Consider the following 57671-nt stretch of genomic DNA (forward strand, 5'->3'; position numbering starts at 1 on the left):
GGTTTCAATTCCAATTAAGTTGAGCCCTACAAGAATCGCTCTTGTTTATCTCAGCACAAAGCTTAGCAAACCATGACAATTAAAATTGCATTGCTATTTATCCATATATCAGTTCAACTTCAACTTCGACTTCGACTTCGATTTCAATATTACTCAAGTGTTACAATTAAATCGTCCTTCATTACCATAGTTCCAGGCTTAAGGGTGATAGACTTCACTTTCCCATCCTTATTGGCAGTTATTGAAGATTCCATTTTCATAGCTTCAATAATAAAGAGGTGATCGTTTTTCTTTACTTTTTGTCCTTTTTTCACCAATACTTTATATAAGCTTCCTTGTAAAGGTGCACCGTACTGATTTGGATCTTGAGTGTCGGCTTTTACGTGAACTTCTTTTTCTACCTTAATAGATTTATCTCTAATTTGAATAAATCTGTTTTCCCCGTTTACCGAAAAGAAAACTATACGTACTCCATCTTCATTAGGTATTCCTACCGAAAGCAATTTAACGATAATAGACTTGCCTGGCTCTAATTCAATAATAGCCTCTTCGCGAAGTTTCATTCCGTAGAAGAAATTTTCAGTAGCAAGAATAGCAACATTGCCATACAGTTTATATTTTTCGTGTGCGTCTTCAAAAACACGTGGATATAAACTATAAGAAAGGAAATCCTCAAACTCAATTTGTCTTGTAAAGCCTTGTTGAAATTTCTTACTGAAAACCTTAAATTCTGCCTCGAAATCTATTGGCTTTAGATGTGCATTCGGTCTATCGGTATACGCTACGTTGTTTTTCAAAATTATCCTCTGAAGTTCTTTTGGAAACCCTCCAAGTGGTTGTCCAAGATCCCCTTTAAAGAAGTTTATTACAGATTCTGGGAAGGAAATGTCTTCGCCGCGCTGCATAACATCTTCTGGAGTAAGGTTGTTTGTAACCATAAAAATAGCCATATCTCCAACTACTTTGGAGCTTGGCGTTACTTTTACTAAGTTGCCAAACATTCTATTTACCTGCTCGTACATCTTTTTCACTTCATCAAAACGATCGCCTAAACCAAGTGCTTCGGACTGCGGACGTAAATTTGAATACTGTCCGCCTGGAATTTCGTGTTGGTAAACCTCTGCTGTTCCTGCCTTTAGTCCAGATTCAAACGGATAGTACATTTCGCGAACGTCTTCCCAATAATTAGAAAACTCGTTTAGTTTGGTGATATCAAATTTGTTTTCTCGAGGTTGATTGCGCATCATCTCAACTATAGCGTTGAAGTTTGGCTGAGAGGTAAGCCCCGAAAGTCCGCCTAAAGCAACATCTACAACATCAACTCCCGCTTCAATAGCTTTTAGGTAGGTAGCAGATTGTATTGATGAAGTGTCGTGAGTGTGCAAGTGCAACGGAATTTTAACTGTGTCTTTTAATGCAGCCACCAGTTCTGCAGCGGCATAAGGTTTTAAAAGACCAGCCATATCTTTAATCGCAATCATATGCGCCCCGGCATTTTCTAAGTCTTTTGCAAGTTGTGTATAATATTTTACGGTGTATTTGCTTTCATTTGGGTCAAGAATATCACCTGTATAGCTAATTGCTGCTTGAGCAATTCCGCCAGTTTTGTTTCGAACATAGTTAATACTTGGCTCCATTGCTTTAACCCAGTTTAATGAGTCAAAAATTCTAAAAACATCAATTCCGTTTTCCCAAGAGGTTTCAATAAATTTTTCAATTAAATTATCAGGATATGCCTTGTAACCAACTCCATTCGAGCCTCGAAGTAGCATTTGGAAAAGTATGTTTGGCATCAACTTGCGAAGTTCGCGTAATCGCGTCCAAGGACTTTCATGTAAAAATCTAAGGCAAACATCAAAGGTTGCACCTCCCCACATCTCAATACTAAATGTATTTGAGTGATTTTTGGCAAAACTTTCAGCTACTTTCAGCATATCATAACTACGCATCCTGGTAGCGAGTAATGATTGATGCGCGTCGCGAATTGTTGTGTCTGTATATTGAATCTTCTTTTCATCTTTTAGCCAAGCACAGAATTTTTCGGGACCCATTTCCGTGAGCATATCTTTTGTGCCTTTTGGAAATTCTTGGCTTTTATCAAATTTTGGCACTTTAGGTGTTCTAAAAACCTTGTTTTTATCGATGGTTTTTACATCTGGGTTTCCGTTTACAATTACTTCTCCTAAATAATTTACAATTTTAGAAGTACGATCTTGTGGAAGTTTTATTTCGAATAGAGAAGGGGTGTTGGCAATAAAATTAACAGTAGCTCTCCCTTCTTTAAAAGTTTCGTTGTGTATTACATTTTGAAGAAAATGAATATTGGTTTTTACCCCGCGTATTCTAAATTCTCTAAGTGCGCGTGACATTTTACGCACTGCACCGTCCAATGTTCGTCCGTGGGCAGAAACCTTTACAAGCATAGAGTCGAAAAAAGGGCTAACGCTATAGGATTGATAAATACTACCGGCATCTAGACGAATTCCCATTCCGCCAGCACTGCGATAGGTAGTAATGGTTCCGTAATCTGGGGTGAAATTATTTTCGGGATCTTCAGTTGTAATACGGCATTGCATAGCAAAGCCATAAGTTGCTAATGAGTCTTGACCGTAAATTTTAATCTGTTTATCGCTTAATTTGTAACCTCCCGCAATAAAAATTTGAGTTTTTATAAGGTCTACTCCAGTTACCATTTCGGTAACCGTATGTTCTACTTGAATTCGTGGATTCACTTCAATAAAGAAAACGTTGTCATCTTTATCAACTAAAAACTCAACTGTACCTACGTTATTGTAATTTACTTCCTCTGCAATTTTAATTGCGTATTTATAAAGCGCATCTTTTACATTCTGGGAAACATTAAAAGAGGGAGCAACTTCAACAACTTTTTGGTGACGCCTTTGTACCGAGCAGTCACGCTCGTATAAATGGCGAATATTTCCGTGGTTATCGGCTACTATTTGAACTTCTAAATGCTTAGGATCTTCAACGTATTTCTCGAGAAACATGGTGTCGTCGCCAAAAGCATTAAGCGATTCGCTTTTTGCAGAATCGAAATTGTTTTTTAAATCGTCTTCAGTGCGAATAATTCTCATTCCGCGTCCACCACCACCAGAGGCAGCTTTCAGCATAATAGGATAGCCTACTTTTTTGGCTTCGGAAATGGCAATTTTTAAAGAAGATAATTCCTTGTCATTACTTTTAATAATAGGAACGCCACACTTTTCGGCAATTTTTTTGGCAGTAATTTTGTCTCCTAAAGCGTCCATAGCTTTTGGATCTGGACCTATAAAGATAATTCCATTTTTGGCACAGTTTCGAGCAAATTCAGAGTTTTCAGATAAAAAGCCATACCCGGGGTGAATGGCATCTACATTCTTAGACTTGGCAAGTTCAATAATTGCATTTCCGTCTAAGTAGGGTTTTAAAGGCTGGTCATTTTCACCTATTTGATAAGATTCATCAGCTTTATAGCGATGTTGTGAATAGCGGTCTTCAAGAGTATAGATAGATACTGTTTGCAAATTAATTTCTGAACAGGCTCGCAATACTCGAATGGCTATTTCACCACGGTTAGCCACCAAAACTTTCTTTATCTTCATGAATTATTTTTTATAAGGATATACGTAAGGCTATAAAGATAAACAAGGCTATGCTTTAATATGAAAATAAAACGAAAGAATTAACAATATTTCAAAAACCCGAAATAGGATAAATAAGTGTTAAAATAAGCTAGAAATACTGTGTTTTACATTAACGTTGAGGGCGCTGCTGTCTTTTTCTTCGTATGATATATGGATTTACATTTTTGTAATTACGAATTACAAAGGCTAATGCGCTTTCCAATACCTGCCCCATATTAATTGCTTTTTTAAAGTTCACATCACCTGTAAGTTCAAAAAGATCCATTTTTAATTCTTCAATCTTTTCGGGAGGTGAAATAGTGTCTTCTTTCATGCAATTTATCAAGGCTTTTAATCTCTTTTTCTCATTTGTAGCTCGTTTTGCTAGCAATGATCTTTCCTCACTAATATACTGGTCTATTGACGTTTGTTGAAGAAGTTCCATGGTCATTTCAACTAACTTATTGTTTTCTTTTAGGAATTGAGGTTTGTAAACCTTTGCATTCCCTTCATAAGATTGTTGGTCAAAATCTATAGCGCGAATTCTATATTGAATTCGGTCAAAATCGTGAGTAAGTACCATTACATAGTTGTAAGATCGCATATCTCCTAATAAACGTATAAAGCAGCGTTCGTTGAATTTTACAAATTCTTTGGCTATCTCAAGTTTGTCTCTTTTAGAACATTCATCCAAATGGTTGTTTATAAATTCGTCACCAGGAATTCCTGAAATATGCTCCTCTATTAAAGTATTTTTTCTCACTAAAAAGTTAATGTGGTTTGGCGAAAGTAAATCTTCAAGTTCTAAGCCGTATATTCGGGAAGCATCTGCTTTTTTAATGTAGATATAGAGATAATTATCGTTAAGAATATTACGAACTTTAATTCGAAATGGTTTAGAATTTCCAAAGGTGCAATAATCTACACTATCAATATTTAAGAAAGGTAAAATAGTTTCATTTCCATCGGAATGTAGAATGGAGTATACTTTTTTTAAGCTCTCATTTATTTCTTCTGTTTCAAATTCAGAATAGTAAACTCTTACCCAAAGCGTGTCTTTTCCATTTTTATCATATACAGAAACAGACCCCTGAAATCGCAATAAATCGTCGTAGTAAATAGGAATTTTAATGGTTCTCCCGTGACGGGTTAAATACTTTAAAAACCTATCAGTAATAGGGTAAGTGGGTTTCTTCTTCGAAATGAGTTTATTTTGACTTGGCATAATTGCGGTAAATATTCTTTAAATATAAGGGTTTTCATAATTATGGATTATTTCTTCATCTTCATCTTCAATTCATCTTCATCTTCTAATTTCTATTCCCTTAAACCATCCCTTTAATATCATTCCCCCAAGTAGGGTAAGCAAAAATCATTGCTTTAAGATTTTCTGTGGTGAGTTTCCCACAAATAGCCAGCACAAACAAATTAATCATTTCACCAGCGCCAGTAGCAATTATGTGGGCGCCAAGGACGATGTTTCTATCCTTATCTACAATAGTTTTATAGGCGTAAACTTTGTCGTTTAGACGTTTTGCATTAAACCATTTAGGAACGCTTTTGTATTCTACTACATAGTTATAGCCTTTTTCTTTTGCTTCGTCTTCAGTCATTCCAATAGTGGCAACCTGAGGAATTGTAAAAACCACAGAAGGCACAGGCGGGAAATCCATTTTAGTCTTATTCCCATTTCTAATATTTAAAGAAACAACTCGAGCTTCCTGAGAAGATGTTGGGGTTAACGGAAGTGACCCACTTGCCGAAACATCACCGCAAGCATAAACAGATTTATTAGTTGTGTTTTGAAGAAATTCATTTACTGAAACTCCTCCCTTTTCAAATGCTACATTTCCTTTTTCTAAATCTAATTCGTCTATAGAAGGAACGCGACCGGCGGTGTTAAAGACCATTCTTGTATCGACCGATTCAGCTTTACCATTTACCTCAAATGAAACTCTATAGTTTTTCTGAAGCTTCTCTACTTCAGTAACCTTTGCATTAAAAATAAATTTAATTCCAATTTCTTCTGAAGCTTTTGTGAGGTGTTCAACAATATCGGCTTCAAAAGGACCTAAAGGTCTATCTGAAAATTCAATTACGGTAACTTTTACTCCACAACGAGCCGCAATGTGCGCAAATTCCATCCCGATATATCCCGCGCCTACAAAAACCATGTTTTCTGGTAATTCCTCTAGCTCAAAAAAATCGTCACTAATTTTTAAATAATCTCTTCCGGGAATTTTTAGTTCCATTGGTTTTTGCCCTGTTGCAATAACTATTTTTTTAGCCTTTACAGTTTTCCCTTCTACCGATAGTGTGTTTTCATCTAAAAATTTTGGCGATTGATGATACATTGAAATTCCTGCTTTTTTTAACTCTTTTTCAGTCACTGCAGGAACAGCATCAGTAAATTTCGATTTAAATTTTTGTATATCTCTCCAGTCAATTTTAGGAATAGATGTGATACCATTACCCTTCAAGTTTTCTGAAAGTTGTATGGCTTCGGTAAATCCAACTAAAACTTTTTTAGGGTCGCATCCTCTTTGAGAGCAAGTTCCGCCAAATTCACGGTTGTCGGCGATTGCAACTTTCATTCCTTCGGCAGCACAATCGTATGCTACAGTTTTACCCGCCGTGCCAGTTCCTATTACAAAAACATCGTATTCTTTAAACGCCATTACTTAAATTTTTAAACACCTAAGGATTTAAACTTATGGGATGTTGTTTCAGTTAATTCTAAAAATACAGATTCATTTCAGGGATGTATGTTATTAAAATGATAAAGTTGAAATTAAAACCTGTCAGCTTTTGAAAACCTGATAGGTTTGGATTAAATTTGCCGTTCAATGAGCAAAACATTCGCTACTTCACTGTATTCTCAGTCTTTGCAAACGCAAAAACTAGGAGAAGCTATATCCCAAAAGCAACGAGCAATTTCAGTATCAGGCCTTGTTGGCTCTTCCATTTCGATGGTTTTGGCCCAAGCCTTTAAAAATACCGATTTGCCTTTTCTTTTTATTTTGAATGATAAAGAGGAAGCCGCTTATCACCTTAACGATTTGGAAAACCTTTTGGGTGATAAAAATGTACTTTTTTATCCTGGAAGTTATCGCCGGCCATATCAAATAGAAGAAACGGATAACGCTAATGTTTTATTGAGAAGTGAGGTTTTAAACCGAATTAATTCTCGAAAAAAACCGGCATTTATCGTCACTTATCCCGAGGCACTTTTTGAAAAAGTTGTTACTCGAAAGGAATTAGAACAAAACACCCTAAAAATAGCGGTAAACGATCAGCTTTCAATTGATTTTGTAAACGAAGTCTTGTTTGAATATCGTTTTAAACGAACAGATTTTGTTACGGAACCAGGTGAGTTTTCGGTTCGCGGAGGAATTTTAGATGTGTTCAGTTTTAGTAATGATGAACCCTATCGAATTGAGTTTTTTGGTGATGACGTAGATAGTATTCGAACCTTCGATGTGGAAACACAGCTTTCATTAGAACAAATAAAAAAAATTTCAATAATTCCAAATATTGAAAACAAGATAATCGATGAAAACCGAGAGTCTTTTCTAAAATATATTGCTTCTAAAACAGTGGTTTTTCTAAAAAATGAAGAACTTTTTAGCAGTGCAATAGATAATCTTTTCAAAAAAGCAACCGAAGCTTTTAACGCAATCGATTCTGAAATAAAACGAGCAAAGCCTTCAGAGTTATTTTGCGATTCTACATTGCTGAATGGGCAACTTACAGAGTTTACAACTGTTACATTAAACGTAAAGGGAAGAAGAAATTTAAAAGAGGATGCTAATCGATTAGAGAAAGTGTCTTCGGTAATATTTTCAACCAAGCCACAGCCTTCATTTAATAAGCAATTTAATTTGCTGATTGATAATTTGAATGAAAACACCGATAACGGATATAAAAACTACATTTTTTGCAGTAGCGAACAGCAAGCAAAACGTTTTCACGACATTTTTGAGGATGCCGAGCAAAATGTAAATCAATTTGAAACAGTTGTTTTTCCTTTGTTTCAAGGGTTTATTGATGATGATCTGAAAATAGTTTGCTACACCGACCATCAAATTTTTGAACGTTATCATAAGTTTCAACTTAAGAATGGCTACGCCAAGAAACAAGCGATAACGTTAAAGGAAATAAACAACCTTGAAGTGGGGGATTATGTTACTCATATCGATCACGGGATAGGGAAATTTGGAGGTTTACAGAAGATTGAAGTAGAAGGAAAAATGCAGGAAGCCATCAAGCTTTTTTACGGCGAACGCGATATTCTATACCTGAGTATTCATAGTCTTCACAAGATTTCAAAATACAACGGGAAAGATGGTAAAGAGCCCAAAATTTATAAATTGGGTAGCGATGCTTGGAAAAAGCTAAAGCAAAAAACCAAAACCCGAGTTAAGGAAATTGCTTTTAATTTAATTGAGCTTTACGCAAAAAGACGCACCCTTAAAGGGTTTGCATATGATCCTGATAGTTACTTACAGGCAGAGTTGGAATCTTCATTTATTTATGAAGATACTCCAGATCAGAGTTCTGCTACCGAGGACGTTAAAAAAGATATGGAAAACGAACGCCCGATGGACCGATTGGTTTGTGGTGATGTTGGTTTTGGAAAAACAGAAGTAGCTATTCGAGCTGCATTTAAAGCGGTTGATAACGGAAAACAAGTTGCTGTTTTAGTGCCTACAACTATTTTGGCGTTTCAGCATTTTAAAACATTTTCTGAAAGGTTATCAGAAATGCCAGTAAAAGTGGACTATTTAAATCGATTTAGAACTGCGAAAGAAAGGAAAGCAGTTTTGGAAGGATTAAAGGATGGCCGTTTAGATATCGTAATTGGAACGCACCAGTTAGTAAATAAATCGGTTGAATTTAAAGATTTGGGATTGCTAATTATAGATGAAGAGCAGAAATTCGGAGTTGCAGTTAAAGATAAACTGAAAACTATAAAAGAAAATGTAGATACACTAACATTAACGGCAACGCCAATTCCGCGTACGTTGCAGTTTAGTTTAATGGCTGCACGTGATCTTTCGGTAATCACTACTCCGCCGCCAAACCGTTATCCAGTAGAGACGCACGTTATTCGCTTTAGTGAGGAGAATATTCGCGATGCTGTTCAATATGAAATTTCGCGAGGCGGACAAGTTTTCTTTGTTCACAACAGAATAGAAAACATTAAAGAAGTTGCTGGAATGATCCAAAGGTTGGTGCCTGATGCTAAAATCGGTATTGGTCACGGGCAAATGGATGGTAAGAAACTAGAAGACCTAATGCTTCGATTTATGAATAATGAATTTGATGTATTGGTTTCTACCACAATAATAGAAAGTGGATTGGACGTGCCTAACGCGAACACTATATTCATTAACAACGCTAATAATTTTGGTCTTTCAGATCTACACCAAATGCGTGGGCGAGTGGGTAGAAGTAATAAAAAGGCATTCTGTTACTTTATTACTCCAGACTATTCTGCGATGACTGACGATGCACGAAAACGAATCACTGCATTAGAGCAATTTTCAGAATTGGGAAGCGGAATAAACATCGCGATGAAGGATTTAGAAATTCGCGGTGCGGGTGATTTACTAGGAGGTGAGCAAAGTGGATTTATTAATGAAATTGGTTTTGATACGTATCAAAAGATTCTATCTGAAGCCATTGAAGAACTAAAAGAAAAAGAATTTAAAGATCTCTACGAAGATTCTTCAGCTCCGTTGAGTAATAAGAAATTTGTGAAGGAAATTACAATCGATTCGGATTTTGAATTGCTTTTCCCTGATGATTATGTAAATAATATTACCGAACGACTAAATCTTTATACCAAGTTAAATGAGCTCAAAGACGAGAATGAACTTCAAAAATTTGAAAAGGAGTTGCTTGATCGTTTTGGAGAGCTGCCAATACAGGCTGAAGACTTGTTAAACAGCGTGAGGTTGAAATGGCTAGCTATTTCTATGGGCTTAGAGCGATTGGTTATTAAAAACAATAAAATGGTTGGGTATTTTATTGCAAACCAACAAAGTGCTTTTTATCAAAGTCCAACTTTTACAAAAGTGCTTCAATATGTTCAAAGTCATCCACAAAAAGTAACTATGAAAGAAAAGCAAACTCGCAACGGCTTGCGATTGCTTTTAACTTTTGAAAATATTACTTCTGTTAATAAAGCACTTCAGGCAATGGAGTTATTTAAAGATTAGTATTTCAAACCTAACAGGTTTTTAAAACTAGTTAGGTTTGAAATTAAATTGAGGTTTAATCAAACAGTGGAGAGGATAAATATCGATCTCCACGGTCGCAAATTATCGCTACCACAACTCCGCTTTCTATAGTTTCAATTAGTTTTAAGGCAGCTGCAACACTCCCGCCGCTACTCATTCCGGCAAAAACGCCTTCTTCTTCCGCTAAGCGTTTCGTCATTTTTGTAGCTTCTTCTTCACTAACTTCAATAACTTGATCAACTTTTTTTGGATTAAATATTTTTGGTAGATAAGCTTCTGGCCACTTTCTAATTCCTGGGATTTTAGCTCCATCGGTAGGTTGTGCACCTATAATTTGAATGTCTTTATTCTTTTCTTTTAGAAATGTAGAAACTCCCATAATTGTACCTGTTGTTCCCATTGCCGAAACAAAATGCGTTATATTACCGTCGGTATCATTCCAAATCTCTGGACCGGTGGTTTTATAATGGGCTTTCCAATTATCATCATTTGCAAATTGATTGAAAGAATAATAACCTTCTTCTGCTACCTTTCTTTCTGCATAATCTCTTGCGCCTTCAATTCCAATATCGGCTGAGGTTAATGTAACTTTTGCTCCATAGGCACGCATAGTTTGAACTCGCTCTTTGGTAGAATTTTCAGGCATAACTAGTTCAATACTCAACTTAAATATCCCCGCAATCATCGCTAAAGCAATTCCTGTATTACCACTAGTAGCTTCAATTAGTTTAGAGTTTTTATCAATTTCACCTCTATCTAATGCCGACTTAATCATATTGTAAGCGGCACGATCTTTTACGCTACCACCAGGATTTTGTCCTTCTAATTTTAAAAGCAGAGTAATGTTTGGATTGTTTACCAAACGGGTTGCTTTTATCAGTGGAGTGTTTCCTATAAAATCTACGATTTTTTTATACATTTTCTGCTGTTTTAACTCTTACTTGACTTATATTTGATACTAGTGAATTTGGTGCAATAGACTTGGTGACCCAAGCATTACCTCCAATTATACTATTGGCTCCAATTACAGTTTCACCACCCAAAATTGTTGCGTTAGCATAGATTACTACGTTATCTTCAACTGTAGGATGACGTTTTATGTTGCGTAAGTCTCTTGCTACTGATAGCGCTCCCAAAGTTACGCCTTGGTAAATTTTTACATTATTTTTAATTATCGTTGTTTCTCCAATAACAGTCCCAGTAGCGTGATCTAGATAAAACGACTCACCAATTTGAGCCCCAGGGTTGATATCTGCTCCTGAAATATGATGCGCATATTCGCTCATTAATCTTGGAATTAATGGCATTCTCAATTTATAAAACTCGTGGCTTAACCTGTGTATTACAATGGCGTAAAATCCAGGGTACGACAAATAAATTTCCTCAATAGAATTGGCCGCAGGATCATTTTTTAAAAATGCTTCAGCATCTTTGTTTAATTTCTTTAAAATTTCAGGAAGCTTTTCAACATAGTTTCTCCACATTTTTCTACAAGGCTTTTCAGGCTTCCAACAGGCAATGTCAGACAATTCCTCAAACATTGCTTCCAAGATTTGTAGGTTTTTAGAAACCGATGTTTCTGAATCGAAGAGTGTTAAGAATAAAAGATCTGTAAATACTTCTGTGCGAACTTTTAATCGATACTTTAAATTCGGGTTTTCTTTCTGCTTTTCTATTGCCTGAATTATGTCGTCGTTCATATCTGCATTTTTATCAGTGAAATTAAAGATTGAATATTACTTTCTAAAGTTACAGAAATAATAAAAAGTAATCCCCACCTACTAACTTGCAAAGATTATTTTTCCAATCAAAAGATTGATAGCTTTGTTAATTAATTAACTATCATGATCAAAAAAATATTACTTCTAGTTCTTTTAAGTCCATTCTTTCTTTATTGTCAAGATTCTATGACAGGAGAATTTTCTCCAAAGGAAGACTTTGATTTTGCTATTTTATACCGCTTAACGCCAACAGGTAAAATTTATGCACAAGACACCAAAATTGGAAATGATGGAAAGTTGAAATTGAATTTCGATTCACTTTCAAAAGGAAGTTACCGATTGGTTTATAATTTACCAGAAGAAAACAACTATTTTGATTTTATATATGATGGAAATGAAGAGGTGTCATTTACTTTTTCTGAAACCACTGGTGTAGTATTCACAGATTCTCAAAATAAAATCCTTAATGAGTATTTAAAAGAAATGGATGCTATTGAAAATGCATTGAATTCGGAATTGACTTCTGAAAGTTCAAATACCAAAGACGTTAAAACGCTTCTTAGAAAACAAATAGATATTCAAAATAGGGCTGAGAATGAATCAAAAAATTCTTTTGGTTCATTATTCGTCAAGGCTAATAAGCCCTATATCCCAAATGATTTTAAAAATAGAAGCTTATACTACGGAGAGAAGAAAACAAATTTCTTTAGCAATTTTGACTTTGAGGATATGCAACTACAAAGCTCCTCTTTTCCTTTAAAAATTATTGAAAAATATTACGAAGAATTCACTTTAGTTCAAGGTTCTACATTTTATCGCTCTCTTATAAATGACATATATTTCGAAATTAAAAACAGCGATTCTGAATTTCAAAAAACAGTGTTAGCGGGGTTTTGGCAATCTTTAGTTGATAAAAACAAAAACAACGCTGCCAATTATTTAGCCGACAATTATTTGACAGACCTTGCCACCTCACATGATGATACTGTTCTAATTAAAAAATTAGACTTATTTAAAAACCTTTCCGTTGGAGCTAAAGTCTCAAACTTTAGTTGGGAGGATGAAAACGATAACGAAAACACACTTTATTCCACAGACGTGGCTGAATATTATGTCCTGGCTTTCTGGAGTTCAGACTGCCCTCATTGTATGGAACAAATGCCTTTTTTGAATGAAAAGATGAATACTATAAATAGTAATAAAATTAGAGTGATAGCTGTTGGATTAGAAATGGAGGATGAACCTTGGAAGCAAACGACAGAGCAGCTCAGTAATTTTATCCACGTATTGAGAAAGGATGAGGACCGCGCAGCTATTACTTTAGATTATAATGTGACAGGAACTCCTACTTATTTCGTTTTGGATAAGGATACAAAGATCATCGGAAAGCCTCAAGGTCAAAATACTTTATTTGGTATCATTGATACTTTAGAAGCCCACAAAAAACAGTAAGGTAATCTATGAGTTTCATAGTTTTTACAACTTGAAAGTAGGCAAGTTTTGTAGGCATTAAAAATGATAGAAAGCATTTTCGAAGTGCTCTAAACTTTCGGTCTTTTTGTTTTTTAAAATAGCAATAATATCGAAACGAACTTCAACATCGAGTTCATTTGAAACTATATATTCGTTTGCAGCTTTCACCAAGTTTTTAATCTTTCCCGGAGTAACAAAATTCTGAGGGTCGCCAAAAAAGTCGCTATTTCTAGTTTTAACCTCAACAATTACAACGGTATCTTCTTCTTTTTGGGCGATAATGTCAATTTCAGCTTTGTCAAAAAAGAAATTACGACGTAGAATTTTGTAGCCGTTTTTTATTAAGTATTGAGCGGCTATTTCTTCCCCTATTTTTCCGAGTTCATGGTGATTGGCCATAATACGCTAAAATTACTGAAAAATTAAAATTCAAGTTTCAACTTTTAAAATTTCATTTAGCAATTTAAAAGATGATTTTTTTAACCTCAGCTATTTGTTTTTATTCTGCAAATTAGCCCACAACTATTCTCTGCCTACAAACAATGTTATTATATCTGATTTATTTCCGGAATGTCGAACTAATAATTTGAGTTTCACGCTTTTTCCTTCATCCTCATATGTGCCCCAAGGTATACTCGCTCCCCAAAATCCATCTGGACTTATTTTTTCGCGAATCGGAGTCCAATCTTGAATCAATCTATTGTTTTGATCAACCCTAAACATCTTTACTTCTACTGTACGTCCTGCTGGACCTTCGCCGTGAAGTTGTACTTTGGGCATATGTCCTTCAGTGTTTCCCGATACACTCTCTCCTAAAACATAAAAGTTGGAATTTGGATATTGTTGTGAGATATGAGGAAAGATAATAGCAAACTCTTTACTTGGTGGTCCTTTTTTAGTTGGAGGAATCTGTTCTCCGGTAATAGGATCGATGCGGCCGTGTATCACTCGTTCCCGTTTTGGAACTATTTTTCTGTTATCAGGATTAACCACCATAATTTGATTAGTATCTGCTAATTTTTTATTAGTAGGAGTGGTAATTTTCTGGTTTGTAGCATCTTTTGTTTTCGTTCTCTTGGTTATTTGTGAATAAAGTGGTGTAGCCACAAGTAAACATAATAGCGTAGCTAGAAATAATAATTTAGTTTTCATAACTGTTTTCTATATTGGTTAGTAATTTTTAAATCAAACACTTAAAAATACAAAACCATATTGCAGAATTTCAAAGGTTTATGGAGTTTGGTGTGTTTTAATGAGTGTAAGACGCTTATGAGTTAGAATCTGACCAAATAAGAAAATCTGCAATTGAATTTGAATACCAATTTACATAGTCTAAATGTATTTAAATTAATAGTTACAAACTCAAGTATTTTATTTGCCTTTAACATGAATACATTGAAATTCTGAGTAATAAATGGTGATGTCTGTTCGAGCGCAGTCGAGAACTTGAAAATCTTGATTATAAAAAGGTTTCGACTACCCTCAACCTGACAACGGACTTGAATTTTTTAAAAGTTTAAAATCACCTGATCGTTTTCATAGATCAATTTAACTTCCCTCCCAAAAATCAACGCTTGATTATCTTTAATATGCCCAGCGGGAAAGTTGAAAAACACAGGATAATTATAATCCTTTACTGCGTCTAATATAATCTCTTCAGCAGTTTTTCCAAATGGAATTGTATTATCGTGCATATCTGTCATTCCACCAATAATTAGTGCCTTAAGGTTTGCCAACATTCCATTTCTTTTCAAATTCATCATCATTCTATCAATGTGATATAGGTATTCATCTAAGTCTTCAATAAAAAGAATTTTGCCATCAGTATTTATTGCTGAACTACTTCCGCAGAGCGAATAAAGCACAGAAAGATTTCCGCCAACTATTTTGCCTTGAATCGAGCTTAGCTGCTGTTTTTGTAGAAAAGTTTTATTGTAAGTATTAACATTAAAAGCGATTGAATATTCTTGTTCAAATAAAACCTTCCGAATTAATTCTCTTGCTTCCTCAGTTTTATTTTCGATATCTAAGCACATTTGTGCGTGTAAGGTTTCAATTCCTAAATTGTGAATGTGCGAGTGTAATACGGTAACATCACTATAGCCAATAATCCATTTTGGATTTTTTTGAAATGCTGAAAAATCTAACATATCAATCATTTTAACAGTACCATAACCACCTCTGGCACACCAAATAGCTTTGATGTTTGGATTGTCGAGCATTTGCTGAAAATCTTCGGCTCTTAATTCTTCATTCCCAGCAAATTGATTTTCTTCGGCTCCAATAGTTTTTCCTAAAACAGCCTTTAATCCCCAGCTTTCTAAAATTTTAAGTGCTGGTTGTAATTCTTCTTTTTTAAGTTTTCGAGCGGTAGATACTATCGCAATTGTATCACCTTTTTGAAGTGTATTTGGTGTTATCATGAATCGATTTAAAACCACAAATTACTACATTTATATGTACTTTTGTACTTTCAAAAAAAATTATGGAACAAAACCCAAATAGGTATACAATTACCGCAGCCTTACCATACACAAACGGTCCCGTTCATATCGGCCATTTAGCAGGTGTTTATGTGCCAGCTGATATTTATGCACGCTACCAAAGACTTCAAAACAAAGACGTCGCATTTATTTGCGGTAGTGATGAACACGGCGTGCCAATTACAATAAAAGCAAAAAAAGAAGGAATTACGCCTCAACAAGTAGTGGATAAATACCACGGAATCATCAAAAAAAGCTTTGAGGAATTCGGGATTTCTTTTGATAACTATTCGCGTACTTCTGCTGAAATTCACCATAAAACCGCTTCAGATTTTTTCAAAAAACTATATGAAGACGGCAAATTCACCGAAGAAGTTACCGAGCAATTATACGATGAAGAAGCTAATCAGTTTCTTGCAGACAGATATATTACAGGAACTTGCCCTAAATGTGGGAATGAGGAAGCCTATGGCGATCAATGTGAAAAATGTGGCTCTAGTTTAAACGCTACAGATTTAATCAATCCGAAAAGTGCAATTTCAGGAAATGTGCCTGTATTAAAAGAGACAAAACACTGGTTTTTGCCATTGAATGAATATGAAGATTTTCTAAAACAGTGGATTCTAGTAGACCATAAAAAAGATTGGAAGACTAACGTTTACGGACAGTGTAAAAGTTGGATAGACGATGGCTTACGTCCTCGCGCGGTAACTCGTGATTTGGATTGGGGAATTCCTGTGCCAGTAGAAGGAGCAGACGGAAAAGTACTTTACGTTTGGTTTGATGCGCCTATCGGCTATATTTCAGCAACCAAAGAATGGGCAGCACGCGAAAACAAAAATTGGGAAGATTATTGGAAGGACGATAAAACCAAAATGCTTCACTTTATTGGAAAGGACAATATCGTTTTCCACTGTATTATTTTTCCAGCGATGTTAAAAGCGGAAGGAAGTTACATTCTTCCTGAAAACGTTCCGGCAAACGAATTTTTAAACCTTGAAGGAAATAAAATTTCAACTAGCAAAAACTGGGCAGTTTGGTTACACGAGTATTTAGAAGATTTTCCAAATCAGCAAGACGTGTTGCGTTACACTTTAACAGCAAACGCACCTGAGACAAAAGACAACGATTTTACTTGGGCAGATTTCCAAACTCGTAACAACAGTGAGTTGGTTGCCATTTTCGGAAACTTCATTAACCGAGTAATGGTTTTAACCGATAAATATTACGGAGGAATAGTTCCAGAACCATCAACTTTTTCTGAGATTGACGAGCAGACGTTAAATGAATTAAAAGCATATCCTGCTGTAATTGCAAGTTCGTTGGAGCGTTACCGTTTCCGCGAAGCTCAAGCGGAGATGATGAATTTAGCTCGTTTAGGAAATAAGTATTTAGCCGACGAAGAACCTTGGAAGACGTTCAAAACTGATGAAGATCGCACCAAAACAGTAATGTATGTTGCATTGCAGATAGCTTCTGCTTTGGCTGTTTTAAGCGAACCGTTTTTACCATTTACTTCAGATAAATTGAAAAACATGCTTAATGTCACCCTGAGCCCTTCGACTTCGCTCAGGACAGGCTCCGTCGAAGGGTCTATTAAATGGAACGACGTTTCAACAAAATCAGAACTTATAAAACCTGGTCATAAAATAAACAAGGCCGAATTGCTATTTAGCAAAATTGAAGACGAACAAATTCAAGCCCAATTAGATAAACTACAAGCCAGTAAAAAGATGAATGAATCGACAAGCTCAGCACAGGCTGCTGACAATAAAAAAGTAGAGCCACAGAAAGAAACAATTCAATTTGAAGATTTTATGAAACTCGATATGCGAGTGGGTACAATCATTGAAGCCGAAAAAATGCCGAAAGCAGATAAGCTTTTAATTTTAAAGGTTGATACTGGAATTGACATACGCACTATTGTTTCAGGGATTGCTCAGAGCTTTAATGCGGAAGAGATTATTGGTAAAAAAGTTACTGTTTTGGTAAATCTAGCACCAAGAAAACTTCGCGGAGTGGAAAGTCAAGGAATGATTTTGTTGACAGAAGACGCAGCGGGGAAACTTGTTTTTGTGAATCCTGGGGAAGAGGGCGTTGATAACGGGGCTACTATAAATTAAAAATTTCGAGAAATTTCAAAAAATGACATTTAAAACTCCAATTCTAATTCTTTTGTTTTTAAGCTTTTTCACTTCTTTTGCTCAAAAGGAAGTTTTATCATTGACAATTGATGATAAAACTGCCATGTTGCCAAGAACAAAGAAAGGGTTTAACTTTTTGAATACAACGAACGGGGATTTGGTGATTGTTATGATTGATAATAAAATGGGTTTCGCTAATCTATTCGATAAAGATTTCACTGAAAAAAGCGCCGTAATATTCAACCCTCCAAAACACGAGAATATATTAGGCTATAAAATTATTGGTAATACTTATGAAATTTTGTTTTCAAATAATTCAAAGAAAAAATTCACGATAATTAGAATTGATTTTGACTCTAAAGAAGTTTCAGAAAAGGATTTCAAATTTGATTTTGAGGATGAAAAATATCTAGAGACGGTTCATTATAACAATCAATTGTTTGTATTTACTGGAACGAAAGACAATGTTTTTATTATAAGAGAATTAGGAGAGGGCGGATTTTTGACATTAAAATCTTTCCAAATTGAAAGTCGAAAACAAGATTTTTTAAAGTTAGTTGGTTTAAAACCATTTAATCCCGAACGAGAGGTTAATGAGAATCGCAAAGAAAAACTTTTAAAACGAGAGCAATTGTTTGGTAGTTTAAAATCAAATGTTACCAAAATTGATAATCGCGTTCCTAATGCAATTGAGCAAACGGCTCAAAATAACAAGCTTTATCAAAACAATAAATTAGTTTATTTAACTATTGAAGATGAAGATAGCCTTAGAACAATTTTTTATAAAATAGACTTAGAGAGTCTAGATATGGAAGAGGCCTTTTATAATTATCCGAAAGGAAGAGTTGGCGATTTTAAAAAGCACAATTCTTATGTTTTGGATAACAAATTGTTTCAATTAGGAAGCAGCGACAATGAAATGAAAATCTCTGTAAAAAGCTTTTCTGGTGAAGTTTTAAAAGAATTTTATATAGAGAGAAACCAACCAATCAAATTTAAAAATTCACCAATAATTCAGGATGGTAAAACATTTGTTCCATTCGTAAACCGTCGCGAATTGGAAGAAACTTCTCAGTATTTGCGAAAGGTATCTTCTGGAAATATAGGTTTGACTGGCTATAAAGAAGGCGACCTTTATTACTTCACAATTGGAGGATTTAAAGAATCGTCCAGTGGTGGAGGCGGTATAATGATGGGTGGTGGTTATGGCTTTACAGGCTCCACTGCTGGTGGTATGCCAATTGTTGCATATCAAGAACCTACGTATCATTCCTATTCTAGCTATACTTCAACAAAATCAACATTTTTCAACACACATTTTGATGCTGCTTTTAATTATGTGGCTCGAGAAGATAGCGAGAATATTTTTGATAGAATTCAAAAATTTAAAAAGAGTATTCAATACGAATCGGCGGAAGACATTTTTATTAATGATGGAAAAGTTTACTATTCATATTATAACTTAAAAGAAAAAACTTTACGAATTATAGAAATGTAAATATGTTAGATTCTTTAATTTCTTTTATTACCTCCCAAACCCAACTTCCTCGTAAGAGCGTAGAGAACACCATCAAGCTTTTGAATGAAGACTGTACTATTCCCTTCATTTCGCGTTACCGAAAAGAATTGACGGGTAATCTTGATGAGGTTCAGATTGGGGATATTGTAAGGTTTAAAGAACAATTTGAGGCCCTAGAAAAACGAAAATCTGCTATCCTTAAAACTTTGGAAGAGCAGAACGTTCTTACGGCTGAACTTCAGAAAAAAATTGAAGAGGCTGCAGATTTAATTACTTTAGAAGATTTGTATTTGCCTTACAAAAAGAAGCGCAAAACCAAAGCAGACACAGCTCGCGAAAATGGTTTAGAACCATTGGCAAAAATTATAATGGCGCAAACTCGTAGTATATCAAGCTCAGAAATTTCTTCGCTTGCTTCAAAGTATATAGAGGGTGATGTGAATTCCGAAGACGATGCTTTGGAAGGGGCGCGCCATATTATTGCTGAATGGATTAACGAGCGTACCGATATTCGGAATATGCTTCGTAATCAATTGGAGCGCTACGCGGCGATTTCAACAAAAGTTGTAAAGAAGTTTGAAGATGATGAAAAGGCGCAGAAATTCCGTGATTATTTTGATTGGAACGAACCTTTAAATCGAATTCCATCGCATAGGTTACTAGCAATTCTACGCGCAACTTCGGAAGGATTTATTCGAAATAAAGTTGAAATCGATGATGAAATTGCGCTTTCAAAAATTGAAAGTCGAATAGTAAAAACGAATGACGCGGCTTCAAAACAAATAAAATTGGCGATTGAAGATAGTTATAAACGCTTATTGTTTCCAGCGCTTTCTAATGAAGCATTATCTGCCGCAACAGAAAGAGCTGATGAAACTGCAATCAACGTTTTCGCTAAAAATTTAAAGCAATTATTACTTGGTTCGCCTTTGGGTGAAAAACGTGTTTTAGCTATTGACCCTGGATTTAGAACGGGTTGTAAAGTTGTATGCCTCGACGCTCAAGGTGGATTACAGCACAATGAAACCATTTATCCACACGCTCCAAAAAACGACATAAAGGGAGCAATGAAAAAAATTAGTTCCCTTGCCGATGCTCATAAAGTTGAAGCAATTGCAATTGGAAACGGAACAGCGTCACGAGAGACAGAGCAATTTATTAAGCGCATTCAGTTTAAAAATCCAATGCAGGTTTTTGTTGTGAGTGAAGCAGGAGCTTCTATTTATTCAGCTTCCAAAATAGCTCGTGATGAATTTCCTAATTACGACGTAACCGTTCGTGGTGCAGTTTCTATCGGGCGACGCTTGCAAGATCCACTTGCTGAACTTGTAAAAATTGATGCAAAATCTATCGGAGTAGGCCAGTATCAGCACGATGTAGATCAAACGAAACTGAAAAGTTCATTGGATACTACTGTGGAATTATGTGTAAATGCGGTAGGTGTAAATATAAATACCGCTAGTGTTCCTTTACTTAGCTACGTTTCGGGAATCGGTCAGAAATTAGCTGAAAACGTTGTGAATTATCGCGAAGAAAACGGTGCTTTTACATCTCGTAAAGATATTATGAAAGTCCCTCGGTTAGGGGGAAAAGCTTTTGAACAAGCAGCGGGATTTCTTCGAATTAAAAATGGTAAAAATCCTTTAGACGATTCTTCTGTGCATCCTGAAAGTTATTCGGTAGTTTCAAAAATGGCTAAGGATGAAGGAATAAATATTTCAGATTTGATAGGAAATAAATCCCTTCTTCAGAAAATAAAACTAGAAAAATACGTCACCGATAAAGTTGGACTTCCTACTTTAAAAGATATTATTAAAGAATTAGAAAAACCGGGATTAGACATTCGCGAAGAAGCGAAAGTGTTTACTTTTAATCAAAATATAAAGTCCATCACCGATTTACAAGAAGGGCAGCTGTTGCCGGGAATCGTAAATAACATTACAAATTTTGGTTGCTTTGTAGATATAGGAATCAAAGAAAGTGGTTTAATTCACGTTTCAAATTTGGCAGATACATTTGTTTCCGACGTTAGTGAGTATGTTCATTTACACCAACAAATTATTGTAAAAGTGCTTGATGTAGATGTAGAAAGAAAGCGAATTCAGCTTAAACTTCACAAGTAATTAATTTTACGTTAAATTTTAAATTCTTCAACTTATAAACAGACTTTTATCGGTTTATATAGACTAATTTTGCCGGCTTTATTAATACCTTCAACTTTACTTTTATGACAAAGCCTAGAATTGCCCTTGTCATAGGAATCATTTGTATTTCTATTTTCCCAATTTTGGTGAAGCTTAAATTGTCGCCTCCTATAATCTCTGCTTTTTATAGAATGGCAATTGCGGCATCTGTATTAGTTCCATTTGCAATATTTTCAGGAAAATTAAAAGTTCCTTCGGTAAAAATGCTTCTATTAACTGTGCTTTGCGGATTTATATTTGCACTTGACGTTACTGTTTGGAATATCGCAATACAGCAATCTACTGCTACACAAGCAACGTTGCTTACAAATCTTTCCCCAGTTTGGGTAGGGATAGGTGCGTTTTTCTTTTTGAAGAATAAGCCGACTCGGAATTTCTGGATAGGCACTTTAATTGCCATTATGGGGATGATAACCTTAGTAGGATTTCACTTTTTTGTGAATTTAGACTTTGATCTTGCATTTGTATTTGCAATACTCTCAGGTGTATTTTATGCAGTATATATGTTGGTGAGCAAATTTGTACTTTATGAAGTAGAAGTTGTTCCATTTATTACAATAAGCACACTTAGCTCTGCCGTGTTTTTAGGGGTGTTAAGTTTTATAATGAATGAACCTTTTACCGGATTTACCGAAATGGGTTGGTTATCGCTTTTAGTTCAAGGTCTAGTATGTCAATTAGCAGCGTGGCTACTTTTGGGCTATGCCACCAAACACATGCGTGCTACAAGAGTATCCGTAAGTTTATTAGGTCAGGCTGTATTAACGACACTTTTTGCGTGGATGTTTATTAATGAAGAAATTACTTTTCAAATGATTATTGGTGGAATAATTCTTCTTTTCGGAATACGTATAACATTCTATACTAAGAAGATTCCTATCATTGGTAAAGAAATAAAAAACCCTGAAACTATCTAAAATAGCGTTTTAGACAAAATATTATTCAATGATGAAAATTGCATTTCATCCCTTATTTAGCTATCCCTTGCCAAAGGGGCATCGATTTCCGATGGAAAAATATGAGCTTCTGCCGAAACAATTACTTCACGAAGGAACTTGTAAAGCTGAAGACTTTTTTGAGCCATCAATGCCTTCTAAAGAGGATATTTTAGCCGTTCATACTGAAGAATATTATAATAGCTTGAAAAACCTATCTCTCGACAGAAGGGCTGCTAGAAAAATAGGTTTTCCTTTGTCTGAAGAGTTTATTAAACGGGAGCAACTAATAGCACAAGGAACTATTGACGGCAGTGAATATGCTTTAAAATACGGAATTTCATTAAATATTGCTGGCGGAACCCATCACGCATATACCGACCACGGGGAAGGGTTTTGTATGCTGCACGATCAAGCTATTGCAGCTAGATATCTTCAGAAAAAAGGATTAGCAAAAAAAATATTGATTGTAGATTTGGATGTACATCAAGGAAATGGTACTGCTGAAATTTTTCAGAATGATGATTCGGTGTTTACTTTTTCAATGCACGGAGCCGGAAATTATCCATTTAAAAAGGAAAAAAGCGATTTAGATATCGCCGTGGCTGATGGAAGTGGTGATGAAGTTTATCTTAGAATTTTAAAAAATACTTTACCAAGATTGATTGATGAACAGCGTCCTGATTTTATCTTTTATTTAAGTGGTGTTGATATTTTAGAATCGGATAAATTAGGAAGGTTAAATTGCACTATTAACGGCTGTAAAGAGAGAGATCGGTATGTTTTGCAGATGTGTAAAGATTTAAAAATACCTTTACAAGTAAGTATGGGAGGAGGATATTCACCTGATATAAAAACGATAATTGAGGCTCACGCAAATACTTTTAGATTAGCACAAGAAATTTATATTTAATCTGAAAACATTATAAGTACAAGGCCATTTTTATTTTCCAATAAGGTATTTTCTCTTTAAAGTATTCGAAATATGGCCTTAAAGCATCAGGATTTTCAAGTTCATCTTTTGCTTTTTTAATTTTCTGGATTTCTTCTGAAGAAATGAATAGGGAAAGGTCGATGTCTGCACCAGATTCGTGTGATTTGATAAAGTGACCATAAACGGAATCTTCAGAAAGTCCGCGTCTACTCGCGATTTCTGAAGGAGAAAGATTCTCTTCTACAAACATTTTATAGCTGCGTTCGTGAGTTGGTAATTTACTTTCTAAACTATCTAAATGCCGATTAATAACTTTAAGAAATTCATCTGCATATTTCTCAAGTTTAGCTTCTCCAACACCAGATACTTCGGCAAATTCTTCTCGATTTCTCGGTTTCTTATGCTCCATATCTTCTAAACTGGCATCGCTAAAAATTATATAGGCAGGCATCTTTGCTTCTTGTGCCAATTTAGAACGAAGAGTTCTCAGTTTCTCAAAAAGATCGGCTCTTATTCTTGTTGTTTTTTCTGCTTTTACTTTTTCTACTTCTTTAACAACATTTGCTAATTGTACCTGTTTCCCTTCAAAAAGAACTTGTTTAGCAAGCGGAGTTAGCAGCAGTCTGCCGTTTTCGTGAAAGTGAATTTGTAATATTCCTTGATTTAATAGTTGGATAGTGTATTGCTGCAAGTCTCTCCACGCGATATCTTTTGCAACACCAAAGGTTTTGATGTTTTGATACCCTTTATCATATACTTGAGCATTTTGTGCGCCACGCAGTACATCTAGAACCATCCCCATAGCTTCTTGTTCTTTTAAACGTGCTACTGCAGAGCATATTTTTTGTGCAATTAAGGTTCCGTCAAAGTACTTTGGTGGGGTTTTACAGATATCGCAATTGCCACAATCTTCACTGATATGCTCACCAAAATACCCTAGAAGTGCTTTTCTTCTACAACTTAAAGCTTCAGCAAATTGCTGCATACGTTCTAATTTTGCTAATTGATAAGCTTTGGTTTCGGTGCCTTCAGCAAATTTTCGAAGCATAATAACATCGGCAAAACTGTAAAAAAGTAAGGTATGTGCTGCTAATCCATCCCGACCACTTCGTCCTATCTCTTGATAATAGCCTTCAATGTTTTTAGGCATATTATAATGAATAACCCACCGTACATTACTTTTATCTATTCCCATTCCAAAAGCAATAGTTGCAACAATAATAGGGGATCGATCATTTAAAAAGTTGTCTTGAACTTTATTGCGTTCTTCCGAAGTGAGCCCTGCATGGTAAGCTTCAGCTTTATAACCCTTTGCGTTAAGCGTTGCAGCTAGTTTTTCTGTGCTTTTTCTACTTAAACAATAAATTATACCACTCTGCTTACCTCTTTTGGCAAGAAAATTAAAAATTTGCTTATTTCTATTTTGCCCTGGACGTATGTCAATATAAAGATTAGGTCTGTCAAAAGACGCAATAAATTTATTGGCATTAGGAATAGCGAGTTGTGTTGCAATATCTACTTGTGTAGGTCTATCGGCTGTTGCCGTTAGCGCAATTAGAGGAACCTCTGGAAACTGTTGTTTTAAACTTTTGAGTCGGGTATACGCAGGTCGAAAATCGTGACCCCAACTTGAAATACAATGCGCTTCGTCTACAGCAAAAAGACTAATTTTTATAGTACTCAACAAATAGTTGAGTAAGGGTAGACTTTCTGGTGCTACGTATAACAGTTTTAAAACTCCGTTTTGTAAATCTTTTAAAACCTCTTGCTGCTCTTCCTGAGGCTGAGAGCTATTAAAGACATTAGCCGAAATTCCATTCGCTTTTAATGCATCTACTTGATCTTTCATCAATGCGATTAAAGGCGAAATTACAATTGCAGTTCCTTCAATTGCTAAAGCTGGAAGTTGATAACATAATGATTTACCTCCCCCAGTAGGCATAATAGCAATAGTATCGTTTTGGTTTAAAACACTATTGATGATTTTTTCCTGATTGGGAAGAAATTCATCGTATCCAAAATGAGATTTTAATAAGGATAGTATATGAGTCTGCTGGGAATCTGAAGTGGAATGCATGATGGTAAAACTAATAATAATTTTGCGTTTGTGCCGGCCCTTCAATACAATCCCGATAAAATACTTAAACGCATTTTATCGGGATCACTCAGGGACCTCTTTTTTGGAATTAGTTTTTTTCTCTGAAAATTTTCTTTGAAAGGGCTTTCAAACTTTGTTCATCGGATTTTATAAGAGCTTCTTTCTTTTTTCTAGTCCATTTTTTCAATTGGTGTTCTCTTTGAAATGCGTGATCTATTCTTGTAAATACTTCCACGTATACTAACTTTACTGGAAGTCTTTCTGAAGTATACTCTCCTCCAATTCCATTCGAATGTTGCCAAAAACGTAAGTCAATATTTTTTGTACTACCAACATAGTAACTATTGTCATTACACAATAAAATATATGTATATGATTTCGCCATATGAAAATTAAGTTATCGATGAAGGTTGCTGAGTGATTATAATGAAAGGCGCCACAGCGCCTTTCATTATAATAGTATCGAAGCACCGGCTTCAACACATTCTACTTACTCAACATCAACAATTCATTACACATAACTTCTGTAATGTAGTGTTTGTTTCCTTCTTTGTCTTCCCAAGATCGGTTGGTAAGTTTACCTTCTATAGCGATTTCTTGACCTTTTGTTACATAGTTCTCAACTACGTTCACAAGTCCTCCTCTTACAACGATGTTATGCCAGTAAGCGCGTTCCACCTTGTTGCCATCTTTGTCTTTGTAACTGTCATCTGTGGCCATTGAAAATTTAGCCATTTTATTGCCATCGGCAAATGTTACAATTTCTGGGTCTTGCCCCAATCTTCCAATCAACTGTACTTTGTTTCTAAGTGCGTTCATGATTTCTAATTTTTTTTTGCCTGAGGTAAATTACAGGCGAGTTAAACAATTGATACTATCGAACATCATTTTATTCGACAGTACAAACATAGACCGACAAACAAATTCTATTCGGTATTTACACACTTACTATCGTTTATAGTTGTTTACAAGCATTTGTAAACGAATATTTCAACATATAAATGTTTTTGTAATTCTGTGTCACAATGAAGAGAGCCCTTATATAATGCGAGTTTTCAATTACTGACTCTTAGGAGAAGTAAATTTATTTACCAAGAATTTTGAAATTTTGACTTTATAGTTTTCAACAAGAAATATTTCATAATAACTGCTAGTTTCAATTTGCAGAATACTCAATGAGAACTACAGTTTACTCATTTAACATTGATTTGTAGCGATTTAACCTCTACTTTTCGGCCTTAATTAAACCAAAATTAACAATTATGAGAAAAATTATTTTACCATTAACCATGTGTTTTATTGCCAGCTTAGGTATTATAAACGCGCAAAGTAATTCAGCAAGTTCGACATTAGAGTCGAATCAATCACAGCAAAATGGAGTGTTACCTGCTGCTTATTACGAAACGTCTACCTCTCCAATAGGGGAGTCCCCAAATGGAGTTGAAAACTCAAGTATTTCTATTGACTTCCATAACACCAAGGTCAAAAATTTTGGTTCCTACGGGCCAGCAGCTAGACCAGATGGCACTGAGGAGTTTGGTGAAAACCTTATCTACACTAGTGGTCCATTTATAAATGATGCTCCAGATTTAAGTATTTTGGAGAATGTAACTAATGGCATGGATTTATTTGGATTTGGGGTTAATTATAACAACAGCCAAAGTTTAGCAGAAAGTTTTATTTTACACGATGGTTTTGATATTTCTAAAATTGATGTTTATGCATATCAAACAGGAACCTTACCTCCTTCTATTACAGCAATGTATGTTCAAATTTATAATGGAGATCCAAGTGCTGGAGCTTCAGTAGTTTGGGGTGATTTATCTACAAATGTTTTAGAGACTGTCGAAGATTCTGGCGTATATAGAGTTTTAGAAGATGATCAATCGAATACTGATAGAAAAATTCAAAAGATAACTGCTAACATCAACGGCTTAACATTATCACCTGGAACATATTGGGTGGAGTACAGTTTAGAGGGATCAGGTGGTTCTGGGCCATGGGCACCCCCAATTTCAGTGTTAGGAGAAACAAATACGGGAAATGCACTTCAAAATATATCTGGTTCGTGGCAAGCAGTTGTTGATGCTGGAGTAAATGAACCTCAAGGACTACCAGTTCAGATTTATGGTACTATAAATCTTCAAGGAAGTTGTGCTGAACTTAATCCACCATACAATTGGTTATTTGAAGATGCTTTAAACATAACCACAGGAGGGGTATACGACGTTGCCAATGACTTAACTTTACAAGCAAATGAAAGCTTTACACTTGAGCACATAACCGCATATATGTTTTCAGAGTGGCCAATTAGTCAGGTAGATGTAACATACTATAATGACGATAATGGAATGCCGGGTAGTGTAATTGGTTCGGAAAACGCAATAACTCTTAATCATGTGAACGCAGTAGGATCTTCTCATGTATCTATTCACAATGTTTATAAGGTAGATATGACAGTTGATGCGTTTGAATTTACTGGTGATGTAAATAGTTCAAAAAAATATTGGATTGGATTATCAGCAAAAAGTTCAAATAACACTAGTGTTTATTGGGGTGTGACTTCAGGTAATTCAGTTGGTAACCCAGCAGCTCAAAGAAATAATGGCGTTTGGGGTATTTGGGACGGTAATTTTGATGGACTTTACACTTGGTATGGTGACTGTAGTCCTGTATTAGGTGTTGATGATAATGAGCTTACTCAATATAGCGTTTATCCAAACCCTGCGAATAATATTCTAAACATAGAAGCTGCTCAAAATATTGAATCTGTTACCTTGTTTAATCTTTTAGGGCAAAAATTATTGTCTAAAGATGTAAACAATACTTCTGCGGAATTAAATATTTCAGGTCTTCAAGTAGGAGCTTATATTCTTCATACCACTATTGATGGACAAGTGAACACACAAAAAATTATTAAGCAATAAATCAATTGTTTAATTTTTAAAAAAAAGCCATTCTCAATTGAGAACGGCTTTTTTCGTTTGCGTTGAAATATTACCAAGTTTGTCCCTTGAGTTCCAATGCAGCTCTTAAAATATCACTCTGACTTATTTGCCCAGCTAGCTTTCCATTTTCTAAAATTGGAAATCTTCGGTGTTTCGACTCTAAAAATTTATTGGCAGCATCAAGTACATTCATTTCGCCATCAATAGTTTCTACATTTTTAATCATATGTAGTTCTACCTTTACATCTTCCATAGGATGATTGTGATATCTAGCATCACTAAGTTCCTTTAAACAGTCACCTTCAGATATAATTCCTACTAACTCATTGTTGTTGTTAATCACAGGCCCTCCTGAAATTCCTTTCTTTACAAGTACTTCAACAACTTCTATTATCGATTGCTCAGGTTTAAAGGTTATCAGATTTCGTGTCATATAATCGGACACTTTAATTTTTTCTGAAGAGCTCTGAGGCTTTGCTCTTTTTCCTATAAAATTCTTAATTCCCATAATATCAATTTTTTGCGACTTTGTAATATAAGCAAATTTTTAAAATAATTAAAGATCGCTATTCAACCTAAGCTTCATTTAATTATATAATTAACATTTTTCATCATAAATATTTTCAAAGAATTTTATTATGAATCACCTATATTTAGTGTAACATAATTATATATTTTTGGTAGTATAATAAAATTATTTAGCTTTGGCTAAAAAATAAAATAATGAAGACTAAAATATTCTTAATTACATCTCTAATTTTTATATCATTATTGTTTTCTTGTGAAGCATTAGGTCCGCAAGAACCTGAGGAATACGAATTGCTCGATGGTCCAGTCGAAAATCTAAATCAAGCTGAAGCTATACGTTTTATAGAAGGCGATAAGGCTTTTAACGATCAAATATTTACTAAAGAAACAGGGCTAGGACCAATTTTTACAGGCACAAGCTGTGTAAGTTGCCATGCCGGAGATGGGAAGGGGCATCCTTTTGTATCATTTACACGGTTCGGACAGGATTTACCTGGAATAAATAACTTTTTAGAAATGGGAGCTCCACAACTACAGAATAGGGCCATTCCTGGCTACGAACCTGAAACCTTACCTTCAGGGGCTCCACACGCCGAATTTCTAGCACCTATTGTTACAGGTCTTGGTTTTCTCGATGCTGTTTCAGATGAAGATTTATTGTCGATGGCAGATCCCGACGATTTAGATGGCGATGGTATAAGTGGTAGAGTTCACTGGAACGATAGACCTGATTATGTTAAGGACCGACCTGGAACCATTTCTGAGAATGGTAAATATATTACACGTTTCGGAAAAAAAGCAAATATGTACGACTTGCTTCATCAAACTGCCGATGCTTATAATCAAGATATAGGAATAAACTCCTATTACGAACCTTTTGATACTTATAGTGGAGATAAGGTTCAACCCGAAATTGATAGAAAAACGATTAATGATGTAGTATTTTACTTAAAAACGCTTAAAGCACCTATTCCTCGGAATCAAGATAACCCAGAGGTTGTAGCTGGAAAAGCACTATTTGAAAACACACAATGTACTGCTTGTCATAAACCCACGCTAAGAACTTCTTATTCACCAATTACAGCTATTTCTTATCAGGAATTTCACCCTTACACCGATATGCTTTTGCACGATATGGGTCCCGAGCTAGATGACGGTTACACTGAAGGATATGCGCTTTCTTCCGAATGGAGAACTGCACCTCTGTGGGGAATTGGGCTTTCCAAAGATTCACAAGGTGGTGAATATTATTTAATGCACGACGGTAGAGCTAGAAGTATTGAAGAAGCAATTTTACTCCACGGAGGAGAAGCTCAAAACGCTAAAAATAAATATCAAAACTTAAGTCAACAAGAAAAAAGTCAACTTATAAAATTTATAGAATCCCTGTAAATATGAACAGAAAACAATTTTTAAAAACCTGTGGGGTCGCTTTGGTAGGTTTACCTTTTGCCTCTGCCATTTTAACTTCTTGTCAGAGTATTTACTATGCTTCTTTTAAAACTTTTAAAAACAAAATAGTAGTACCTCTTTCTGAATTTGAAATTGTCAAGAAATCAAGTAAAGTTTATAGAGATTTCGTTATGGTAAACACTGCTTCGCAAGATTTCCCAATTTGTTTGTACAGAATAGAAGGACGCAATTATATCGCCTCATTGATGAAATGTACACATCGAGGATGCGAATTAAACGTAGGCGGCGGTATGTATAGCTGCCCTTGCCACGGTAGTGAATTTGATACAAAAGGAAAGGTGTTAGAAGGACCCGCAGAACAAAATCTAAAAACATTTAAAACAACAATTGATGATGAAAATATATACATCGAACTATTTTAAAATAGGGCTATACTTACTAATTTTTTTCTATATGGAAACTGCGTTAGCTCAGAAAGAAAAATCGGGTATCGAGCAATCGGTACAGGAAAGTCAATTAAATATGGATGCAGTTTTTAGCAGGCCGTCACTTAGCTTCGAGAAGGTTCCTGTAGCTTTAGGTGGGTATTTAGAGGCCAATACGATGCATCGAATTGAAGAAGGAATTACCGACGGACTGTCTTTTCAAGCTAGAAGGTTGACAATTTTTATGGCGGCTTCAATTTCAGAAAGAATTAAATTTTTAACTGAAATTGAATTTGAAAACGGCGGGAAGGAAATAGCCATTGAATTTGCGGCACTCGATGTGGCCTTTCACCCAATGTTTAATTTTAGAGGTGGAATTGTTATGAACCCAATAGGCGCTTTTAATGAAAATCACGATGGTCCTAAATGGGAGTTTGTTGAACGCCCTGATGTAGCAGTAAATATGCTCGCGGCCACCCAATCTAACGCAGGATTTGGAGTTTATGGTAAAACGTATTCTGGAAATTGGATTTTTGGTTACGAAGCTTACCTCACTAATGGATTTAACAGTAAAATTATTTCCAATGAAGAAGATAAAACTTATTTGCCCGCTTATAAAGATGGCGATAATTTATTCGAAGAAAATTTAAGCGGAAAAGCAATGTTTTCAGGAAAATTGGCAATTAAAAACAGAAAGATTGGAGAACTTGGTCTCTCGTATATGGGGGGAGCATACAACAAATTTGAAGAGGATGGTTTATCAGTAGAAGACAAGGCTCGGGTAACTGTTTTTGCCATAGATTGGAATACGACAATTCAAGCTAGCAATACGTATATAGTTGGAGAAGCAGCTTTTGTGAAAGTTGAAACACCAGAATCTTATACGCCACAATATGGTAATAAACAGCATGGGTTTTTTATGGATGTAGTTCAACCAGTTTATAAAAATAAGATATTCGAGTGGGAAGATGCCACATTTAATCTTGCTGCGAGACTTGATTATGTAGATTGGAATGTTGGTAAATTTAAAGAAATAGACACTAAAATTGGGGATCAACTTTTAGCTGTAACGCCAGGAATTAGTTTTAGACCAACGCCAAAAACAGTTTTTAGAATAAACTATCGTTATGAGAGGCAAAAGGATATTATAAACAATCCTGCCGAAAGGGCTGCTACATGGTATATGGGGTTTAGTAGTTATTTTTAGTCAGCAGGTGGCCGGTATTACTTAATTGGGTTGTGGTTTATTGGTTATTAGGTAAGTTGTTAATTCATTAAAGTTCTTATTTTTGTTAGTATTAAATTTATCTACGGTAAGTAAATTTAATATTTAATTAGAATTTTCAGCACCTCATTTCCCAAGTAATATCGGGCATCACTGATTAAATTGCAAAAACTACATTTATGAAACACTTCAATGCTTTTCTATCCTTGCTTCTTATCATAGCATTGGTTTTTTACAGTTTTTATGGATTAATGCCGAAGTATGATGAGGATGAAGTAAAATTGGCTACCGAATTTTCAGTAGATAGAGCGCTGATACCTCTTGAAAAAATTGCTAAAACCCCTCATTATTTAGGTTCACAAGGTCATGCAGACGTTCGAAAGTTTTTATTGTCTGAATTGCGAAAGTTGGGGAGGGAACCTCATATTCAAGAAGGGTTTAGTTTAAATCCACAATCAAAAACACTTAATAAGCCTACTAATATTGCTGCTCGCATTAAGGGTGCTGAAGACGGAAAGGCACTTTTGCTGCTTTCGCATTACGACAGCGCGCTTGTACCTTCCTTTGGTGCTAGCGATGCTGGTACGGGTGTAGTTGCTATCTTAGAGAGCGTACGCGCTTACCTTGCTTATGGAAAAAAACCAAAAAATGATATAATTATTCTCTTTACAGATGCTGAAGAAATTGGATTGGACGGTGCCAAACTGTTTGTAAACGAACATCCCTGGGCTAAAAATGTAGGTTTAATATTAAATTTTGAAGCGCGTGGCACGAGTGGTCCAAGTAATATGATTTTGGAAACAAATGGAGGAAATTCTCAACTCGTGATAGAATTTATCAAAGCGAATCCAGAGTTTCCTGTTGCTTCTTCCTTAATGTATAGCGTTTATAAAATGTTGCCAAATGATACCGACTCCACCATCTTTAGGGAAGATGGGGATATTGATAGTTTCTTTTTCGCTTTTATAGATAGCCACTTTAACTATCACACGGCAAATGACAATATGTATCACCTAGATTGGAATAGTTTGATGCATCAAGGCAGTTATTTACTGCCGTTAATCCATTATTTCGCCGATGCCGATCTTTCAAATATAAAGTCTGAAACGGATGATGTTTATTTAAATTTCCCTTTGGTGAAAATGATTAATTATCCCTTTTCATGGATATTACCGATGCTCATTTTAGCTTTTTTGATATTTGTATTCTTAATTTTTTATGGTGTTAAAAAGGGAAGAATTTCAGGAAGAGCAATTGCCAAAGGTTTTGTTCCCTTTTTAGTATCATTAATTAGTTGCGGCCTCATTGGGTTTTTTGGATGGAAATTAATACTAGCGCTCTATCCACAATATGCCGAAATTCAACAAGGATTTACATATAACGGGCATTGGTATATTGCATTTTTTGTATTGCTGTCATTGGCAATCGTATTTTCAGTCTATAAAAAGTTCATTACAAAGTTTAATGAACCTTCCATTTATGTGGCTCCGTTATTTTTCTGGCTCTTGATTAATTTGGCTGTTTTTATCATCTTAAAGGGAGCCGCATTTTTTATTATTCCTGTTTTTTTCGGACTTCTTTCGCTTTTTGTAATGATTCGTCAAGAACGACCAAATCTTTTAGCAATGGCATTTTTAGCGGTGCCTGCTATCTTTATTTTCGCACCCCTTATACAATTTTTTCCAGTTGGTTTAGGCTTAAAAATGCTTGTTATTAGTTGTGTGTTCACTGTATTACTCTTCGGGTTGATGCTTCCAGTTTTTGCGTATTACAAATGGAAGAACTTAGTATCGGCACTGTGCTTTATACTGGCTATTTCTTTCTTTATCGTTGCGCATTCAAAAAGTGACTTTACTGAGGAAAGGAGAAAGCCAACCAGTCTTGTTTACTATAAAGATGCAGATAATGAAAAAACTTTCTGGCTTACTTACGACAAAGAAATTGACGAATGGACTGAACAATATCTTGGTAAAAATCCTAGTAATAATACTTTAAATTTAGCTGAGGTTCCCTATAGTAAATATGGTTTTAATTACAGTTACGCAGCTGAAGCTCCAAAGAAAAATATTGCAGATTTTGAGGTTTTTTTAGAAAATGACACTTTAATAAATAACCTTAGAAATGTTACGCTCGTAATTGTCCCTAAACGAAATGTCAATAAAATAGATTTGTATAGTGAAGAAAGTACATCATTTAATTCACTAAAATTTAATGGAAAAGAAATGCCTGTATCTAGTTTATCAAAAGGCTATAGAGGAACCAAAAACCCTGCCCTTATCAATTACTATGTTTCTCCAAATGATTCATTAAAAGTTGAATTTTCTGTTGAAAAGGATGTTTCTGTGGGTTTTAAGGTAATGGAATATTCATTCGATTTAATGGATAACCCAGAATTCGACATAACCAAACGTCCTGATTATGCTATGCCTAAACCCTTTGTGATAACTGATGCGATTGTGGTAAAGCGAACTTTTAATGTAGATTCATTAAAAAAGAAAACTGTAGATTCGCTTTCTATAAATCCTGAAATTATTTTAAATAATGAGTAAAACAATTGCCATAGCGGGTCTTGGTTGGTTAGGTCAGCCTTTAGCTTATCGTTTACACTTATTAGGCTATAAGGTGAAAGGCTCTGTTACAACTATGGAAAAAGCTACTTTGTTACAGAAGAACGGAGTAGAGGCCTATCCTGTTGAAATTACAGATAGAGGTGTGCAGGGGTCTGTTAAAGCATTACTGAAGACTTCCGATTATTTAATAATTATGATACCTCCTGGATTAAGACGTAACACTGGCGCCGACTATATACTTAAAATGGTGCATTTTCTAGAAGCGATAAAACAAACTGAGGTTGAAAAAATAATCTTGGTGAGTAGTACTTCGGTTTATGATGATAGCCAAGGAAAAGTAACTGAAAAGGACGAGCCACAACCAGAAACTATATCGGGCAAACAATTAAGACAGGTGGAGCAATTATTTGCAAATTCTAAGGGATTAAAAACTACTATTGTTCGTTTTGGTGGTTTGATAGGTGGTAGTAGACAGCCCGCAAAATATCTGGCAGGTCGTAAAGATTTGAATGATGGAGATGCCCCGGTTAATTTAATTCATCGTGACGACTGTATTAATATCTTAGTAAAGATTATTAAACAAGACGCTTTTGGAACTGTATTTAATGCTGTAAATCCATACCATCCCAAAAAATCTGAATATTATATACAGAAAGCAAAAGAGCTAAGTTTGGAGCCACCTACATTTGCCGAAAGCAATGTGGATGAAAAATTTAAACAGGTCGATTCTGAGAATTTGAAAAAAGTTTTGGATTATGCTTTTAAAACTTCCATATAAAAAAAGGAGCCATTAAAGCTCCTTTTTCAATTTAAAATATTTCAATGCTTCGACTGCGCTCAGCACAGGCAGGTAAGCTCAATGAGACAGTTTATTAACTACCAAATACGCACTCTATCTTCTGGTGCAAGGTACATTCCATCTCCTTCTTTAATATTAAAAGCTTCGTAAAAAGCATCAATATTTAATAAGGGTTGTGTAGCTCTTACCATTCCTGGAGAGTGTGGATCTGTTTTTACTTGGTTGCGTAGCGCCTCGTCACGAGACATGGTACGCCAAACAGTAGCCCAGCTCATAAAGAAACGTTGTTCTGGAGTAAATCCGTCGATGTTATCAGGGCGTCCATTTTCTTTAAAGAAACGCTGTAATCCGTCGTAAGCGCCTAACACACCTCCTAGATCCCCAATGTTTTCGCCTAAAGTAAATTTTCCATTGATGAATACACTGTCAAGAACTTCAATTTTACTGTACTGCTCAGCAAGTTTATCGCCGCGCTCGGTAAAGTTTTTAAGATCTGTTTCTGTCCACCAGTTTGCTAAGTTTCCATTAGCATCAAATCGCGATCCGCTATCGTCAAAAGCGTGGGAAATTTCGTGACCAATTACGGCACCAATTCCACCGTAATTAACAGCTTCATCTGCCTTGTAATCGTAGAAAGGTGGCTGAAGGATTGCAGCTGGGAAAACGATTTCGTTGTTGAATGGATTGAAATAAGCATTTACAGTTTGCGGGCTCATTCCCCATTCGGTACGATCTACAGGCTCATCAATTTTAGAAAGGTTATCTTTTAATCCCCAAGTTTGTACTGCAATCATATTGTCGTAATAGGTATTACCTTCTTTTACTTGCATGTCTGAATAATCCTTCCATTTGTCTGGATATCCAACTTTTACAGTGAATTTGTCAAGCTTTTCGTTTGCTTTTACCTTAGTGCTATCGCTCATCCAAGTTAAAGCATTAATACGGTCTTTATACGCTGCAATTACATTTGCAATCATTTTTTCAGCTTTCTCTTTAGCTTCCGGTGGAAACATTTCATCTACGTAAAGCTTTCCTAAAGCTTCTCCAACACTTCCATTAACAGTTGAAAGTGCGCGTTCATCTGCTGGCTTTTGTGTTTTAGTTCCGTTTAAAGTTGTAGCATAGAAATCGAAGTTAGCTTTTTCAATTTCTGTGGTTAACATTCCTGTAGCGTTGTTTAAAGTAGACCAACGCATTACCGTTTTCCAAGTATCAAAGTCTGGTTTAGCAAACATTTGTTTCAATGTTTCCATATACTTCGGTTGCATTACGATAATAGTATCCATTTCCTTGGTAATACCCATTCCTTTAAAGGCTTCTTTCCACTGAAGTTGAGGAAGCATTTTTTGAAGCTCGTCTATGCTACGTGGATTGTTGAAATTTCTAAAATCACGGCTTGCAACTTTATCCAATCTTGGCGTAGCGAGTTTTGTTTCAAAAGCAAGAATAGTTTCAGCTTGTTTACGGGCAGACTCTTCCGAATCACCTAAAAACTGAAGCATTCTTGTAATGTGATTTATATACTGCTCTCTAATTTTTACAGAAGCAGGATCGGTATTGGTATAGAAATCACGATCTGGAAGCCCTAAACTACCTGGAGTGATATATGCAGAGTTCATCGAACTGTTGCTTGGGTTTGAAAAAGCTGCAAGTCCTAAAAATGGTTGTGAAACTTCAACAGCATTTTCACTCATTACTTTTTGAAAGTCTTCAATAGTATTTATGGCCGCAATTTTTTCAAGTGCCGGTTTTAATGGTTCGATTCCAGCTTTGTCTCTTGCTACAGTATCAAGCTTTGTTTCATAAATCATCAAAGCTTTTGCTTGGTCGGTTTCTGGAGCATATTTTCCGCTCTTTCTTGCTTTTTCCAAGATGTTAAGCATGTCTTTACTTGTCTTTTTACGAAGAATCGTAAATCCAGCCCAACTAGTTTCATCGTCAGGAATCTCGTTGTTCTTCATCCAGTTTCCATTCACGTAGTTGTAAAAATCATCTTTTGGGTTCACGGTAGTGTCCATGTTTGCTAAGATAATTCCGTGTGGCTCAGTATCAGTTACCGCCACTTCGGTTTTTTCTTTACAAGCGGTTGTAGCAGCTGCGATTACCGCGAAAGCTACAACGGGTTTTAAAAATTTTGTTTTCATTTATATTGATTTTTGTTTTTAGCGGAAGATGCTTACTTGCATGTTAAGCAAGAACTGCCCATTGTTTTCATCTTCAATTGAAATTATTAGTATTGGGCTAATTTATTTTTTCTAAGCAATAAGTTGCTCATTCGGAATTATTGTTACACTTCTAGTTCTTTTTATCTTGTAACTCTAGTTCAAATATAGAATCTCGAAAACGCTCTTGCTTTTTTAATTCGTTCTCTTCATCTTCTTTTCTTTGATAATCTATTTTGTCTTTTAAAAACTTCTCATTTAAGTGAGTGATTAAATTCTCCACTGCAATGTTTAGTTCTTTTACAGATTCTTGGATATTTAAAGAGTCTATATTGTCTTGATGTGATGTTTGGTATAATAATTCTGATCTAGTTTTTAGAACTAACAACCTGCTATTTATTGGATTTGTATTTAGCGTATCTGGAATTTTTTTAAATAGAGAATCTGAAATTTCTCTAAGCCTTACTGCGTGTTCGCGTAAGTCGCGGTAGTTGCTTCCGTTAGTGCTTTTTGCTTCTTGGATAAGATCTTCCAGAACACCCCATTTTACAGCTTGTTCTTTTGCCGGTTCTATAAGTTGAGGATATGTATAGGTTGTATCGCCAAAAATTATAGACATATTGGTGTTCGGCAATTCTGCTTTTTGCACTTCAGAATTATTTCCACAGGAAAAAAGGAAACTAATAGCTATTAAAATTGGAATTATAAACTTCATAAAAAATTAAAGAACCACAAATATACTGGTTATTAGCGAAATGACACGTTAATTTTTTTAAAGGGAAAGAGTTGATTATCCGTATATTTGCACCTCATTTTGATAAAAAGAAAATTGATGAAAAAGAGGATTCTGATTATTGGGGCCTGTGGACAAATAGGAACAGAGCTTACAATGTATTTAAGACAAGAATTTGGATCACATAAAGTTATTGCAAGTGATATCCGTGAAGGCGATGAAGAGCTTATGAACAGTGGTCCATTCGAAATATTAGACGCTACCAATTATGAAGCCATACAAGAGGTTGTAATTCGTTACGAAATAACTGAAGTTTATTTAATGGCAGCTATGCTTTCGGCTATTGCAGAGAAATTCCCTATGCGTGGGTGGAACTTAAATATGGATTCACTTTTTCACGTTTTAAACTTAGCTAAAGATAAAAAAGTAGAAAAGGTATTTTGGCCATCTAGTATTGCTGTTTTTGGACCTACAACTCCAAAAAATGATACCCCACAGCACACTATTATGGAGCCAAGTACGGTTTATGGAATTAGTAAACAAACAGGCGAGCGCTGGTGCGAATATTACAATAAGCGTTATGGGGTAGATGTAAGAAGTATTCGTTACCCCGGTTTAATTAGCTACAAAACCTTACCTGGTGGTGGTACTACCGATTATGCAGTAGATATTTACCACAAGGCACTTAAGCACAAACAGTATGTTTGCTTTTTAAATGCTGAAACAACGTTACCAATGATGTTTATGGATGACGCTATTCGAGCGACTGTGAACATTATGGAAGCCGATAAGGAAGATATTAAAGTTAAAAGTTCGTATAATCTTGCTGGGATGAGTTTTGATCCTGAAGAGGTTACTGAAAGTATCAAAAAGCACATTCCAGAATTTAAAATTTCTTACGAACCAGATTTTAGACAAGATATTGCCGATAGTTGGCCACAAAGTATAGACGATAGCGAAGCTAGAAAAGATTGGGGTTGGGAAAGCAAAATTTCATTGGATGAAATGACAGAGATTATGCTTACAAATTTGAAGGATAAGTACTAATGTCTTTAATCGGCATTTGCTGAAGTTATCAATAAAAACAAAAACAGGTTCAAAATTAATTGAACCTGTTTTTTTATATAAAATAGTTGGCTAATCAAGAAGTTTACGCTTCACAACTTGCGCAATCTTTTTTCTGAGCAAACTTTTGTGCAGCATTCATACTGTGTTGGTAGTACAGTGATTTCAAACCAAGTTTCCAAGCAGTTACGTGAATTTTATTAATCTCCTTAACTGGCATTTCTGGATGGATAATAATGTTTAAAGACTGACCTTGGTCAATGTGGTTTTGACGGTTAGCAGCTTGATAAATTAAATCCATTTGATCGATTTCAGAATAAGTTTTAAACACATCTTTTTCTTCATCGGTTAGAAAGTCTAAGTGCTGTACAGAACCGTCGTAATCGCGAATATTCCTCCAAACTTCAAGAGTATTCATACCTTTCTCTTCAAGTAATTTCTCTAAGAATGGATTTTTAATTGTAGTTTTTATCTTGGCGATATCTTTTACATAAATATTAGACCAGATAGGTTCGATACCTTGTGACACTTGTCCTAAAATAAAGGCGGAGGAAGTTGTTGGTGCAATAGCATTTAAAGTAGCATTACGTCTTCCGTAACCTTTGAGTACTTCTGGTTCCCCAAATTTTTCAGCTAATTCTTCCGAAGCTTTGTACGACTTCTCTTTAATAACTCTAAATATCTCACTGTTTAAGTTATAAGCTTCTTGGCTATTTAACGGAAGCATTTTAGATTGTAATAACGAGTGCCATCCTAAAACTCCAAGGCCTAAAGAGCGGTTGTCCTTAGCGAAATTATACGCGCGCTCCATAAACAGGAAGGTTTGTTTGTCTTCGCGACTATCAGAGTCACGGTAAACTTCTAGTTTTTCAATGAATTCGGTAATTACAGCATCTAAGAAATATACCATAGTTTCAACGGCATCGGTATCTTTCCATTCGTCGTAGTGTAATAAGTTTACTGAAGATAGTACACATACAAACGACCAATTATCGTTAGATGGCAGCATTATTTCAGTACACAAATTACTTGCGTAAATAGGCAGGTTTTTATCTTTATAGACATCTGCAGCCGAATTGTTAGCGTTGTCTTTAAAGAAGATGTAAGGATAGCCCATTTCACCTCTTCTTTGCAATACCTTTGCCCAAATAGTACGCTTAGCTTCGTCTCCATCAATCATTTCCTGCATCCATTGGTTGGTTACAGTAACCCCGTGTGTTAATTCTTGTATAGGGTTCCCTTCCGTACCAATTTCTAAGAACTCCATAATGTCTGGATGCTCAACTGGTAGGTATGGTGAAAATCGTCCTCTCCTTACCGAACCTTGGCTTACAACATCAACCATAGATTCAAAAAGTTGCATAATGTGAACAGCTCCTGACGCTTGGCCATTATTTTTTACTTCAGCTCCACGATGACGAATTTTTCCAAAGTACCCTGATGTTCCTCCTCCAAGTTTAGACATCATACCAACTTCCGATTGGGTGTAAAGTATATTCCCCATATCGTCGCTAACGTGCGATCCAAAACAGCTGATAGGAAGTCCTCGTTCTTTTCCAAAGTTAGACCAAACAGGTGATGCTAAAGAGAAAAACCCTTCAGACATATAGTGATAAAATTTATCAGCATAACCTGGTATTTCTAAAATTTGTTCCGCTCTATCTGCAATTTCTCTAATGCGTTCTTCTGGAGTTACCCCTGGTGTAAGGTAACCAGAAGCTAAAAAGTTACGACTGTGTTCTGTAAGCCATTCAAAGCCTTGTTTTTCTTCACTTGTATTGTGTAGTGCTTCTTTTCTAGCGTTTACTAAGTGGTCAGTTTCTGAATTTGACGTTGTAGTCTGTGTGTCGAGGTTGGTGTGTAGTTCGTTCATTTAAAAAAGGTCATCACTGGTTATACTTTGGGTTCTTTTGCTGTAGTTTATTGAGCGTTTTACGAAGAAATCTCCGTGCTTGGTACCGATAATTTCATCGTCAAACCATTCGGTTTCTGCTAATAAACTTTCGTCTATGTCAAATATTTTTTCAATTCCGATGCTTTCAAGCGACTTGTTGAAACGGTTTTTGATAAACTCGTTTACAACATTTTTTGGCAAGAAGTCTAGTTCGCCATCTTCAAAAATCCAATCAATTATTCTGCTCTCGGCGATAAAAGCTTCTCTACACATTTCTTGAATCATATTGTGATAGCCTTCGTCAAACCAATCTGGGTTTTCTTCTTTAATGATTTTTATTAAATCAATTCCAAAGTCGCCGTGAATTTGCTCTTCTTTTGAAGTAGCCTCAACCACGTTTGAAATTCCTTTCAACATGTTTTTATGCTTGTTAAAGGCCATGATTATTAAGAACTGTGAAAACAATGAAACGTGCTCGATAAAGAGTGAGAAAAGTAAAACAGATTCGGCATAGTCTTTATTATCTTCACTTTTTGCGTTTTTAAGTGCGGTTTCTAAATAGTGAACACGCATCATAATTACTGGCTTCTTCTTTAGGTTTTTAAATTCCTCATTTAAGCCTAATATTTCAAGAAGGTGTGAGTATGCATCGTGGTGTCTAACTTCACTTTCTGCGAAGGTTGATCCTACCGACCCGATTTCTGGTTTTGGCATTCTATGATAAAGATCGCCCCAGAAATTTTTCACAGCTACTTCAATTTGAGAAATAGCCAGCATTGTATTTTTAATAGCGTTGCGTTCTACGTCGGTAAGACGAGTTTTAAAATCTTGGATGTCGCTAGTAAAGTTGAATTCGGTGTGAATCCAATATGAATGACGAATAGCTGGAACATATTCATAAAGCGCTGGATATTCGTATGGCTTTAAATTTACTCGCTTTTCGAATATGTTTAGCTTTCGTTTTTGGGTTTGTTGATTCCTGTACAGGATATACCCTTTTGCTACATCGAAAAATCCACTTTCCATCAATTTCGTTTCCACAAAATCTTGAACTTCTTCTACCGTTGGGATATATTTCCCATCCATGCTTTTTCTTTCTAGCAAAGCTTCATAAACCATCTCAGATATGCGCTTTGCATCCTCAGGTCCACCGTGATTTGCAGCGGACATTGCTTTTAAAATTGCATCTGTAATCTTTTGTAAATGAAAGAGTTTGGTGGTAAAATCTCTCTTAATAACGTGGGTAATTTCCATAAGAATGCGTACTAAAAATTATAAATAGTATTCAAAGTATAAAGATGAAAATTAAATGAATGTGATTTTATCGAAAGGTCAATTTGTTGTCAAATGTTTATTAACAATTACGAAAAACAAGGAGACAAGTGGAGGTTAGTGCGTTTAAAACACTAGAGTAGTAATATTATTAACAAAGCGAAAGTTAAGATACCAGATTTATTAAAAATATGTTTTTATTTTATTCAAGGTTTAATGCATTTTACTAGTTTTTTAAACGGTTCCGTAACATACACAATACCCCTACTTCTTCTTTCGATAGGTTTTCTGCTTTTTTAAGAAGTTTGTTTATTTCTTTTTCAAAATATTGTAGCGTTTTACCTTGAGTATAATTATCAATTACACGTGGATCTATATACGAACTTCTTGCAACCGAAGGGGTGTTGCCTAATCTCTCGGAAACTCGATTCACAGCTTCTTTAATATTTTTGTCGAGTTGTTTCTGGTCTTTTTTATCCACAACTCCAAGTTCATCTAATGCAATTGCAGCAATCATGGTGCCTGCCCAAGTTCTAAAATCCTTTGCTGAAAATTTTTCGCCCATTACTTCGTGAATGTAGGCATTCAGATCATCGCTTTTAACATCAACGATAGAGTCATTTTCATCGAGATATTTGAAAATTTCATATCCTGGCATATCATCAATTTGTTGGACGATTTTGGCTAGCTTTCCATCCACTATATGTTTTTCCTGTTCTTGATTTGATTTTCCGTTGTAATGAAAAATTATTTCATCGCCTTCAATGGTCAAGTGCTTACTTCTTAAAGTGGTTAAGCCATAAGTTTTATTTTCTTTGGCATAAGTCTCGCTACCTGGTCTAAAAAATGCCGATTCTAATAATCTTAACATTGTAGCTAATACCTTCTCACGATTTAACTTTTGTTTACGGAGATGTTGACCTGTAACGCGACGCATATGTTCCAATCGATCTGCAAAATCTACGATGCGATCAAATTTTTCGGCAGTTTGCCGCTCTCTATAATTTGGATGATATATGTACTGTTTGCGTTCTTTGTCGTCTCTGCCGGTAACTAACAGGTCGGCGTCCTTGTCTTCACTAATTTCAACATCTGTCCAAGCAGGTGGAATTACTAACGATTTTATCCAGTTTCTTAGGTCTTTATCCTTGACGGTTTTACCGTTCTCATCTTTATATGTAAACCCCCTTCCGTGCTTTTTCCTGTAATACATCGGCAATTTTTGTTTTAAAAATAAATTAAAATATAGTTGAAAACTATTACTTTATAGTATCTTTAAGATTTCTCTAAATAAGAAAAGTCGGGAAGCGTTGAAATACACCTCCCGACCTTTACAATGTGTTTTTGATCTTAAACTTCTTTTAGTATATATACCTGTAATTTATTTAATTATTGCACCACCAATTTATTAGTAACAATGCCTTTTGAGGAGATAACTCTAATATAATAAACACCAGATTAAAGGGTTGAAGTATTTAACGTTGCTTCCTTCACAGACAGATTAGTTTCTTTTAAAACCACTTTTCCAGTTGTGTCTACAATATCAACAGCGGTAATTATATTTTTATCTCTAAAAATAGTAAATTGGTCTGTAGCAGGATTAGGGAATAAACGCAAGTCAATTGCAAATAAGTCCTGATTTTAAACGCCCATTGTTCCAAGTTCTTCATAATCATAGATATAATCACAAACGTAAATTAACTCACCTAAATCATTCTCGGTGTACCAATGTTCAAGAACAGGTTTATTAACCATTTCAACTAAACTTTTGGTTTTTGCATTGTCTTCTGGATTTACAGGTAACACTAGTTGTTCAACTATGTAATCGGTGTCGTATTCGTATAAATGTTTATTTGTAACTCTACTTCCACTTGGAGTTTTGTGTTCCCACTTGATACAGTTTTTATTGTCGTCGTAGGAAAACCATTCTACTCCAGGTATATACCAAACTGTTCCATCCCAAATTGATGGTTTTGAGCTTAATAACGTACCATCAGGGTTGTATGTGTATTCAATTTTCCAAGAGTCGCTCAAAGTTCCCGTTTGCCAAGTGTCTTTTACAAATTCTTCTAATTTTTTATCCTCGGCGTTATAGGTAACGGTGCCAACTTCAATTAAATCTGTTTCATTAAAGTATAGCTCCCAAGACTCAAGTTGGTTTTTACTGTTATAAAAATATTTATAAATTTCCCCTAGCTCAAAAGTAGAGCCTCCGAAACTATTGTAATTTTTGCGGGTTGTAAGATTTCCATCTTGGTCGTATTCGTAGTCCAAATAATAAACGTGGGTCCAATTGCCGTTTATTTGTTGGTATCCATCTAGTTTAACAACATTTTTTGCGGCGTCGTAAGTTAAAGTGTCTTAAACTCTAACGTTATCATCTATAAGAAGTGCATCCATAGAACTCAATAACATATCGGAGTTATAAGTGTATTTTTCATACTCAAATCAATCCGAAGAACGATACTCAGAAAGAAGGAACTCTTTTTCGATATTCTGAGCAAAACCTATTGTAGTAAAAGCAAAAGAAAAGGAGTAAAATTTTTTTCATAAAAGATGTTTATTTAATTAGAGAATTAGGGTTTTGCTATCAAACTTACATCGATTTTAATAAAACACAAGTGGATTTTATAAAATTAAAAATTGAACGAAACCCTTGTCATAATTGACCTCACCCGAATTGTTATTTTTGCTAGTAAAGCATTATGTATCAATTCAAATCTGTTTTTTTAGTTTGAATATTGATGGATAACCTGCTAGTTAGTAGGATTTGAATATAAATTTTATGGAAATAATCCAAGATAAAACGGATAAATTCCAATATAGTATTTAACTTTGAAATTAAGAATTCAACTTCAGTATGTCTAAAAAAACTTTAAATGGTCGTGGAGCTCAGAAAAATATTCAAAACAGATTTTTTGAAAATAAGCATGAAATTTTGGATGAGTATTTAAATTTCTGTGAGGTAGAAGGAGAGCAAGCCGATGGTAATAAGACGAACTATATTGAAGTATTCCCAAATAGTTTTGTTAACAAGGTAAATAGTCCAGATGTGGGGATGGGATATTCGGCAAATCCATATCAAGGCTGCGAGCACGGTTGTGTGTATTGCTACGCTCGTAACAGTCACGAATATTGGGGGTATGGTGCCGGATTGGATTTCGAGCGAAAAATTTTATTTAAAAAAAATGCCCCGCAATTGCTAGAAGAAAAAGTTACTTCGAAGAATTGGGAAGGAGATACCATTGTTTTCTCCGGCAATACAGATTGTTATCAGCCACTAGAACGGAAGCTTGAAATAACAAGAAAGTGTTTGGAAGTGATGCTAAAATGGAAACATCCTACAGGAATTATCACTAAAAATTCATTGATTCTTCGTGATTTAGACATACTGAAGGAAATGGCAAAACTGAATATAATTCAAGTTAATATTTCTATTACCTCGCTTTCCGAAGACACTAGAAGATTATTGGAACCTCGTACGGCCAGTATCAAACAACGTTTAAAAGCAGTTGAAGTTTTATCGGAAAATGGCATTCCAGTAAGAGTAATGATGGCGCCAATAATCCCTTCACTAAACAGTCATGAAATTCTACCACTAGTTAAGAAAGTAGCAGAACTTGGAGCGGTTGATGTAAATTATACTATTGTAAGATTGAACGGACAAATTGCTGAAATTTTTAAAGACTGGGCTTATAAAACTATCCCCGATAAAGCAGAACGCATTTTGAATCAAATTGCTGAATGTCACGGAGGAAGTCTAAACGACAGTAATTGGGGAAGACGTATTAAAGGAGAAGGAACTATTAGCGAACAAGTTAAAAACACTATGGCAATAGCTAAAAATCGATATCTAAAAGGTAAATCGAAAAAGAAGTTAGATACATCTCACTTTCTAGAACTTAAAAATCCACAGTTAAAGCTGTTTTAATCTCATTTCTAACAAATAAAAGTTTAATAACTAATTTTTAAGCTGTGTAATCTGTACCAATATTATAAAAATTTTCTGTTTGCTTTAGTATATTTACGCCTTACTTTCAGCAAAAATGAAATTTTTCTGTTCTGCTATTTTAATAGTACTTTCAATATCAACTTCACTTTCTCAATCGGAAGGTGAATTTTCACATCTATCTTTCAATAGTATTAACGATACAATACAGAAATATTCATATACCGACCTAGATAAAACCATCACTGCTGCAAATGCTTATATTTTAAAAAGTCAACGTGAGAATGACTTAATAAATGAATGGGTTGGTCTAAACGCTATTGCCGTTTCCTATTACCATAATAGGATGTTTAAAGAGTCTAGCGAACAGTCTGAAAAAAATATGCATTTTGCCCAAAAACATAACTTGCGTGAACAAGAAATGGAGTCTCTTGCATATTTGTCGGATTTGCAATTGGTAGTTAGTGATGTCTCAACACAATTGGAGTATTATGAAGAGCTTCTTCAGTTGGCTGAAACGTACAACAGTGATTCTTACAAACAGATAGCTTATAATAAAATTGCTTCCGTTCTTGATGTTAGTGGCGATACTAGAAAGGCAATAAATATTCGTAAAAAATCGCTTGATTTCTTTGAAAATAAAACGGTAGATTCAACTTTCACACAAAGATCTATAAATTCCAAAATAGCCATGATAAGTTTTTACTTATCAAATTCTTACCTCGAGCTGGAAAAAGTAGATTCGGCAAAATCATATGTCATTAAAATAAAACAATTTTCTGAAAAGGATTTAGATACATGCTATATGGCTTTTTCGTATGCTGCAGAAGCTGAGATTGCTTATACAGAAAAACGTTTTAAAGAGGCTAAAAAATTCTATCACAAATATTTTGATGTTTGCCCAAAAGAATACGATCTTATAAAAATAAACTACGCTTACCAAATAGGTAAAATTGAATTGGCAGAAGGTAATTATCGCTTGGCTAGCGAAATTTTACAGAAGGGTTTGGACGATTACAATGTTACTTCTGTTGAAGAAGGCTTTATGAAAGATTATTATGAGAAACTTGCGGTAGCCTATAAACAAACAGGAAATTTTGAAAGAGCGAGTTTCTATTTTGAAAAATACCTTACTTCAAAAGAAAAACAGACTGAACTGAAGGACAGTGCCAAAAAATCACTTTTAGAGAATGAAAGGGAAGCTTTTTTAAATGAGGTCAACTTGCTGAAGACCGAAAAGGAAAAAAATCAAGCCTATCTTAATTATTTAATGTTAAGCGCATCGGTTGTAATCCTAATTCTACTCTTTGTTTTACTTCGCTTTTATAAAAACAAAAAGGCAAATGAGTTTAAATTCGAGCAATTACTGGCCAAAATTGAAGCTGCCAAGCAATCAGATGAAATTATAGATACGAAGGATGAGGATTTAGAAGAAAAAAACAGTAATGATGTACCCGAAGACATTAAGCAACAAATTTTAGATGGTCTTAAAAAACTTGAAAAGCAGGAATATTTCTTAAAGCAAGAATGTAGCTCCTATAATATTGCCAAGAAAATAGGCACAAATACTTCTTATCTTTCTAAGGTTATAAATTCGCATTACGGTAAAAACTTCAATACATATATCAATGATCTTCGCATCAATTACGCTATACTTCGTCTTAAAAACGATGTGATTTTCAGGTCGTATTCTATTCAATCTATCGCTGAAGAAGTAGGTTATAAATCGGCAGATTCGTTTACTAAATACTTCAAAAAAGATACAGGATTAAACCCTTCTTTTTACATTAAAGAAATCAAGAATATCGTCTAAAGGCTCCGTTTCAACCCGAAATTTATAAATATAGGGTTGGGGTATTCCTATCTCTTCAGAATAACAGAAATAAACCGTGGCGCTAGTATTTTAAGTGTCTCCCACGTTTTAAGTGCATCCCTATTTTCCTAAATCTCGGGATGCTTCTCTTTTATTATAGTGTTTTGTGTTGCAGCTTTGTTTTAGAAATTAACAACTAAAACTTTGTAATATGAAATCACAAAATCCTAAAACTGAAATCTCATCACAAGTAATAATTAAAACCAATGGTAGGTCAATTTCGATTGTGAAGCATTGGCAAGGCGACTATAACACTAAAAATAAATTATGATGAAGAATAAGACCACAAGACGAATTCAACTTATAAAATTTGCAATTGGCGTCATACTAGGCGTAATTATTTACCTTTCAATCAAACTAATATTTTAAACCAAACACTTATGACAACAATATTGAAGTTTTCAATCGCACTTACAATGCTATTTTTAGTAGGAACTGTAAATGCGCAAAAATTAGACGGAGCATACAGCGGAACTCTTGAAGTTCAGGGAATGCAGATGGAGCTTATTTTCAACATTTCTCCAAATGATGATGGATATAGCGCAACCTTAGATGTTCCTATGCAGGGAGCAAGCGGAATAGAACTTGATTCTGTAGTTTTGCAAAATGAAAATGTAACCATTACTTCCGCCAAAATGGGTCTGACCTATACTGGTGTAGTTTCTGGAGAAACTATTGAAGGAACTTTTGAACAAATGGGACAAAAATATCCATTAACCTTGAAGAAAACAGTAAAAACAAAACCAGGAAATACAGCGCTTCCGTCAACCGATGAGGAATTGGCGAAACTAGCGGCAAAGTCTAAAGGAAATTTTAAATATTCTGTTGAAGATTATTTTAAAACTCCTGAAGCTTATTCTTTTCAGCTTTCACCAGACGGCAAGTTTATTAGCTACTTAAAGCGAAGAGAATCAGGAGAACGAGATTTGTATTTAAAAGAAACCGCTACCCAAAAAGAAACGTTGCTTATAAAGCAAGATGAAGATGTAATTCGCGGTTATTTCTGGGCAAATAATAACAGAATTCTATACATGCAGGATAAGGGTGGAGATGAAAACCACCACGTGTATGGTGTGGATGTAACTGGGGCGAATAAAAGTGAGCTAACACCATTTGAAGGAGTTAAAGTAAACATCATAGAATCTTTAAAAGAAGATGAAGATCACGTAATTGTTCAAATGAACAAGGACAATCCACAGCAAGAGGAGCCTTACCGTCTTAATATTAATACAGGTGAAATTACAAAGCTTTACACCGTAAAAGCCGGTGATCCTCCGGTGAGCTCTTACGATTTTGATAGAAAAGGAAACTTACGTGCCATTAATAGAATTGTAGATGGTATAAATATGGAATTACTTTATAAAATTGACGGAGAATTTAAACGTGTAAAGCTTACAGAGTTTGGAGATACATTTGGAATTATCTCATTTAACCCAGCTACCGAAAATCCTAATGACGCATATGTAATTTCAAACCTAGATGGCGATAAAATTGAAATCCAACTTTACGACTTAAAAACAAATAAGAAGCTTAAAACACTTTTCAGTAACGATACATTTGACGTTTCGGGTGTTTCACTTTCAAGAAAGAGAAACTATGAAATAGATTACTTCAGCTACACGGGGGAGAAAACAGTTGTTAAACCAGTGAGCGAAACCTATAAAAAGATATATGCTCGTTTAAAAAAGGAATTTGGAGAAAAGCAATTTTTCACCATAGGAAAAACAGATGATGAATCTCAGTATATGATTGCTGTAACAAGTGATAAAATTGTAGGGGAGTACTATATTTATGATGTTGAAAAGGATACAGTGACACTATTATACAAGCTTTTACCACATCTTAAAGCTGAAGATATGGCTACTATGAAGCCAATTAAATTTCAAAGTCGCGATGGACTTACCTTGTATGGCTACATCACTCTACCTGCAGATTATAAAAAAGGTCAAAAATTGCCATTAATAGTAAATCCTCACGGCGGACCACAAGGTATTAGAGATTACTGGGGCTTTAATCCAGAAGCACAATTATTTGCAAGCAGGGGTTATGCCACATTACACGTTAATTTTAGAGTTTCGGGTGGATATGGAAAAGAATTCCTAAAAGCTGGTTTTGGTCAGATAGGACGTAAGGCAATGGACGATGTAGAAGACGGTGTAGATTACGCAATTGCTCAAGGCTGGGTAGATAAAGATCGCGTTGCAATTTACGGCGGAAGTCACGGTGGGTATGCAGTATTAAGAGGAATGACAAAAACTCCAGAGAAATATGCTTGTGGAGTTGACTATGTTGGAGTTAGTAACCTTCATACTTTTATGGGCACTATCCCTCCATACTGGGAAAAATATCGCGAGTTGTTATACAAAATCTGGTACAACCCAGAAATCCCAGAAGAAAAAGCTATTATGGATGAAATCTCTCCAGCTTTGCACGTAGATAAAATTACGAAACCACTTTTCGTTGTCCAAGGAGCTAACGACCCAAGAGTAAACATCGATGAAGCCGACCAAATTGTTGAGAGTTTACGCAGTAAAGGTGTGGAAGTGCCTTATATGGTAAAATACGATGAGGGACATGGTTTTGCTAAAGAAGAGAACCGCTTGGATTTTTATAAGGCGATGATGGGCTTTTTTGCTCAGCACTTGAAGTAGACTTAAGACCGCTGCGCTATAAGACGTAGGACTTAAGACTAAAAAAAATCCTGAAATTATAAAACCTATTGGACGTCAAGTTTGATAGGTTTTTTCATTTCTTTGCGTTATTCACGCCTTTGCGGTAATTATTTCACCGCAGAGACACAGAGGACACATAGTTTTATTTTTTACCATTCCATTCTGCGTAGAATTGTGCCAGAAATGTTTCCATAAACACGTGTCTTTCTATCGCAATTTTACGTCCGGTTTCGGTGTTCATTCTATCTTTTAGAAGCAAAAGTTTTTCATAGAAATGGTTAATAGTAGGAGCGTTAGAGGCTTTGTATTCCGAAGGAGACATATTTAATTTTGGTGTTATTTCGGGGTCGTAGAGTTTTCTATTTTTGAAACCTCCGTAATTAAAAGTACGAGCGATTCCAATTGCTCCTAGGGCGTCTAATCTATCTGCATCTTGTACAACTTCGAGTTCTAGGGAAGTGAATTTCTGAGTTTTATTACCTCCACTAAATGAAACATTTTCTATGATTTTCACCACGTGCTCGATGATTTCTTCGCCAACGTTTTGGGTTTTTAAAAACTCTCTCGCTTTTTTTGGCCCAACAGTATCATCTCCATTGTGAAATTTTGAGTCGGCTATATCGTGAAGCAAAGCTCCTAAGGCAACTACAATTTTATCAACTTTTTCGCCTTCGGAAATATGTATTGAATTTTTGTAAACCCTTTCAATATGAAACCAATCGTGTCCGCCTTCTGCATCTTTCAATTCATCCTTAACAAATGCAATTGTATTGCGGATTATTTCTTCTACTGAAGCGTCGTCGAAAATGGATGTTGAAGTCATTATTTTAAGAATTAATCAAAGTGTAAACAATAGGTAGCAATCTTGGGAAGGAGATTGTAGGCTTTCTTCGTATTCATCATTTAAATACGATAATTTAAGTGTTTCTAAGTTTAATTTCTAGGCTCTAGCGGCAGAGCGAGTCTAGCTTCTTTTCAAAAAACACTAGCTTTTATTTATGAATCTTTGACACCACAGTCTCTTCCACCTGGTCGATTAGGGCCTCAACTTCATAATCCGAAATTTTTAATGCTGGGTGGGCAATTAGCTCTAAACAAACCCCCATTTGAATTGGGAACATCCCGTTGCGCTGTAATTTCCAAGAATTATTGATAGTAACGGGAACTACATATCCTTCAGGGATTTTTTTGAAAAGGGTTTGCAATCCAGTTCTTCTAAATGGCTTTGGAACTCCGGTTTTACTTCGTGTTCCTTCAGGAAATATAACTCCACTTCGATTGTGCTGTTGAAGATATTTTGAAAACTTAACCATTTCAACAATAGCTTGTCTCGGATTTTTTCTGTCAATTAAAATCGAGCCCCCATGACGCAAATTGTAGGAAATAGAAGGGATTCCTTTACCCAATTCTATTTTTGAAATAAACTTAGGGTGATACCTTCGCAAGTACCAACTTATCGGCGAAATATCCCACATACTTTGATGATTGGAAACAATTATAATAGGTACGTTAATAGGAATATTATCACTTATCTCAACGTGAAATCTAGTTCCAACAGCGTGCAGACAACGCAGGATTGTCCAGTTAAAAATATCGACAGTTTTTTTATGTGCTGAGTATCCAAACCAATTAAAAGCAACCCATTGAATAGGGTGAAAAATCAATATTGTAATACCGAAAAGCAGGTAAAACAATACTGTAAAAGGATAACTAATAATTTTTAAAAGTGTTTTCATTGGTTGTCAAAAGTAAGAAAACCGCCTTAATTAAGACGGTTTTTGTATTCGCTTATTTTCAGTTCTCCTTTTTGAAAAACTTTATTTTTTGGACTTCGACTTGTTCTTTAATGTGTTTTGGTCTATATAAATATAATTATAAACGCTAACGATAATAATTAGTAGCCAAAAGCCTCTATAAAGCCAGTTATTTACTTCCTTCCCTAATAAATACGAAACACTAGGGTTTTCATACAAGTTGTAAGCTATTGCTCCCAAAGCTAAAATGCCTATAACTATGGTTAAGGGTTTGTTCAGCTTAATCACCGGATGTATTTCTGTTTAGCAATATTCGTTATATGCATTTTTAAGGTTTTCAGCAATCATATCAGCTGGTCTCCCTTCAATGTGATGACGTTCTAACATATGTACTAATTCACCATTTTTAAATAATGCCATAGATGGTGAGCTAGGAGGGAAAGGAACCATTTGTGCTCTTGCAGCATCTACAGCTTCACGGTCAACTCCTGCAAATACAGTTACTAGGTTATCTGGTTTTTTATCGTTTTGAAGAGACATAGCAGCACCTGGACGAGCGTTAGCAGCTGCACATCCGCAAACAGAGTTAACAACTACTAAAGTAGTTCCTTCTTTTTTTAGTGCTTCTTCAACGTCGTTTGCTGTATATAATTCGGAAAAACCTACTTTAGTTAGGTCCTCACGCATTGGTTTTACTAGTTCTGCTGGGTACATATTATTTGTATTTAAAGTGTATTAAAATTTTGATGCAAAGATACTAATTCTTATCTAGAAAAGTTCCAAATAACAAAATCCAAATCCCAAAAAATCCCAAATTGTAAGCTCGAAACTTTAAAGGTTTAGAAAATCTTAAATAGTGATATTTTTAGAATCTTATACTTATTTAGATTTTGGGTTTTGAAGTTTGGTGGTTTTCCTTTATTTGAAATTTGAGTTTTGTTTTTTTAATTCAGTACTTTTGTCGCTTCAAAAAAACAAATTTCACGTTTATGCTTCGTTGGTTATTAGCCATTTTAGGTTATTTTTTATACCGTTTTCCAGGTGCAATTGCAGGATTTTTTATTGGAAGTCTCTTGGATAACATAAGCGTAAGAGGTAAAACTTTTCAAACTTCTTTTGGATCTACACGCCAACAAGTTACGCCAGCCGATTTTGAGTTAAACTTACTTTCCTTAGCTTCATTAGTGATTAAGGCCGACGGGAAAGTGAGTCAGACAGAGTTAGACTTTGTAAGGCAGTATTTTGTTCAAGCTTACGGGAAAGATCGGGCAAATGCCACTTTTAGAGTTTTTAACGAAGTAATTAAAAACAGAGAGATTTCTGCCCAAACTATCGGCACGCTTCTACGCCAACGGACGCGTTATGAAAGTAGATTGCAGATTCTTCATTTTTTGTTCAGTATTGCCAATGCAGACGGCACTGTTTCAACGGCCGAAGTAAATGAAATAAATAGGATTGCTGGTTTTTTAGGAGTCCATGCACGTGATTTTGAAAGTATAAAAGCGATGTTCTTTAAAAATCCGGACAGCGCCTATAAAATTCTAGAAATAGACCGAAATGCAACCGCTGCCGAAATTAAAACGGCCTACCGCACCATGGTGAAAAAATATCATCCCGATAAACTTACACATTTGGATGAAGCCCACCGAAAAGGTGGCGAGGAAAAATTCAAAAAAGTACAAGAAGCTTACGAGCAGATCCAGAAGGAGCGCGGATTGTAACTTCAAATAAACTGCAAAAATTCATCCAAATAGTAATGACTTCGGGTTTTAAACCTTCTTCAAATTGATAATTCTGTGCCAATCAGATCTATCGTTTTAAGTTAAAATCATGTATCTATCATTGAATCTATATCGATAAAAGGACTTTAAAAAAGGTTAAACCGCTCATTATTTGGGAAAAACACACAAATAAAGGTTAAATATTTTTGTTTTTGTAAAAAAAAAAAGGATATGTTTACACAGTTGCAACATAACTGAATATAAATCTTTAGTTTTAAACATTATGAAAAAATTATTTTTTACATTAGCAATTTGTTTGTTTTCATTGGGAGCATTTGCAGCAAATAGTACTATAATAGAAAACAATGAAAAAACTGATCGGATTGAATTAATTACAGAAACAGAAAATTTAATTTCCGATAATTGTGAAATTTTAGTAACCGTTATTACGACAATTAATCACGGTACTTGGAGTGATTGTAGAAACTTTTACACTTCCATGCTAAATATCTAGTATGAAATATTTTTTATTATTTTTTTTAATCGTTTCGGTTTCTTATGCACAAACAGGAAAAATTGTCTATTCATCGGTATTGAATTTTGGTGGAGGTCAAGTTAACAAAACTAAGAATAATCTTTTTTTTACTAAAGATGCTTCTATTTATCAACCTCAGCTAAAACGTAATAATAAAACCGAGAAAGATCAAAATACAAAAGAAGATGCAGGAAATAATAGAAATGTTGAAATAAACATTAAAGTAGGGACGGATGAAATTGGAAATTTATATTATAATAATTTACATAGTCGTACAATAACATGTAGAGAACCAATATATAATAACAGTGTTCTAAAGTACTATCTTTATGATGACAACGCTTCTATAAAGTGGGTATTGCTCGATGAATTTAAAGGTATATCTGGCTATAATTGTCAAAAAGCTACTACAACTTTCAGAGGCAGAAATTATGAAGCTTGGTTTACAAGTGAAATACCGCTCTCTTTCGGTCCGTGGAAATTTAGTGGGTTACCAGGCTTGATTCTGGAAGTTTATGATTTAACAGGCGAAGTATATTTTAGCTCAGAACATATACAAATACCATTTAAAAATGCAGAGAGTAAAGTTCAAAAACCTTCTGTTGATACTATTCTTGAACATCGAGAGTTTATTGAAAAATCTAACAAGGCATCATCTACTGTTATACAGGCGATGCGTGCACGCTTACCTAAAGGTGCAAAACTTGTTTCATCTGAAATCAAAAGAAATGGTATTGAATTAGAATACGAGTGGGACAAAGAATAAAGAAATATTTCATATTTATTATAAATTGCCTGATACTAATGTTATCGGGCAATTTTGCTTATTCCCAAAGTATTATCTCGGGAACGGTAACAGACTCAATTCAAAATCCTATTCCTTTCGTAAACGTTTTTTTAAAATCGCAGAATCAAGAGGGTATAGTTGCATTTACAACTACTCAAGAGAACGGAAGCTATAAAATACTTACAAAAGAGGAAGGTAATTTTGAACTCACTTTTAGCTCTATTTCATTCAAAAAAAAGACACAAGCTTTTATTTTGGAAAAAGGAAAAAACTATGATTTTAACGTGGTTTTAAAAGAAGAAACATTTATGTTGGACGAAGTAATTTTAAACACCGATAAAGCGATAACCCTAAAAAAAGACACTATTATTTTTAAGGCAGACGCTTTTAAAAAAGGAAATGAAGAATCTGTAGAAGACCTCTTAAAAAATATTCCAGGCATAACAGTGGAAAGTGATGGAAAAATAAAAGTAGGTGGCAAAGAGATTGAAAAAGTAATGATAGAAGGCGATGATCTTTTTGAAAAAGGATATAAAACACTTACAAAAAACCTAGACGCTTCAGTAATTAATAAAGTTGAGGTTTATGAAAAATACTCAAACAATCGTTTATTAAAAGGGATTGAAGATAGCGACCGGGTAGCATTAAACCTTACTTTAAAAAATGATGTGAAAAACAAATTATTCGGTTCTCTTAAGCCTGGATACGGTCTAGGTTTTGAAAACAGATATGATGCCAGTGCAAATATTATTTCTTTCAGAAAAACAAATAAATTTTACGGTTTTACCAATTTTAATAATATTGGTGTTGAAACTACTGCAGCACTGGCAGAAATGATGGAATCTGGAGAAGCAAATGAACTTGGCAGTAAAGCGAAGGCTCAAACAGCAGCATCATTTATTAACTTGATAAATCACAAACCAGATGTTGGCGAGGAGCGTACCAATTTCAACAATGCCGAAATGGCCTCCCTAAGCGATATTTATACCATAAGCCCAAAATTAAAATTAAAGACCATCGGGTTCTTAAATTGGGACGAAAACGATTTCTTCCGAAAATCTACGGATACCTATTTTTTACCGACAGGAGATTTTACTACCACAGAAGATTATAGACTTTACGGAAAAACATTCTCAGGATTTGCAAACACACAATTAACCTATGACAAATCCAAAACCGAAATAATAGAATATTCTGGAAAATACAGTGGCAATCGTACTCGAACCAATACTTCGCTCCAGTTTAACTCAGATCTTTCCAATGAAAACTTAAACGAAGATCCATTTACAATAGATCAAAGATTTAAATACATCAACAAATTAAAAGCGAATGAAGCCCTGCTTATAAATGGATATTATGTTCATTCGGATAATCCGCAAAACTATGGGAACAATCGATTTTTGTTTGAGGATTTATTTCAGAATGACAATCAAATTATCGGCGTTTCCCAAGAAAGTAGGCAGGCTTTAAATACTGCCGGTTTTGATGCCGGTTTATTTACTAGAAGAACAAATAATGATTTGTGGGAAGCAAAAGTTGGCTTGGATTATACTTATAACGACTATAACTCTGTTTTTAAGCTTGACGGTATTGATAAAAAACCCGAAGAGTTTCAGAATAATTCAAAATATAAAGAATTCAATATCTTTTTTGAACCGTCGTATCGATTAAAATTGGGTTCGGTGGCGCTTACGGGGAATGTACATTTCGCAAAGCACTTTAACCATCTAGAAGCTGAGGATCAAAACCTTGATTCATCACCATTCTTTATCAATCCAAAAATAACTGTAGACTGGGAATTGAACAAAACCAACCGCATTCTTTCCTTTTTTAAATATGAAAGCAAAAACCCCTCCTTAAGAAGTGTTCAGAATGGATATGTACTTATCCAATACAATCGATTTTCAAAGGGCTTGGAAAATATTGAACCTTTAAGATCCAGTACCTTCTATTTAAATTATACCTTA

44 protein-coding genes (1 of these 44 running past the window's edge) are annotated in these 57671 nt (G+C 35.0%); 21 read left to right on the plus strand and 23 right to left on the minus strand.

Annotated elements, in window-relative coordinates; all coding sequences use genetic code 11:
• Positions 1-149 precede the first annotated feature (149 nt).
• The 3 genes from RT250_RS10885 to RT250_RS10895 all read right to left on the minus strand — a co-directional run bounded on the left by RT250_RS10885 (position 150) and on the right by RT250_RS10895 (position 6301).
• Positions 150-3602: a pyruvate carboxylase gene (locus RT250_RS10885; RefSeq protein ID WP_313114755.1), complete on the minus strand. Its 3453-nt coding sequence runs from the start codon at positions 3600-3602 to the stop codon at positions 150-152.
• A 151-nt stretch (positions 3603-3753) separates the two neighbouring features.
• Complete coding sequence (locus RT250_RS10890; protein WP_313114756.1) at positions 3754-4848, minus strand: hypothetical protein; 1095 nt, start codon at positions 4846-4848, stop codon at positions 3754-3756.
• Between the two features lie 100 nt (positions 4849-4948).
• Positions 4949-6301 (minus strand): dihydrolipoyl dehydrogenase family protein, encoded by a 1353-nt coding sequence (locus RT250_RS10895; RefSeq protein WP_313114758.1) that lies wholly within the window; start codon positions 6299-6301, stop codon positions 4949-4951.
• A 168-nt stretch (positions 6302-6469) separates the two neighbouring features.
• Between RT250_RS10895 and mfd the strand changes: the two genes are divergently transcribed.
• Entirely contained in the window at positions 6470-9847 is a 3378-nt protein-coding gene (mfd, locus tag RT250_RS10900; protein WP_313114759.1) for a transcription-repair coupling factor, read from the plus strand.
• 55 nt (positions 9848-9902) lie between these two features.
• Here the strand turns inward: mfd and cysM are convergent, their stop codons facing one another.
• Positions 9903-10787 carry a cysteine synthase CysM gene (gene cysM, locus RT250_RS10905; RefSeq protein ID WP_313114760.1) on the minus strand — a complete coding sequence of 295 codons (885 nt, stop codon included), beginning with the start codon at positions 10785-10787 and terminating at the stop codon, positions 9903-9905.
• Positions 10780-11568 carry a serine O-acetyltransferase EpsC gene (gene epsC, locus RT250_RS10910; RefSeq protein WP_313114761.1) on the minus strand — a complete coding sequence of 263 codons (789 nt, stop codon included), beginning with the start codon at positions 11566-11568 and terminating at the stop codon, positions 10780-10782. Before epsC ends, cysM begins: the two co-directional genes overlap by 8 nt.
• 144 nt (positions 11569-11712) lie before the next feature.
• Here epsC and RT250_RS10915 point away from each other — a divergent pair, with 144 nt between their 5' ends.
• Positions 11713-13041: a TlpA family protein disulfide reductase gene (locus tag RT250_RS10915; protein ID WP_313114762.1), complete on the plus strand. Its 1329-nt coding sequence runs from the start codon at positions 11713-11715 to the stop codon at positions 13039-13041.
• A 57-nt stretch (positions 13042-13098) separates the two neighbouring features.
• Here the strand turns inward: RT250_RS10915 and RT250_RS10920 are convergent, their stop codons facing one another.
• From RT250_RS10920 to RT250_RS10930, 3 genes are all read right to left on the minus strand, one after another.
• Positions 13099-13461, minus strand: a complete 363-nt coding sequence (locus RT250_RS10920; RefSeq protein ID WP_313114764.1) for a YraN family protein — start codon at positions 13459-13461, stop codon at positions 13099-13101.
• Between the two features lie 123 nt (positions 13462-13584).
• Positions 13585-14214: a hypothetical protein gene (locus RT250_RS10925; RefSeq protein ID WP_313114765.1), complete on the minus strand. Its 630-nt coding sequence runs from the start codon at positions 14212-14214 to the stop codon at positions 13585-13587.
• Between the two features lie 356 nt (positions 14215-14570).
• Positions 14571-15485, minus strand: coding sequence for a S66 peptidase family protein (locus RT250_RS10930; protein WP_313114766.1), 915 nt, complete (start codon positions 15483-15485; stop codon positions 14571-14573).
• A gap of 62 nt (positions 15486-15547) precedes the next feature.
• On the opposite strand from RT250_RS10930, the gene metG reads away from it, so the two are divergent.
• The 5 genes from metG to RT250_RS10955 all read left to right on the plus strand — a co-directional run bounded on the left by metG (position 15548) and on the right by RT250_RS10955 (position 23260).
• On the plus strand, positions 15548-17668 hold the full coding sequence (gene metG / locus RT250_RS10935) for a methionine--tRNA ligase (protein ID WP_313114767.1): 2121 nt from the start codon (positions 15548-15550) through the stop codon (positions 17666-17668).
• Between the two features lie 22 nt (positions 17669-17690).
• Complete coding sequence (locus RT250_RS10940) at positions 17691-19187, plus strand: hypothetical protein (RefSeq protein ID WP_313114768.1); 1497 nt, start codon at positions 17691-17693, stop codon at positions 19185-19187.
• Between the two features lie 2 nt (positions 19188-19189).
• Entirely contained in the window at positions 19190-21331 is a 2142-nt protein-coding gene (locus RT250_RS10945) for a Tex family protein (protein ID WP_313114769.1), read from the plus strand.
• 104 nt (positions 21332-21435) lie between these two features.
• Positions 21436-22329, plus strand: a complete 894-nt coding sequence (locus tag RT250_RS10950) for a DMT family transporter (RefSeq protein WP_185099342.1) — start codon at positions 21436-21438, stop codon at positions 22327-22329.
• A 28-nt stretch (positions 22330-22357) separates the two neighbouring features.
• Entirely contained in the window at positions 22358-23260 is a 903-nt protein-coding gene (locus RT250_RS10955) for a histone deacetylase family protein (protein WP_313114770.1), read from the plus strand.
• A gap of 10 nt (positions 23261-23270) precedes the next feature.
• On the opposite strand, the gene recQ is transcribed toward RT250_RS10955, so the two are convergent.
• The 3 genes from recQ to RT250_RS10970 all read right to left on the minus strand — a co-directional run bounded on the left by recQ (position 23271) and on the right by RT250_RS10970 (position 26198).
• Positions 23271-25358, minus strand: a complete 2088-nt coding sequence (gene recQ, locus RT250_RS10960; protein ID WP_313114771.1) for a DNA helicase RecQ — start codon at positions 25356-25358, stop codon at positions 23271-23273.
• Between the two features lie 109 nt (positions 25359-25467).
• Complete coding sequence (locus RT250_RS10965; protein WP_271392288.1) at positions 25468-25764, minus strand: GIY-YIG nuclease family protein; 297 nt, start codon at positions 25762-25764, stop codon at positions 25468-25470.
• A gap of 101 nt (positions 25765-25865) precedes the next feature.
• Positions 25866-26198 carry a single-stranded DNA-binding protein gene (locus RT250_RS10970; protein WP_139854325.1) on the minus strand — a complete coding sequence of 111 codons (333 nt, stop codon included), beginning with the start codon at positions 26196-26198 and terminating at the stop codon, positions 25866-25868.
• Between the two features lie 443 nt (positions 26199-26641).
• On the opposite strand from RT250_RS10970, the gene RT250_RS10975 reads away from it, so the two are divergent.
• The gene (locus RT250_RS10975; RefSeq protein ID WP_313114773.1) at positions 26642-28306 is read left to right on the plus strand and encodes a T9SS type A sorting domain-containing protein; all 1665 of its coding nucleotides are present in this window, start codon (positions 26642-26644) and stop codon (positions 28304-28306) included.
• A 70-nt stretch (positions 28307-28376) separates the two neighbouring features.
• Here RT250_RS10975 and RT250_RS10980 read toward each other — a convergent pair whose 3' ends face one another.
• Positions 28377-28835, minus strand: coding sequence for a CBS domain-containing protein (locus RT250_RS10980; protein WP_313114774.1), 459 nt, complete (start codon positions 28833-28835; stop codon positions 28377-28379).
• A 215-nt stretch (positions 28836-29050) separates the two neighbouring features.
• Between RT250_RS10980 and RT250_RS10985 the strand changes: the two genes are divergently transcribed.
• The 5 genes from RT250_RS10985 to RT250_RS11005 all read left to right on the plus strand — a co-directional run bounded on the left by RT250_RS10985 (position 29051) and on the right by RT250_RS11005 (position 35266).
• Entirely contained in the window at positions 29051-30247 is a 1197-nt protein-coding gene (locus RT250_RS10985) for a di-heme oxidoredictase family protein (RefSeq protein ID WP_313114775.1), read from the plus strand.
• Positions 30248-30249: 2 nt separating this feature from the next.
• A complete protein-coding gene (locus RT250_RS10990) occupies positions 30250-30690 on the plus strand; it encodes a QcrA and Rieske domain-containing protein (protein ID WP_313114776.1) in 441 nt (146 codons plus the stop codon).
• Positions 30691-30721: 31 nt separating this feature from the next.
• The gene (locus RT250_RS10995; protein WP_313114778.1) at positions 30722-31900 is read left to right on the plus strand and encodes a hypothetical protein; all 1179 of its coding nucleotides are present in this window, start codon (positions 30722-30724) and stop codon (positions 31898-31900) included.
• 197 nt (positions 31901-32097) lie between these two features.
• Positions 32098-34467 carry a M20/M25/M40 family metallo-hydrolase gene (locus RT250_RS11000; RefSeq protein ID WP_313114780.1) on the plus strand — a complete coding sequence of 790 codons (2370 nt, stop codon included), beginning with the start codon at positions 32098-32100 and terminating at the stop codon, positions 34465-34467.
• Positions 34460-35266: an NAD(P)H-binding protein gene (locus tag RT250_RS11005; protein ID WP_313114781.1), complete on the plus strand. Its 807-nt coding sequence runs from the start codon at positions 34460-34462 to the stop codon at positions 35264-35266. The genes RT250_RS11000 and RT250_RS11005 overlap by 8 nt, the downstream gene beginning before the upstream one ends.
• Positions 35267-35364: 98 nt before the next feature.
• Here the strand turns inward: RT250_RS11005 and RT250_RS11010 are convergent, their stop codons facing one another.
• Both RT250_RS11010 and RT250_RS11015 read right to left on the minus strand, forming a co-directional pair.
• Positions 35365-37431: a M13 family metallopeptidase gene (locus RT250_RS11010; protein ID WP_313114782.1), complete on the minus strand. Its 2067-nt coding sequence runs from the start codon at positions 37429-37431 to the stop codon at positions 35365-35367.
• 151 nt (positions 37432-37582) lie between these two features.
• Positions 37583-38164: a hypothetical protein gene (locus RT250_RS11015; protein WP_313114783.1), complete on the minus strand. Its 582-nt coding sequence runs from the start codon at positions 38162-38164 to the stop codon at positions 37583-37585.
• Between the two features lie 117 nt (positions 38165-38281).
• Between RT250_RS11015 and RT250_RS11020 the strand changes: the two genes are divergently transcribed.
• Positions 38282-39229 (plus strand): NAD-dependent epimerase/dehydratase family protein, encoded by a 948-nt coding sequence (locus tag RT250_RS11020; protein ID WP_313114784.1) that lies wholly within the window; start codon positions 38282-38284, stop codon positions 39227-39229.
• A 103-nt stretch (positions 39230-39332) separates the two neighbouring features.
• Here the strand turns inward: RT250_RS11020 and RT250_RS11025 are convergent, their stop codons facing one another.
• The 5 genes from RT250_RS11025 to RT250_RS11045 form a co-directional block, all read right to left on the minus strand.
• Positions 39333-41120 carry a ribonucleoside-diphosphate reductase subunit alpha gene (locus tag RT250_RS11025; RefSeq protein WP_313114785.1) on the minus strand — a complete coding sequence of 596 codons (1788 nt, stop codon included), beginning with the start codon at positions 41118-41120 and terminating at the stop codon, positions 39333-39335.
• The gene (locus tag RT250_RS11030) at positions 41121-42395 is read right to left on the minus strand and encodes a ribonucleotide-diphosphate reductase subunit beta (RefSeq protein ID WP_313114786.1); all 1275 of its coding nucleotides are present in this window, start codon (positions 42393-42395) and stop codon (positions 41121-41123) included.
• 244 nt (positions 42396-42639) lie between these two features.
• Positions 42640-43626: a DNA topoisomerase IB gene (locus RT250_RS11035; RefSeq protein ID WP_313114787.1), complete on the minus strand. Its 987-nt coding sequence runs from the start codon at positions 43624-43626 to the stop codon at positions 42640-42642.
• A 245-nt stretch (positions 43627-43871) separates the two neighbouring features.
• Positions 43872-44030, minus strand: a complete 159-nt coding sequence (locus RT250_RS11040) for a T9SS type A sorting domain-containing protein (protein ID WP_313114788.1) — start codon at positions 44028-44030, stop codon at positions 43872-43874.
• Between the two features lie 24 nt (positions 44031-44054).
• Entirely contained in the window at positions 44055-44687 is a 633-nt protein-coding gene (locus RT250_RS11045) for a hypothetical protein (RefSeq protein ID WP_313114789.1), read from the minus strand.
• 586 nt (positions 44688-45273) lie between these two features.
• Between RT250_RS11045 and RT250_RS11050 the strand changes: the two genes are divergently transcribed.
• From RT250_RS11050 to RT250_RS11060, 3 genes are all read left to right on the plus strand, one after another.
• Complete coding sequence (locus tag RT250_RS11050; protein WP_313114790.1) at positions 45274-46344, plus strand: PA0069 family radical SAM protein; 1071 nt, start codon at positions 45274-45276, stop codon at positions 46342-46344.
• Between the two features lie 115 nt (positions 46345-46459).
• On the plus strand, positions 46460-48175 hold the full coding sequence (locus tag RT250_RS11055; RefSeq protein ID WP_313114792.1) for a helix-turn-helix domain-containing protein: 1716 nt from the start codon (positions 46460-46462) through the stop codon (positions 48173-48175).
• Positions 48176-48615: 440 nt separating this feature from the next.
• Positions 48616-50886 (plus strand): S9 family peptidase, encoded by a 2271-nt coding sequence (locus tag RT250_RS11060; protein ID WP_313114793.1) that lies wholly within the window; start codon positions 48616-48618, stop codon positions 50884-50886.
• Positions 50887-51049: 163 nt separating this feature from the next.
• On the opposite strand, the gene RT250_RS11065 is transcribed toward RT250_RS11060, so the two are convergent.
• From RT250_RS11065 to RT250_RS11080, 4 genes are all read right to left on the minus strand, one after another.
• On the minus strand, positions 51050-51730 hold the full coding sequence (locus RT250_RS11065) for an HD domain-containing protein (RefSeq protein WP_139854356.1): 681 nt from the start codon (positions 51728-51730) through the stop codon (positions 51050-51052).
• Between the two features lie 169 nt (positions 51731-51899).
• Positions 51900-52643 (minus strand): lysophospholipid acyltransferase family protein, encoded by a 744-nt coding sequence (locus RT250_RS11070; RefSeq protein WP_313114794.1) that lies wholly within the window; start codon positions 52641-52643, stop codon positions 51900-51902.
• Between the two features lie 81 nt (positions 52644-52724).
• Complete coding sequence (locus RT250_RS11075; RefSeq protein WP_313114795.1) at positions 52725-52949, minus strand: hypothetical protein; 225 nt, start codon at positions 52947-52949, stop codon at positions 52725-52727.
• A gap of 15 nt (positions 52950-52964) precedes the next feature.
• Positions 52965-53375 carry a BrxA/BrxB family bacilliredoxin gene (locus RT250_RS11080; RefSeq protein ID WP_139854360.1) on the minus strand — a complete coding sequence of 137 codons (411 nt, stop codon included), beginning with the start codon at positions 53373-53375 and terminating at the stop codon, positions 52965-52967.
• 275 nt (positions 53376-53650) lie between these two features.
• Between RT250_RS11080 and RT250_RS11085 the strand changes: the two genes are divergently transcribed.
• The 4 genes from RT250_RS11085 to RT250_RS11100 form a co-directional block, all read left to right on the plus strand.
• Positions 53651-54382, plus strand: a complete 732-nt coding sequence (locus RT250_RS11085; RefSeq protein ID WP_271392305.1) for a TerB family tellurite resistance protein — start codon at positions 53651-53653, stop codon at positions 54380-54382.
• Positions 54383-54665: 283 nt separating this feature from the next.
• Positions 54666-54896, plus strand: coding sequence for a hypothetical protein (locus RT250_RS11090; protein ID WP_271392306.1), 231 nt, complete (start codon positions 54666-54668; stop codon positions 54894-54896).
• 1 nt (position 54897) lies between these two features.
• Positions 54898-55683: a GLPGLI family protein gene (locus RT250_RS11095; RefSeq protein WP_271423642.1), complete on the plus strand. Its 786-nt coding sequence runs from the start codon at positions 54898-54900 to the stop codon at positions 55681-55683.
• 38 nt (positions 55684-55721) lie between these two features.
• Positions 55722-57671 carry the 5' portion of a carboxypeptidase-like regulatory domain-containing protein gene (locus tag RT250_RS11100; RefSeq protein WP_271392308.1) on the plus strand. The gene runs 675 nt beyond the window's last position, so only the first 1950 of its 2625 coding nucleotides appear in the window; it begins with the start codon at positions 55722-55724; its stop codon lies off the right edge, out of view.

The sequence above is a fragment of the Aequorivita sediminis genome (assembly GCF_032080575.2).
GTDB lineage: Bacteria > Bacteroidota > Bacteroidia > Flavobacteriales > Flavobacteriaceae > Aequorivita > Aequorivita sediminis.

Bases quoted from the DNA above. Each gene is read 5' to 3' on its own strand.
- RT250_RS10885 (WP_313114755.1), bottom strand. From the start codon at position 3,602: ATGAAGATAAAGAAAGTTTTGGTGGCTAACCGTGGTGAAATAGCCATT.
- RT250_RS10890 (WP_313114756.1), bottom strand. From the start codon at position 4,848: ATGCCAAGTCAAAATAAACTCATTTCGAAGAAGAAACCCACTTACCCT.
- RT250_RS10895 (WP_313114758.1), bottom strand. From the start codon at position 6,301: ATGGCGTTTAAAGAATACGATGTTTTTGTAATAGGAACTGGCACGGCG.
- mfd (WP_313114759.1), top strand. From the start codon at position 6,470: ATGAGCAAAACATTCGCTACTTCACTGTATTCTCAGTCTTTGCAAACG.
- cysM (WP_313114760.1), bottom strand. From the start codon at position 10,787: ATGTATAAAAAAATCGTAGATTTTATAGGAAACACTCCACTGATAAAA.
- epsC (WP_313114761.1), bottom strand. From the start codon at position 11,568: ATGAACGACGACATAATTCAGGCAATAGAAAAGCAGAAAGAAAACCCG.
- RT250_RS10915 (WP_313114762.1), top strand. From the start codon at position 11,713: ATGATCAAAAAAATATTACTTCTAGTTCTTTTAAGTCCATTCTTTCTT.
- RT250_RS10920 (WP_313114764.1), bottom strand. From the start codon at position 13,461: ATGGCCAATCACCATGAACTCGGAAAAATAGGGGAAGAAATAGCCGCT.
- RT250_RS10925 (WP_313114765.1), bottom strand. From the start codon at position 14,214: ATGAAAACTAAATTATTATTTCTAGCTACGCTATTATGTTTACTTGTG.
- RT250_RS10930 (WP_313114766.1), bottom strand. From the start codon at position 15,485: ATGATAACACCAAATACACTTCAAAAAGGTGATACAATTGCGATAGTA.
- metG (WP_313114767.1), top strand. From the start codon at position 15,548: ATGGAACAAAACCCAAATAGGTATACAATTACCGCAGCCTTACCATAC.
- RT250_RS10940 (WP_313114768.1), top strand. From the start codon at position 17,691: ATGACATTTAAAACTCCAATTCTAATTCTTTTGTTTTTAAGCTTTTTC.
- RT250_RS10945 (WP_313114769.1), top strand. From the start codon at position 19,190: ATGTTAGATTCTTTAATTTCTTTTATTACCTCCCAAACCCAACTTCCT.
- RT250_RS10950 (WP_185099342.1), top strand. From the start codon at position 21,436: ATGACAAAGCCTAGAATTGCCCTTGTCATAGGAATCATTTGTATTTCT.
- RT250_RS10955 (WP_313114770.1), top strand. From the start codon at position 22,358: ATGATGAAAATTGCATTTCATCCCTTATTTAGCTATCCCTTGCCAAAG.
- recQ (WP_313114771.1), bottom strand. From the start codon at position 25,358: ATGCATTCCACTTCAGATTCCCAGCAGACTCATATACTATCCTTATTA.
- RT250_RS10965 (WP_271392288.1), bottom strand. From the start codon at position 25,764: ATGGCGAAATCATATACATATATTTTATTGTGTAATGACAATAGTTAC.
- RT250_RS10970 (WP_139854325.1), bottom strand. From the start codon at position 26,198: ATGAACGCACTTAGAAACAAAGTACAGTTGATTGGAAGATTGGGGCAA.
- RT250_RS10975 (WP_313114773.1), top strand. From the start codon at position 26,642: ATGAGAAAAATTATTTTACCATTAACCATGTGTTTTATTGCCAGCTTA.
- RT250_RS10980 (WP_313114774.1), bottom strand. From the start codon at position 28,835: ATGGGAATTAAGAATTTTATAGGAAAAAGAGCAAAGCCTCAGAGCTCT.
- RT250_RS10985 (WP_313114775.1), top strand. From the start codon at position 29,051: ATGAAGACTAAAATATTCTTAATTACATCTCTAATTTTTATATCATTA.
- RT250_RS10990 (WP_313114776.1), top strand. From the start codon at position 30,250: ATGAACAGAAAACAATTTTTAAAAACCTGTGGGGTCGCTTTGGTAGGT.
- RT250_RS10995 (WP_313114778.1), top strand. From the start codon at position 30,722: ATGGAAACTGCGTTAGCTCAGAAAGAAAAATCGGGTATCGAGCAATCG.
- RT250_RS11000 (WP_313114780.1), top strand. From the start codon at position 32,098: ATGAAACACTTCAATGCTTTTCTATCCTTGCTTCTTATCATAGCATTG.
- RT250_RS11005 (WP_313114781.1), top strand. From the start codon at position 34,460: ATGAGTAAAACAATTGCCATAGCGGGTCTTGGTTGGTTAGGTCAGCCT.
- RT250_RS11010 (WP_313114782.1), bottom strand. From the start codon at position 37,431: ATGAAAACAAAATTTTTAAAACCCGTTGTAGCTTTCGCGGTAATCGCA.
- RT250_RS11015 (WP_313114783.1), bottom strand. From the start codon at position 38,164: ATGAAGTTTATAATTCCAATTTTAATAGCTATTAGTTTCCTTTTTTCC.
- RT250_RS11020 (WP_313114784.1), top strand. From the start codon at position 38,282: ATGAAAAAGAGGATTCTGATTATTGGGGCCTGTGGACAAATAGGAACA.
- RT250_RS11025 (WP_313114785.1), bottom strand. From the start codon at position 41,120: ATGAACGAACTACACACCAACCTCGACACACAGACTACAACGTCAAAT.
- RT250_RS11030 (WP_313114786.1), bottom strand. From the start codon at position 42,395: ATGGAAATTACCCACGTTATTAAGAGAGATTTTACCACCAAACTCTTT.
- RT250_RS11035 (WP_313114787.1), bottom strand. From the start codon at position 43,626: ATGTATTACAGGAAAAAGCACGGAAGGGGGTTTACATATAAAGATGAG.
- RT250_RS11050 (WP_313114790.1), top strand. From the start codon at position 45,274: ATGTCTAAAAAAACTTTAAATGGTCGTGGAGCTCAGAAAAATATTCAA.
- RT250_RS11055 (WP_313114792.1), top strand. From the start codon at position 46,460: ATGAAATTTTTCTGTTCTGCTATTTTAATAGTACTTTCAATATCAACT.
- RT250_RS11060 (WP_313114793.1), top strand. From the start codon at position 48,616: ATGACAACAATATTGAAGTTTTCAATCGCACTTACAATGCTATTTTTA.
- RT250_RS11065 (WP_139854356.1), bottom strand. From the start codon at position 51,730: ATGACTTCAACATCCATTTTCGACGACGCTTCAGTAGAAGAAATAATC.
- RT250_RS11070 (WP_313114794.1), bottom strand. From the start codon at position 52,643: ATGAAAACACTTTTAAAAATTATTAGTTATCCTTTTACAGTATTGTTT.
- RT250_RS11080 (WP_139854360.1), bottom strand. From the start codon at position 53,375: ATGTACCCAGCAGAACTAGTAAAACCAATGCGTGAGGACCTAACTAAA.
- RT250_RS11085 (WP_271392305.1), top strand. From the start codon at position 53,651: ATGCTTCGTTGGTTATTAGCCATTTTAGGTTATTTTTTATACCGTTTT.
- RT250_RS11090 (WP_271392306.1), top strand. From the start codon at position 54,666: ATGAAAAAATTATTTTTTACATTAGCAATTTGTTTGTTTTCATTGGGA.
- RT250_RS11095 (WP_271423642.1), top strand. From the start codon at position 54,898: ATGAAATATTTTTTATTATTTTTTTTAATCGTTTCGGTTTCTTATGCA.